The sequence below is a fragment of the Bartonella pachyuromydis genome (genome assembly GCF_039543065.1).
In the GTDB taxonomy this organism is placed as follows: domain Bacteria; phylum Pseudomonadota; class Alphaproteobacteria; order Rhizobiales; family Rhizobiaceae; genus Bartonella; species Bartonella pachyuromydis.
In genome coordinates this window covers 199,143-256,813 of record NZ_BAABJA010000001.1, presented here as the reverse complement: position 1 = coordinate 256,813, position 57,671 = coordinate 199,143, and the positions used below count along the sequence as shown (strand labels likewise).

Below are 57,671 nucleotides of genomic sequence, written 5' to 3'. Positions count from 1 at the left end.
AAAATATTTCCACGTTCATTTGAACAATTTCTTAATTTTTAATTATGACCTCTTAGTTGTTACAAAAATATGAATTTTTTATTCAACAACAAGATTAAAAAAACATCATTTTGATCTTATGCGACCAATGTTTTTTCTTGTAAAAAATTATTCCTTAAGCAATTGGAATCTAAAAAATGTACCATCACCCAACCAAGAAATAAACTGCACTCTTTTGCCGCAAACAATTTACTACAAAACCCTGAAAATACATCTCATAAAGAAACATGTCAAATTCCACAGTTTTTAGTTCTTTAAATACGAATTATATTATCTTCTAGCCTGCACTGTGGTGCACTATTGGCAACAATACACCACACCATCCTTTAAGCTGCATTCGATTCTGAATTTTGAATCAGTAAAGCATAAAGCCCATTAGAATCATGGGTGTTGCGCAATTTTTGAATAACATCAGCATGACGTAAAACACGCGCAATTTGCGACAAAGCTTTCAAGTGATCTGCACCTGCATTCTCAGGCGCTAAAAGGAGAAAAACAAGATCTATAGGTTCATCGTCAAGAGCCTCAAAATCAACTGGACTTTCAAGACGTGCAAAGATACCAATAATTTGGTCAATATCCGGTAGTTTTCCATGAGGAATCGCAATACCACCTCCTAAACCCGTTGAGCCTAATTTTTCACGTTGTAAAACAACATCAAAAATCATACGTTCATTAAGACCTGTCAGCTCAGCAGCTTTTTCAGCTAAAATCTGCAGAACTTGTTTCTTCGAATTCGCCTTAAGAGCCGGAATAATTGCTTCCGGTGCAATTAACTCACTCAAATTCATACTTTAATTTTCCCTTTACATGCTCAAATGCTCACCTACAAACTCGTAAACCGTGCTCTCTAAAGTCCTTGCATTTTCTTGCATCATCACATGTGATACTACTTTTCAATTTATAATGGGTGATGGCTCAATTCATTTCCTATCACTCTTAGCGCAACAATAATTAATCATTCAGCTTCTAATTAACAGCATGAGAAAATGAGGAAATGACATTGTCCATAAAATTAATTTCCCTATAATCCTAACAAAAGCCATCATCCATAAATTTATCTATCCTTTCATTACAACAGTTAGTGTACCATTCCTTACGACATCTTCCTTTGTCTTTTAGAGCTAACTTTTATGAAATAACAAAAATATAGAGGAAAACGGCACTCTGCTTTGATAAATACTGTACAGCTTGAACTATGCCAGATTACGACAATCTCAAAGGCTTTAAATCAGCCAATAGTTATTTTAAAGAGATTCGTAGATTGGTCTGATACCCATAGCTGTATACCCACTTTAAATACGCAATGCGAGCAAACGAAATATCACAAACCCTACTTGATAACCATAATATATATAACCCATGGTGTTACCGTCAAAATATCCGAAACAGTATTATCGATCTGTTGTTTGATTCAAAAGAGAAAAATATTATTAATATCTATATACCTTCTAACAACATACGTATCCATTTACAGCCCCATTTACCATTCATTATAAGGTTAATCTAGTGATATCTTTTCCATGATATAATCAAAAGCAAACTAAAAATATAAAATAATGAAACCATTCCATCTTTATGAGAACTTTTTCTACTCTTTAGAAAAATCTATTTAAGGCTATGATTATAAAAAAAGTTTGAGAACAAATTAAGATGCTTTCAGAAAGAGTCATATGAACCATATCTTTTAAAAAACTTTATTGTCTAACACAATGGTAAAATCCTATTTTGCTATATTCCTCAAACAATTGTATCTGCTATTTTTATTTCAAACTCTTCACAACATCGTCATAATTTCTGTAACGAAGCAATAAATTTTTGATTGTATGGTAAAAATATGTATTGAGCATATTTTATAAAGAATCACATAAAATTCCCTATTCCCCTCATGAATATGTTTGATTTCATGAATGGATAGAAACAGCACTCATGTTTATTATGTTGTTTTGTGTAAGGATAAATGAAAACGCATAAAAAATGTAAAATCAGAGAGAAAATTGATCGCCTAAATAAATTCTGCGCACATCAACATTGTTGATAATATCGTTAGGACCACCATGAACTAATACTTGACCAGCGTGGATGATATACGCACGATCGACAAGCCCTAATGTTTCTCGTACATTATGATCAGTTATCAAAACACCAATTCCACGTCTTGTTAAATGACGAATAAGCTGTTGGATATCAAAAATAGCGATAGGATCAATTCCTGCAAATGGTTCATCTAGTAACATAAAATTGGGACGAGAAGCTAGAGCGCGTGCAATTTCAAGTCGCCGACGTTCCCCCCCAGATAAGGAAAGTGCTGGCATTTTTCGTAAATGATCAATTTTAAATTCATGTAAAAGACTATCTAACTCTTCACGTCGTTTATAGCGATCTTTTTCAACGATCTCCAAAACAGCTTTAATATTATTTTCTACCGAAAGACCACGAAAAATAGAGGCTTCTTGGGGAAGATAGCCGATACCCAAACGAGCACGGCGATACATCGGAAGATGGGTGATATCAAATCCGTCAATTTTAATAGATCCTCCATCAGACTTAATAAGCCCCGTAACCATATAAAAACATGTCGTTTTTCCCGCGCCATTAGGACCTAAAATGCCGACAGCTTCTCCGGTACGAATGCCAAAAGAAACTCCCTTAACAGCCTGTCTTCCACGATAAACTTTAATCAAATGACTGGCAATTAAAGTTCCCTTTAAGCGCTTTCTAAAAGCTTCACTTGCTAGGCCAGATCTATCTGTCTGTTTTTTCTTTTGATTCCAAACATGAAACATTAATGGCCATTCTTTTCACTTTGTTTAAAAATAATAGAAACACGGCCCTTTTTCTTAGACGTCTCACAACCTTCTAGAAAAGCCTTTCCGCTTTTCATATCTGCCGTTAATTTGCACCCTGTTGCTACATTATCACCATCGGTTAGTACAACATTATTTCCTGTTAAGCTCATTATTTTTGATTTGCCATCAAAAACGCCTTTATCACCCGTAGCAACTTGTGTAGCAATTTTTATATAAACCTTCCCTAAAGCTTCCATTTTCTTAACACCCGTTGAACCAAGCCAAGCAGGCGATGATGCCTTTGTATCTGCTTGGATTTTATCGGCAGCATTATAAATCTTATCATAGTAAACGACTAATTTTGCTGTTCGCAAAAGACGATCACCTTGTGTGACAGAAACATCACCACTAAAGAGCGCTATCCCTTCTTTATCACGTATTTCTAAAGAATCGGCATAAAGTTCTACCGGTTCTTTGTCATTTGATAAATTAATGCCAAAATGGGCGGCTTCAGCATATCCAAAAACTGTTCCAACCTCTAATATTCCTAGGCTTAAAGCCAAAGTCCTACACATCCATTGTTTGTATGATCCCCTCAGCTTCATTTCATTACTTCTCACTCTTATTCTGTTCACAGATACACATATTTCTTTTACATAAAAATCATTTATGGTTCGTACTGATGTGATCTTATTGCTTATCAAACACTAAATGCACACCACCATGAAAATAGATATTTTGTCCTTTTTCTCGAACTTGCAAAGCATTTGCGGAAAGATGAAAACCTGCACGCTGAATATTGACACGTTGATCTGTATTTAATTTCCCTTCAGATAAATTAATATTTGCGGCCATAAATTGTGCAATCATTCCGTCATTGGTTGTAATGGTGAATGGTTTATCCAACTGTAAACAACCATTGATATTATCGTAAAATCCCCCTTGTGCATCAAGAAAAACCCGTCTTTGTTTGCCAACAAGCGCTTCAGCTGTAATGTTTTGCAGCCCAATTGTTCCAGAACGTGTACGATCTTGAAATGCCTTTTCTGCTTTAAGCCAATAAGGTTCATGAGAGCGCGTATAACCTTCTAATTTGGGATTAAGCATTGTTAATTTTGTTATTCCTTCTTCTTCGTTATTCAAAGTTACAGGCTCAGAAGCAATCGGCGTAAAGAAAAATGTAAACCAGCAAAAAGAAAGTGCTGCTGCAAATGCCAACAGAGGTAAAAAAAACTTTAATATGATAATACGACGCGAATGACGGGATGCTTTTTTAAAAACGTCCACTAAAGACGATTGTGTTGAAAAAGCTTCATAATTATTGTGTACGGACATACTTTCCTAATCTCTTAAATGTTCCGTGTCTTTCAACCTGTATAACCTCTCTAAAAAGTATTTTCAAATTTTGTTTCTCGCAATTTGTTTTTTCTTGGTTTTATTTTCATTCGGTTATATGTTTATATATTGTAATGTGCGTGCATGGGATGCACAGTTATAGAAATTTTTTTTGTGTGAAAGTGAGGCTATTTTGGTTAAATCAGAGCTTGTACAGATTATTGCACGTCAAAATCCACATCTTTTTCAACGTGATGTGGAAAATATCGTAAACGCTATTTTTGAAGAAATTTCAACAGCGCTCGCAAATGGCAATCGTGTTGAACTGCGTGGATTTGGAGCCTTTTCTGTCAAAAGTCGTTCAGCCCGTAACGGTCGTAATCCACGAACCGGTGAAGCTGTTGTTGTTGAAGAAAAATGGATTCCTTTTTTCAAAACTGGCAAGGATTTGCGTGATCGACTTAATCAATGAGTAAATTTATGACAATTAAACGTGTCCTTTTTGTGATTATTTTGCTAATCCCTACGATGCTTCTGCTTGCTTTTATCGTAGCTAATCGTCAAATGGTTACATTAACGCTTGATCCTTTTCAAACAAACTCGGAAAATTTTACTTACCACGCTCCCTTTTTTATATGGCTCTTTATTTTTTTCTGTCTTGGTATTTTACTGGGAAGCTTGAGCAATTGGTTTGCATATCATAAATGCAAAAAAGCCCTCAAAAAAAGTAAAGCTGAGCTTGAAAAACTAAAAAAATCAATTACAGATATGGTATGATCTTCGTGAAATCTTTTCTTTATTGATTCAATACAGAATAAAAAGTGCCCTTTTTCTTTTTTCTATACATGATTTAATGGACTTTAATTCTTTGTGCTCTTGGAAAAAAGTGAAGAGCTTTGTAATATAAACTTGTAAAAAACTGTATAGTGATACCGAATATGCCTGCACAATTCTTTCAATCTTACCACAATGATAGATATCCGCAGGAGAACTTACCTGTTATTTTAGAAACAGGGTCAAGTGCAGATTATGCTCTCATTGACTCTGGTAACAGACAAAAATTAGAGCGTTATGGAGCTTACCGCATTATTCGACCAGAAGGCCAAGCATTATGGAAACCCGCTTTATCACAAAAGCAGTGGGCTAATGTTGACGCCATTTTCACAGGAAACCTCGATGAAGAAGGTGTTGGTCGTTGGCATTTTCCTAAAAAAACACTTGGTGAAACTTGGCCACTTTCTTGGAACGATTTACCTTTTTTAGGTCGTTTTACTTCCTTTCGTCACGTGGGAGTTTTTCCTGAGCAAGATGCTCATTGGCGCTTTATGGAAGAACAAATTGTTAAAGCTAAACGTCCTATCAAGTTGCTTAATCTTTTTGGCTATACAGGTATTGCTTCTCTGATTGGTGTACGTGCTGGTGCCAATGTTACACATGTTGATGCTTCTAAAAAGGCCATTGCTTGGGCAAAAGCAAATCAAGAAAGAGCACGATTATCAGATTATCCTATTCGCTGGATTTGTGATGATGCCATAAAATTTGTCGAACGTGAACTGCGTCGCAAAAAAACTTATGATATGATTCTTCTCGATCCTCCTGCTTATGGACGTGGTCCGCATGGTGAAATTTGGCAATTGTTTGATCATTTACCAGCTATGATCACAAACTGTCGTAAACTTCTCTCTGAAAAACCTCTTGCTATAGTACTTACTGCTTATTCCATTCGTGCTTCTTTCTATGCCCTTCACACTTTAATGCGCGATACATTCATAAATTTTGGTGGCACACTCGAATCAGGAGAATTGATTTTACGTGAAGAAACCGCTGGGCGCGCCCTTTCTACTTCTCTTTTTAGCCGTTGGATTGCTTGAACATGTGTATACCCAAAACTGGTAAGGTTAAAGAAATCACCTCTATTAGCAATCCCATTATCAAAGACCTGCGTGTACTCAACCAGAAAAAAAACCGTAATCGAGAAGGTCTTTTCATGGCAGAAGGATTGAAATTGGTCATTGATGCTCTCAATCTCGGTTGGACGATACAAACACTCGTTTTTTCGAAAAGCAAAATTGGTAATACCGCTATAGAAAACACCGCAGCACGCACTGTAGCCAATGGCGGTTTTGTCATTAAAGCTTCACAAAAAGTGATGGAATCACTGACTAGGCGTGATAATCCACAAACAGTTATTGGTATCTTCAAACAACAGTGGCAACCACTTGAAACAATCAAAGAACAGCTTGAGGATGTTTATGTTGCACTTGATCGGGTGCGTGACCCTGGAAATCTTGGCACCATCATTCGTACCGCTGATGCCGTAGGCGCTAAAGGCGTTATTTTGATTGGTGAAACAACAGATCCCTTTTCACCTGAAACAGTCCGTGCAACGATGGGATCAATTTTTTCTATACCACTTTATCATTGTGATGAAAGTGCTTTTTTAAACTGGTCTGATCACTTCAAAGGCATGATTGTTGGCACACATCTTAGAGGATCTACCGATTATCGTACAATTGATTTTAAAAACGGTCCCATTATACTGCTCATGGGAAATGAAAAACAGGGGTTAACAGAATCTCTTGCAAATCATTGCAGTAAGCTTGCACGAATTCCACAAAGCGGGCGTGCTGACTCACTTAATCTCGCGGTAGCAACCGCTATCATGCTTTATGAAATCCGCCGTCCTTATTTAATACTAGAACCATGAGAAATCAGAATATGATACGAAAATCACTGCTTTTTTTTCTTCTTGGCTTGATCGTTACAGTAGGACTTGACCAAGCAGTCAAATATTGGGTTATACACAATATGCCTCTTGGAACAATAAATCCGCTTCTTCCTTTTCTTTCCCTTTACCATGTGCGTAATTCTGGTATTGCGTTTTCGTTTTTTTCTTCCTTTTCTCACTGGGGGCTTATTGCTATTACACTTGCTATTATTGTGTTCCTTTTATGGTTATGGAAAAATACTGCATATAATAGATCTTTAATGCGTTTTGGTCTTACCCTCATCATTGGTGGAGCAATAGGCAATCTTATTGATCGTATGCGTTTTCACCATGTTACTGATTATATTCTCTTTCATATCGATGATATTCTTTATTTTGCCATTTTCAATCTTGCTGATAGTTTTATCACGCTCGGTGTCATTGCTATCCTTATAGATGAATTGCATATCTGGATTAAAAGCAAAAACGCTCCCCATAGCCCTTCTTCTGAATAAGAATGCTCTCCCCTTCTCAACATATTGCTCTTCAATAATGGTATCTAAAGAGAACGATATGTTGTCGGCTTTTATTTATAAATTTTGATTTAGAAAAACTCTTAGTTTGTTGCCTTTAAAAGATTATCTCTTTTAGATTTATGTTTCTCTCTTTCAATTTCTGTATAAAATTCCATAGCTCAAATATTAAAGCTTATTCTGATATAGAATTCTTTTATCATTTCAATAATTCATTACTTTATCGGTAAGTAATTAAAAACCGCTCTCTTGCCAAATGTAATATAAAATTATCCCGTTCCTGTTATTTTTATACTCTTATACTTATTCGAAAAACATCATGCATTTTAAAATTGAACGGTGGATGGTATGTACAAATCTACAATTCATACTAAAAGTTTTTTTGCTTTTTTTACCTGTTTATATTTATTCATTCAGACAGAAAATACAAATCTTTATTGACTTTAAAGCAAAAAACACAGTACATTTTTCCCTTTTTCTTGAGAAGAGAGCTATACTCTTTTACAGAGTATATGATTAAACGGTAAAGAGAAGAAAAATGAATAAAAAGAATTCGACTCCTCAAAAAAATTTTCTAAGCGCAGATGATCATTCTTTTTTATTGGGTTCGCGCGTTTTTGCTCCTCTGTTTTTGTGCCAATTTTTTTCTGCTTTTAACGACAATTTTATTAAAAATACTTTAATTTTCCTCATTATCACATGTGGTGCTTTAGAATACCAATCAAGCCTTATTAGTTTAACAAATGGTATTTTTTCATTTCCTTTTCTTTTATTTTCTGCAATAGGAGGTCAATTAGCTGACCGCTTTAATAAAGCAAAAGTTGCTCGTTTGCTTAAACTCTTTACTCTCTTTATCGCTTTAGCAACCGTGGTCTCTCTCTTATTATCTTCTATCACTTTACTTATGATATGTTTATTTATTCTTAGTTCTGCTTCAGCATTTTTTGGACCCATTAAGTATGCAGCATTACCAGACCATATAGCAAAGTCTCATTTACCACATGCCAATGCGTGGGTAGAAACAGCAACTCTTATTGCTATTTTACTAGGAACATTATGGGCTGGTATTAGTTTCGATTTTCAAAACGAAATGCAAATTATTTCGGCACTCATTATAATTATCTTTGCTATACTTTCGTGGGCGACAAGTTGTTTTATGCCAGAAAATATTCCTGCGCAATCGGATCTTATTATTGACTATAACATCATACGTTCTACCAAATCTGTTCTTAAAGACTGTATTCAAGAAAAACCCTTACTGGTTGCAAGCTTGATAATTTCGTGGTTTTTATTTGTAGCCGCCACATTCTTAACCATCATTCCAATGCTTTCTGCTTCTCTCGATTACCTTCCAAATGGAACTATTCTGTTTTTAACATTGTTTGCCATTTTTTCTTCTCTTGGATCTGCAATGTCAGCTTGGCTTTCCGCGAAACGAATTAACTTATTATTAACAGTTATAGGAATGTTTGTCTTTGCCTTTGTTTGCATAGACTTAAGTATTGTTATTAATAATCTTGATCCTAGATTAAAAGCTGAAACGCTTATTGATTTCTTTTCTCATCCGAAATTACTACATATTATCGTTGATTTTGCTCTAGCAGCAGTTTCAAGTACTTTTCTTGTTGTTCCTGGATTTTCCGCATTGCAAGCTTGGGCCAAACCTCATAGACGAGCGCGTGTTATTGCTGCTAATAACATTCTCAATGCTGCTGTTATAGTTATAGGATCATGTATTATTACTTTTATTCAATATCTTGGTGCTTCAATTGATAGAATAGTTCTTATTATTGGTATTAGCTCTTTAATAAATACAATTGCTATAGTAAAATATTTTCCTAGAAATCCTATTGTAGACTTTATTTTTATTTTGTTTCGAACCTTTTTTCGTTTAAACGTAAAAGGGTTGGAAAATTTTTCCAAAGCTGAAAAATATCCTATTCTTGCTTTTAATCATGTATCTTTTCTTAATGTTTCTCTGGCTCTAGCTATTTGTGAAATAACAAAGTTGCGCAATCCAGTTATTGTTGTTAATGCTCATACTGCGAAACTTTGGTGGATGCGTCTATTCACTAAATATATAAATGTTTTTCCTATCGATCTCACAAAACCGCTCACAAATCACTATTTTACAAATACAGAAATGCAAAAAAAGCCTGTTGTTATTTTTCTCGAAAAAAATATCTCTGTAACAAAAAACATCGTTGCGGATTCTGAAAAAAGCACTATGACCATTGATAAAATAAAGGTCGTTCCTATTAAAATTTATGGTTTTAAAAACTCTTTTTTTTCAGGTTTTTCTAAAACTCATAAACATCGTAGACTTTTCCCTACAATAACAGCTCTCATCCATGAACCTGTTGATTTTAATACGGTATAAAAAATTTCGTCTATCATCAATTTACTGGAAACGAACTGTTCTATATCATCTTTTGCATTTCAAGATTAAAGTATAGATCTATTCAAAAGTTCGTTAAAGTTTCCTGTTATCATAGAGTGTATACAAATATTATTAAAGATTGTCTTACTTAAGAAAGTACCTTTGCGTGGGAAGCATAATAAAATATTGAAGATCCTATAACCCCTCTAAGTTACAGATTTATATTCTTAACTTTTCGAAATTCCTTTTGGCTTAAAACCTGTTTACTTACCCTAAAATATTATGAGATTTTTACCTACCATCAATGAAACTATGCGGAAAATATAAATTTCTGGTATTTTCTCTTTAGGCAAACATCACTAAAATAGCTTCTCCAATTTTGTGAAAATTTACTAAAAAGATTTAAATCTTTCATTAATATCCTCCTTCATTACTAATTTGTAAGGTTTTTTGCCAAGATAAGTCTCTTGTAATTTTAAAATAAATCTCCATAATAAAGGGAGGTATGCTGGAATTTCGCCAGCGGCGCCTGGAGTTGTTTGTATATGCTAATAATAGTTTATACAAAATTGCTGTTATAATAACAGGGATTCTTTTAAACTCCAAAATCTGGCGGAACATATACTAAAGGACTTTATATTATGGCTGATTTCAAAAATTTACGTTCGGCGTCTGTTTCCCATGCCGATGCATCAATTGATCTAGGATTGCGCAGTTATATGCTGGGTGTCTATAATACAATGGCCATTGGTTTGCTTATTACAGCCGCTGCTGCTTATGCAGTTGCATCATTAGCAACGACAACAGATATGAGCCAGGCAGCCGCTCAAATCAATAGCAGTGTTTACTTAACTTCATTTGGAGTAACATTTTATACATCGCCACTTTCTTATATTGTTATGTTTGCACCACTCGTGGCGGTATTCTTCCTCAGTTTTAAAATAAACACATTGAGTACAAGTGCAGCCCGTAGCCTCTTTTTTGGTTATGCTGCTCTCGTCGGCTTCTCTCTCTCATCGATTGTTTTGCGTTATACACCGGAAAGTATTGTGCAAACCTTTATCATTACTGCAGCATCTTTTGGTGCTCTTTCACTTTATGGTTACACGACAAAGCGTGATCTCACAGCAATGGGTTCATTCTTTTTTATCGGTTTGGTCGGTTTAATGCTTTCCATGTTTGTGAATATCTTTCTTGCATCAAGTGCTTTGCAATTTGCTATTTCTGTGATTGGCGTATTCATCTTTGCTGGTTTAACAGCTTACGATACACAAAATATTAAGTTGATGTATTATGAAGGAGATCACGGTGATACAAAGGGACGTAAAATTATTATGGGAGCTTTGAGTCTTTACCTTGATTTTATCAATATGTTTGTCTTTTTGCTACAGTTTCTTGGCTCAAACCGTGACTGATTGCGAAAAACAGTGCCTCATTAAAAACCTTGTTTCTTTTAAGAAACAAGGTTTTTTTTGTTTAATACAAGCCTTTACTTTTTTCTTTTTAGTATATTAGCGTACCCTCTTTCATAAAATGACGAAGATGTCTTACAAGCAAAGATTTTCTCAGCTCACTGCACTTATCCAGCAAAATCTCTCTCGCTCCCTTTTAAACGCTATCCATAATCATTCTCGTCATCAGATAAATACAATCAATAAGAACAATCATTACGATCTTACCGTCGCCTCTTATAATGTTCATAAATGTATCGGTATTGATAAAATTTTTAATCCTACACGTATTGTGCGTGTTATTACTGAACTACAAGTTGATATCCTCGCTCTTCAAGAAGTAGATAAACGTTTTGGTGAACGTGTTGGTTTGATTGATCTTCAACTTTTAAAAACTGAAACAGGTCTTACTCGAATACCGCTGAATACCATGTCACCTAATGGTCATGGCTGGCATGGTAATGCTCTTTTTGTAAAAAAAGGGCATATACGAGATATCCTACAAATAACGCTTCCTAGCATTGAACCACGTGGTGCTGTGATTGTAGAATTGGAAATGAATACAAGTCTTATTCGTATTGTTGCCGCTCATTTTGGCTTATTACGTCACTCTCGTAATCAACAAATAAAAACACTTCTTGCACTTCTGCAGAAACGTCCTCTTATGCCTACACTCCTCATTGGTGATTTTAATGAATGGCGAACAGGAAAAAGTTCCTCTTTAAAGCATTTATCTCCCTATTTTGATAGCACACTTGGAATTGTACCAAGTTTTCCTTCTCGTTTTCCTTTTCTCGCTCTTGATAGAATTTTTGCTTTTCCTCATCAGCTTATAACAAATATTGAAAATCATCTTTCACCGCTTGCACGCATTGCCTCAGATCATTTGCCAATTAAAGCTTATCTTGATCTTGCCAATGCAACGACCCTTCTTAAAAACAAAATAAATGAAAAAGACTAATGTGCTTCATCCCAGTTTTCTGCAACCATGACTTTTACTTCAAGGGGTACAGATAAAGAAAGAACAGGCATTGTAGCGTTTTCCATAACCTTTTTAACAACAGTCATGGTCTTTTCACTCTCGTCTTCTGGTACCTCAAAAATAAGTTCATCATGCACTTGCAGTAACATCTTTGCTGACAGTTTCTCTTTTTGCAAAGCATCTTCCATATGAATCATGGCACGGCGAATAATATCTGCTGCCGATCCTTGAATTGGTGCATTGATAGCAGCACGCTCATTAAAAGAACGAACTTGTAGATTCGATGCTTTTATTTCTGGGTAATGGATACGACGTCCAAAAATTGTCTCTACATAACCATGTTGGCGTGCAAAAACTTTTGTCGTTTCCATATAGTCTTTAATTCCTGGAAACCTTTCAAAGTAGAGTTGAATATAACGTCCCGCTTCTTGCCGTGAAAGCCCCAACTGGTTGGCTAATCCAAAAGCTGAAATACCATAAATGATGCCAAAATTAATCGCTTTTGCACGCCGTCGTACATCTGGTGGCATTCCCTCTATCGCTACTCCAAACATTTGGGATGCTGTTATAGCGTGAATATCCTGCCCCTTAGCAAAAGCTTCCTTTAATGCCGTAATGTCAGCTATATGTGCAAGAATACGCAATTCAATTTGACTATAATCAGCCGAAAGCAAGACATGACCTTTTGGAGCAATAAAAGCTGTGCGAATTTTACGCCCCTCAGCGGTCCGTACAGGAATATTTTGCAAGTTTGGTTCTGATGATGACAACCGCCCCGTTGATGTTATTGCCAAAGAATAATTGGTGTGAACACGCCCTGTTTTTGGTAAAATATAAGAGGGTAAAGCATCTGTATAAGTCGATTTTAGTTTTGCAAGTTGACGCCAATCTATAATTTTACGCGGCAAAATATGCCCTTCTGCTGCCAATTCCTCTAAGGTCTGTGCAGAAGTTGACCACTGTCCACCCTTGGTTTTAGCTCCTCCAGGCAATCCTATTTTACCAAAAAGGATATCACCTAATTGCTTTGGTGAAGCAAGATTAAATTTCTCACCAGCCAGTTGATAAATTTCCTCTTCTAGAATAGCAGCAGCCTGTGCTAATTCTCCTGAAAGGCGCAACAGAATCTGTCTATCAATAAGAATTCCACGTTCTTCCATTCTTGCAAGAACTTCTATCAGTGGTTTATCAAGGCGTTCATAAATTTTTGTCATTCCCTGAGCGACAAGTTGTGGTTTTAAAACTTGCCATAATCGAAGTGTTACATCCGCATCCTCGGCAGCATAAAACGTTGCTCGTTGCAAATCTACCTCTGCAAAAGAAGTAATCTTTTTTCCGTTATATGTTAAATCCTTGTAGGCAATCGGTTTGTGTCCAAGCCAACGCTTAGATAAATCATCCATATTATGCATTAATGTTCCTGCATCTAAAGCATAGGACAACAGCATGGTGTCATCAAAACAGCGCATCACGATGCCATATTGTTTCATCACCAACAAATCATATTTTATATTCTGACCGATTTTTAAAATCGCTTGATTTTCTAAAAGTGGTTTCAAAAGCGCCAAAGCCTTTCCAGTTTCAATCTGTGCGGCAATACGTCCCTTTCCCAAAAGATCATCTCCCCCTTCAACATGTTCAAGAGGTATATAAGCTGCTTTTTCTGGTTGTAATGCCAATGAAAAGCCAACAAGTTTTGCTTGCAGAGGATCAAGTGACGTTGTTTCAGTATCAAATGCAAAAAAACCTTGCTCTTCTGCTTGCCATAACCACTCTTGCAAAATTTCTTCATCAAGAATTGTTATATAAGCATCTCTGGTAACTTTTTGAGTCAGTGCTTGATTTTTACGTTTTTCTGCTAACTCTTGTGGAGAATTCTCAGAAAAATTATGAGGTAGTGCACTATCTCCTTTCTTTACATCAGAATCACGCTCATATCTAGGTATTTCCCATTTAACATCTATATCAAGCGCATCAATAGCTGATGCATCACATGTCGTTGCTTCTGCCACACGATGCGTTAATGTTGAAAATTCCATAGCTTTAAGAAAACCAATTAAACGCGGACCATCTTGGGGCTCCAAAATGAAATCATCTAAATCATTGTCTACGAGGACATCTGTTTTAAGGCGAACGAGCTCACGAGAAATTTTTGCCTGTTCACTATATGCTTGAATATTCTCACGCCGTTTTGTTTGTTTTACTTCCTTCACACGCTGTAACAAAAGATCAAGAGAATCAAATTGATCTAGCAATTGGGCGGCAATTTTTGGACCAATGCCTGGAATACCTGGTACATTATCCGTTGTATCTCCAATCAAAGCTTGCAAATCAATCATTTTTTCAGGTGCAACACCCCATTTTTCTATAACTTCAGAAATACCTATATGTTTGTCTTTCATTCCATCATACAAAGAGACATATGTATTTACCAGTTGCATAAGATCTTTATCAGAAGAAATAATGGTTGTTTTTGCTCCAACCTTTGTTGCTAATGTTGCATAGGTTGCAATTAAATCATCCGCTTCAAATCCTTTCTTCTCTATACAAGGCAAATTAAAAGCCTTTGTTGCTTGACGTATTAACGCAAATTGAGGGATAAGATCTTCAGGTGGTGTTTCCCGATTGGCTTTATATTGTGGATAAATTTGTTTTCTAAAAGTATCGGATGAATAGTCAAAAATAACGGCAAAATGCGTTGGAACAACACCCGTAGCGGTATTGCGCGCATCACAGAGTAATTTCCATAGCATATTACAAAAACCAGCTACAGCTCCTACAGGAAGGCCATCCTTTTTGCGCTTTAAAGGTGGTAAAGCATAGTAAGCACGAAAAATATAGCCCGACCCATCAACCAAAAAAAGATGATCTGTTGCTTTCATGACAATTTTATCTCTCCATTTCAGCCTAAAAATAATGCACTCTTATACATTTTTTTTGCTCTTATTATAAAATTTATCAATCTGCCTCTAAAAAGCCATTTTTTGTTTTCATAAAGTATGAAGTCGCTACACTTTATATTCGGTACCTAGAGCTTTTCTTTGCTGTTACAGGATATAATAGCTTTCATTTTGCTCCTCCTATGATAGCTGAGGTACGATGTAGCGATACGGTCGTTGTGGTGTTCCCCTCCCCACAACGACCATTTTTTTAGAAAAATCTTTTTAAGAGATTTTACCCTTCTCAGATTTTTAAATAATCTTTTTAAGGAAAAGATAGAGCTATTCAGGGATTTTGAAGTGATTCCACAGAGCTTTTTCTCCCATTTTGCTGATAAAATCAGCGTGCATATTTTTTTCTTCTACACTTAATCTTGAAGGTAAAGGCTGTGGACGATGTTTAATCGCATAAAGGGCGCCTTTATCGTTTTTTATATCTTCATCATCCTTTTTTTTGTTATTGAAACCCAACACACCCTGTTTTCCACCAATGAGTTCAATATAAACATCGGCGAGAATCTCTGCATCAAGCAAAGCACCATGAAGAACGCGATGGCTATTATCAATTCCAAAACGTTTGCATAAAATATCAAGAGAATTAGGACCCATGGGAAATTTGCGCCGTGCCATAGCTAATGTATCAAGAATATTATCAATACTGATAAGTGGTTTATTTGCTCGTCCTAATTCTGCATTAATAAAACCAATATCAAAACTTGCATTATGGGCAATCATTGTTGCACCATCAATAAATTCCAAAAATTCATCAGCAATATCACTAAAGATTTTTTCATTCTTTAAGCGTTCATTGGTTAATCCATGAATTGCTACAACTTCATCGGGAATGATAACACCTTGAGGATTCAAATAAACATGGAATTGGCGTCCTGTAAGATAACGATCAACCATTTCCACACAACCTATTTCAATTATGCGGTCTTTTTCTTTATCTAAACCTGTTGTTTCTGTATCAAAAATAATTTCACGCATAACTTCAATTCTTTAGTAAATTTTTTATCACGTAAAAAACTTGCTCACGTGTATTCTCTAAGTCTTTTCCTGTATCAATAATAAAATCAGCACGTTTGCGTTTTTCCTTATCAGGCATTTGTCTAGCATCTATAAAGGCAAATTTTTCTTCACTCATATCTTGGCGAATCATTACACGTGCTTTTTGTATTGCCCGTGGAGCAGAGACAACAATAACACTGTCTACACGTTTTTCACTATTTGTTTCAAAAAGAAGTGGAATATCAAGAACAACTAATTCTTTTCCCTGTTGGTGCGCTACCTTAATGAATTCTTGTTCTTTTTTTTGCACCAAAGGATGTATTATTTTTTCTAAGATTTGTAATTTCTCATGATCATTTATCAAAATTTCAGAAAGTTTTAGGCGATTAACTTTACCATCTTCAATAACACTAGGAAACACACTTGCTATCAGCGATATAACTGGTTTACTCTTATAAAGTTGGTGTGTTACATTATCAGCGCTAAAAACAGGAACACCTGCTTGTTTTAAAAAATCAGCAACTGTTGATTTTCCCATACCAATTGATCCGGTCAGTCCTATGATTTTCATTCTGTCTTTTCACCCATATCCTGTAAAATTGCTGTTCGTAATGCTTTTGTAACCTCTGGTCTTATTCCAAACCATCTTTCAAACCCGAAAACAGCTTGATGCAAAAGCATACCAAGTCCATCAATAGTCTTTAAACTATGTTCTTTTGCTTGTTGTAGAAAAGGCGTTATTAATGGCGTATAAACAATATCTGTCACTAATGCTGTTGTTTTTGCCTTATGAAAATCGCAAAAAAAAGAATTTATTTTTTTTTCATGAGGATTTATCATACCTATAGAGGTCGTGTTGACAATTAAATCAGCTTGGTAAAGTATTTTATCTCTATTCTGCCAATCGTGAACTTCAATAGGTTTTCCAAAATGCTGTGCTAAATCTTCTGCGCGCCCCTTTGTACGATTAACTAAGAAAATACGTTCAAATCTACGTTTTTTTAAGGCATAGAGAACAGAACGCGCAGCACCACCTGCACCAAAAACAAGCGCTGTTTCCCCTCCCCAATCAGGAAAAAAATCATCAAGATTAGCGCTAAAACCATAGGCATCACTATTGGTAGCACAAAGTTTATCTCCTTCATACCAAAGCGTATTAACAGCACCAATCATTGTTGCTACATCATCTTTATATTCTACCAAATGAAAAGCTTCTTGTTTGTGAGGTATAGTGATATTCCCTCCACAAAAACCCATTTTTTTTATAGAGGTAAAAAAATCTCTAAATTTTTCAGAAGTTACTTCCTGTGCCAGATATTCGCCTTGTAAATTATATTGTTTAAGCCAAAAATTATGAATTTTTGGTGATTTTGAATGATTAATAGGACTGCCTACAACAAAAGCACGTGGATAACTTTTTTCTTTGTAATTAACCATCAATCACCCCCAAATGACGCAGTTTTACGAGTAAAGGTAATAAAGGTAAGCCAATAATGGTAAAAAAATCTCCTTCAATTTTATCAAAAAGATGAATTCCTTCTCCTTCAATTTGATATACCCCCACACTGTTTAAAACGTCTGTTCCAACACGTGCTAAATAACGTTCAATAAATTCTGATGAAAGAGAACGTACTGACATATGTGCGCTAAAAGATTCCAGCCAAATTTCTTGACCATTGTGAAATAAAGCCACTGCACTATGAAGAGAATGAGTTTTTCCTGATAAATCACACAAACGTTGATATGCTTCTCTTCTACTTGTGACTTTATGAAAAATTTGACCTTTCAAATCAAGCACTTGATCACAACCAATGACAAAAGCATTAGAAAAGCGATCAGAAACATTTTTTGCCTTTGCACTTGCAAGAAAACAGCTGAGTTCTTTAGGATTTTTTGCTTTTCCTATTTTTTCTATCTCTCTTTCATCAAAAGAGGCTCCTTCAATAAAAAAATTTAAACCTGCTTTTTTCAATAATTGTGCACGATAAGAACTAAGAGATGCTAATATTAACTTATCTGTTGTCATGAGATTCTTTCACTTTTTTTTCACGAAATCGCGACAAAAGTTCAAATATAGCTGCTGCTGTCTCTTCAATAGAACGCCTTGTAACATCAATAACAGGCCACCCAAAACGTTCGCAAATGCGTTTTGCATAAGTTAACTCTTCAGCAATACTGATACGATTCGTATAACTTTCAATAGCAAAATTATCTCCTAAATCTCGATTTTTACGAATATGTGAGATTCTTTCAGCAGAAGCAATTAAACCTATTATCAAAGTGTTTTTTGCTTCTAAAAGAGCATCTGGTAAATCAATACTTGGAATAAGAGGAACATTAGCTGTCTTGATTCCACGATTTGCTAAATAAATGCTAGTTGGTGTTTTAGAAGTTCTTGAAATTCCTATAAGAATTACATCGGCATTTGATAAATCATTAGAACATTGTCCATCATCATGTTCTATTGTAAAATCCAATGCCTCAATACGACGAAAATAATCTGCATTGAGATCATGCTGTGCACTAGCACGTAAATTTATTGGTGTTCCAAGATAAGACTGAAAAGCATCCAAAACAGGATGTAATATGTCAATACAGGGGATTTTCATTTTCTCACATCTTTTCTTAAGAAGGAGCTTAATTTTTTTATCAATGATTGTGTAAAGAACAATACCAGGTTCTTGTTGTATTTCATCAAGAGCTCTTTGTAACTGTGCTTCATTACGAATCATCGGATAGATATGCTCTGTTGCTTGACTCATTGTATATTGTGATGCAACAGCCCTTCCAACAGAGATTAATGTCTCCCCTGTTGCATCAGAAAGCATGTGCAAATGAAAGATTTTTTTTTCTTTTGTCACAAAAATATTAATCCCTTGTTAACAAATGTGTATATATGAGTAGTGTTTTTTATAAAATTAAAATTCAGCAGAAATTCTCCATTATTATGCACAAAATGAATGGTTGTGATAATTTATCTCCTCTTATGAGGAAAGTGCGGGGATAATATCTTTAAAGTAATGTTATGTCTGCTTTTTTTATTTTCTCATTTGTGGATAAAATTGAGGACAAATAAAGTATAATTAATAATTCACACTAAACACAGGTTTAAATAAGAAGAATCCCATCTTTTAGAATCTATTTAATATAAAAATATCTGTAAAAAACAAAAATGATTTTGAATATTTATTTATTAGTGCTATATAGCTATTTAGTTAAAGTTTTATTAAGTGAGTTTATTTGAATATTACTTAAATGTTTTTCTAGTTATTCATTTAATTTAAAAGAAATTTATATAATTGATTTTTTTATACCTTTACTTTGTTCTCTATAAAAGTAATTCATATAAATGGTGCTTGCAGATTTTTAAAATTGAGTGTACAATATTTCTTTCTTAATAAGAATATTCCATTCTAGAAATTTTCCATAAATTAATTCAAGAAGAATTTTCCATTACTTAAAGAGCATATTTCATGCAAGAAATGAAACTACAAGAACTTAAAAGTAAAAATCCCGTTGAACTTGTTTCTTTTGCTGAAACATTAGAAGTTGAAAATGCTTCCCTGATGCGCAAACAGGAATTAATGTTTGCTATTTTGAAAAAACTTGCATCGCAAGATGTGGAAATTATAGGAGAAGGAGTCGTCGAAGTTTTACAAGATGGATTTGGATTTTTGCGATCTGCCGATGCTAATTACCTTCCAGGACCTGATGATATTTATCTTTCACCTGCGCAAATTCAATCTTTTTCTTTAAAAACAGGTGATACTGTTGAAGGTCCTATACGGAGTCCAAAAGAAGGAGAACGTTATTTTGCTCTTCTTAAAATTAATACGATAAATTTTGAAGATCCTGAAAAGATTCGCTATAAAATACATTTTGATAATCTTACGCCTCTTTATTCAAATGAACGTTTCCAAATGGAAATACAAGATCCTACAGAAAAGGATATGTCATCACGGGTAATTGATTTGATATCTCCATTGGGAAAAGGTCAGAGAGGACTCATTGTAGCACCTCCTCGGACAGGAAAAACGGTTCTGCTTCAAAATATTGCGCATTCTATTACCACAAATCATCCTGAATGTTATCTTATCGTTCTTTTAATTGATGAACGGCCAGAAGAAGTTACTGATATGCAACGTTCTGTAAAAGGGGAGGTTGTTTCTTCTACTTTTGATGAACCGGCAATACGCCATGTACAGGTAGCTGAAATGGTTATTGAAAAAGCAAAGCGCCTTGTTGAATATGGGCGTGATGTTGTTATACTCCTTGACTCTATTACACGTTTAGGGCGTGCATATAACACGGTTGTTCCTTCATCAGGTAAAGTTTTGACAGGTGGTGTGGATGCAAATGCTCTACAGCGTCCTAAACGTTTTTTTGGTGCAGCACGTAATATTGAAGAAGGTGGATCTTTAACTATTATTGCAACAGCTTTGATTGACACCGGTAGTCGTATGGATGAGGTTATTTTCGAAGAATTTAAAGGAACAGGTAATTCGGAAATTGTTCTTGATCGTAAAGTTGCAGATAAGCGTATTTTCCCTGCCATGGATATTCTAAAATCAGGAACACGTAAGGAAGAGCTTTTAGTGGCACGACAAGATTTACATAAAATCTTTGTACTTCGTCGTATTTTGGCTCCTATGAATGTAACAGATGCAATTGAATTTTTAATTGATAAATTAAAGCAAACGAAAAACAATAGTGAATTCTTTGATTCAATGAATACATAGAAACATTAAGTTTTTTGATTAGGATATATCCTGTGGATACAATCTTTGCTGTTTCGAGTGGATTGTTGCCTTCAGGGGTTGCAGTTATTCGACTTTCTGGTCCTCATGTTGTGGAAATTGTTAAAGCGCTTTGTGGTTGTTTACCTAAAGCGCGATTTATGCATTATGGAAATCTTACAGCGCTTGATGGTAGCTTTTTAGATTCTGCTTTGACTGTTTTTTTTCCTGCACCTCATAGTTTTACTGGAGAAGATTGTGCAGAGTTTCATTTGCATGGAGGAAAAGCGGTTGTAAATCGTTTTCTCGATGAATTATCTACATTTTCTGGGTGTCGTCTTGCTGAAGCAGGTGAGTTTTCTCGTCGTGCCTTTATGGAAGGAAAATTAGACCTTGTTCAAGCAGAGGGGCTTGCTGATTTAATAGAAGCAGAAACGGAAAGTCAGCGACGTTTGGCGGTTATGGGTGCTAGTGGGCATTTAACAGCACTTTATCGCGATTGGCGTCATAAACTGATGAAAGCACGTGCTTTTATTGAAGCAGAGCTTGATTTTTCTGATGAAGCTGATGTTCCAAGTTCGTTATCTGATAAAGTTTGGAAAGATGTGAGTGATCTTTGTAGTTCTCTTCAAAAACATATTGATGATGGAGAACGTGCTAGCATTTTACGCGATGGATTAAAAATTGTTATTGTAGGTGCTCCAAATTCTGGAAAATCAAGTATTATGAATCGTTTGGCTGGAAAGCCTGTTGCTATTGTGACAGACGAAGCAGGAACAACGCGTGATGCTTTAGAAATGAGGCTTGTTGTTGGTGGTTTACCAATTTTTTTGACAGATACTGCTGGTTTTAGGGAAACAGAAAACAAAATTGAGCAATTGGGAATAGAAGTTGCAAAACAGCATGTTAGAGATGCTGATTTGGTTATTTTGGTTTATGATTTGATAAAACCAAAAGAAATTGAATTACCAGAAACTTCTGCTGAAATATGGCATGTTGGTAATAAACTTGATCTTTATGAAGATAAAAAATCCCATTTTTTTATACAGTTTTCTGCATCAACAGGTTTAAATTTTGACTGTTTTATTAAAAAACTTGAATTATTTTGTTCACGCCGTACCGCTGAAATTGGAAATCTTGTACCAGCACGTAAAAGGCAACTTCAATTATTAAAAGAGGCTGTTAAAGAAATTGAGTGTTCTATAAATTATGAATATCTTGACTTGAGTTTACGTGCAGAACATCTTCGTCGTGCTAGTGATTTTATTGGAAAAATTACGGGAGATATAGACGTTGAAGATTTGCTTGATATTATTTTTTCAGAATTTTGTATTGGTAAATAATGATTCACGTGAAACATTGATTATTTTATAGACAGATTTTAAAGATCATGTATTTTATATATTCTGTTTCACGTGAAACTTGAGAGTAGATTCTTTATGGAATAGATCCTAATGCAGTTATATGATGTTATTATTGTTGGTGGTGGTCATGCTGGCTGTGAGGCTGCTTGTGCTTCAGCGCGCGCAGGGGCAATAACTGCTCTTGTTACACATAAAATATCTGCATTAGGAACAATGTCTTGTAATCCTGCTATTGGTGGACTTGGAAAAGGACATCTTGTTCGTGAAATAGATGCTTTGGATGGTCTTATGGGACGCGCAGCAGATGCTGCTGGAATTCAATTTAGACTTCTTAATCGACGTAAGGGACCAGCAGTAAGAGGACCACGTACTCAAGCTGATAGACAGCTCTATAAAGAAGTAATTCAAAATCTTTTGCAAGAACAGGATAATCTTATTCTCATTGAAGATGAGGTTGTTGATTTGATTGTTAAAGAGAAGAGTGTTTCAGGTGTTGTTTTAAAAAAACAAGGAAGAGTTTTTTCTGGTGCTGTTGTTTTAACAACAGGCACATTTTTAAATGGTGTTATTCATATTGGTGATAAAACATGGATGGCAGGGCGTATGGGAGATCAGTCAAGTGTTCAGCTTGCTGAACGCTTGAAAAGTTATGATATAAAGTTTGGAAGATTAAAAACAGGGACACCGGCACGTCTTAGTAAAAAGACAATTCACTGGGAATCTCTTGCAAAACAACAAGCTGATGAATATCCTGTTCCCTTTTCTCTTTTGACAGAAAAAATTAAACAGCCACAAGTTGAATGTGCAATAACACGGACAAATGCACAAACACATCAAATTATTAGAGAGAATATTCATCGCTCTGCTTTATATTCAGGAAATATTGAAGGATTAGGTCCACGCTATTGTCCTTCTATTGAAGATAAAATTGTTAAATTTGGTGAACGTGATGGACATCAGATATTTCTGGAACCAGAAGGATTAAATGATGATACTATTTATCCAAATGGTCTTTCTACTTCTCTTCCTGAGGATGTACAAATCTCTTTATTGAGAAGTATTGAGGGATTGGAAGATGTTAGAATTTTGCAATCTGGTTATGCTATTGAATATGATTTTGTTAATCCACAACAATTGACTAAAACTTTAGAGTTACGCTGTTTATCAGGTCTCTTTTTGGCGGGGCAAATTAATGGTACAACAGGATATGAAGAAGCGGCAGCACAAGGCCTTTTGGCTGGATTAAATGCTGCACGTAAGGTAGGTGGCTTAGATAAAATAATGATAAGTCGTTCTGCTGCTTATATTGGTGTGATGGTAGATGATTTAGTTTCGCGTGGGGTTTGTGAACCTTATCGAATGTTTACATCACGGGCTGAATTTCGTTTGTCTTTGCGATCTGATAATGCTGATATTCGTTTGACACCCTTAGCACAGCAATGGGGTATTGTTAGTAAAATACGTTGGAATAGTTATCAGGAAAAACAACAACGTCTTGATCAAGCACGATCCCTGTGCAAAGAACTTTTTCTAACGCCTAATGAAGCATTTGCTCATGGATTACAAGTAAATCGTGATGGCGTTCGGCGTTCGGCTTATGATTTTCTTGCTTATCCTCATATGAGTTTAGAGCGTCTTTCACATTTTTGGCCACAATTAAAGTCAATTGATTCTAAAACTGTTGAAACTTTAGAAATTGAGGCACAATATGCAGTTTATTTAGAAAAACAAGCACAAGATATTGCGGTTCTTCAGCGTGATGAAGGTTTAGAAATTCCCTCTTCTCTTGATATTCAGTCAATTTCAGGTCTTTCAAACGAGCTAAAAACAAAAATTCAGGAAAATTCTCCACGTTCAATTGCTGATGCACAAAAAATTGATGGTATGACGCCTGCAGCATTGTCGCTTATTATTACATATATTCAACGTCAACGACGTGAAAAGGCTAAAATAGCTTAATGAGTCTTTCTACAGAACAAAAATATCAGGCGCTTTTAAATATAGTTCCTTCTGTTTCACGTGAAACGATGGAAAATTTAATACAATTTGAAGCTTTAATAATGCAGTGGAATAAGCATATTAATTTAGTATCTGCTGCAACAATACCCCTGCTGTGGACACGTCATATTTTAGATTCAGCGCAAATTTATCCTTTGTACAGTAATTTTCTGCATTGGTGTGATCTTGGATCAGGTGGTGGATTTCCTGCAATCGTGATTGCTATTTTTTTGAAAGAAAAAAAAGCAGGGCATATTAATCTTGTTGAAAGTAATGGAAAAAAAGTTGCTTTTTTACGAACAGTCATTGCTGGGCTTGATCTTCCAGCAACAGTTTATCATTGTAGAATTGAGGATGTATACAAAAAAATAACAACACCAGAGGTGATAACAGCACGAGGATTGACTTCACTTGATGAACTTTTAGGACTTATTTTTCCTTTATTAACACGAAAAACAATAGCTGTTTTGCAAAAAGGACGGGATTACTCTACAGAAATAAAAAAAGCCTCTGCCAATTGGCAGTTTGATCTGCTAAAACATAAAAGTAAAATCGATGAAAATTCTGTTATTTTAGAAATTTCTCATCTTCTATCATGTAGAGGGTAAAAGCAAAATGAGCGAAACACGGATTATCGCTATTGCAAACCAAAAGGGTGGGGTAGGAAAAACAACCACAGCAATTAATCTTGCTACAGCTTTAGCAGCTATTGGGGAAAATGTTCTTATTATGGATGTTGATCCACAAGGAAATGCTAGTACAGGATTGGGAATAGATCGAAATAACCGTCCTTTGTCCTCTTATGATGTTTTAGTCTCAGGGATTTCAGTAACAAAAGCTGCTTTAAAAACAGCAGTACCCAATCTCCATATTGTACCTTCTACACTTGATCTTTTAGGTGTTGAAATGGAAATTTCTTCATCAAAAGATCGTATTCAACGATTACGTAAGGCTCTCTATGATGATCCTAAGATGAAAAAAAAATTCAGTTATATCTTAATTGATTGTCCTCCATCCCTTAATCTCTTAACTCTTAATGCTATGGGGGCTGCAGATTCCGTTTTGGTTCCTATGCAATGTGAGTTTTTAGCTCTTGAAGGTTTAAGCCAATTGCTTGAAACTGTTAAACAAGTACGGTCTGTACTTAATCCATCCTTAGAAATTCAAGGTATTGTCCTAACAATGTATGATGGACGGAATAATCTTTCAAATCAAGTGGTTGAGGATGTACGTTCTTTTATGGGAGATAAAGTTTATCGTACTGTTATTCCAAGAAATGTGCGGGTATCAGAAGCACCTTCTTTTGGTAAACCAGTATTGCTTTATGATCTCAAATGTGCAGGTAGCCAAGCTTATTTGCGTTTAGCATCAGAAGTGATACAACGTGAAAAACAAGCACATGCTGCTGCTTAAAAATGTGAAAAAATAATTTTTGTAAAGAAAACTCAAAGAGTGAAATTATGAATGATGATCAATCAAAAAAAAGACTGGGACGTGGATTAGCAGCATTGATTGGTGATATGAGTTTAAACAACAGTCTTACACGTTCTCCTCATGCTGAAAAATTAACAGAGTTCAGTACAGTTTCTACACTTTCTGAGCGGTTTGTTCCACTTGAATCCATTTCGTGTAATCCACACAATCCACGGCGCCATTTTACTGAATCGGAACTCGATAATTTAGCACAATCAATCCGTCAGCATGGTGTTGTTCAACCTATTATTGTAAGACCTTTACGTGATCATCCTCAGCAATTTGAATTAATTGCTGGTGAACGGCGATGGCGTGCTGCACAGCGTGCTCATTTAAGTCAATTACCGGTGATTGTCCGTGATGTGGATGATAAAACAGCTTTAGAATTGGCAATTATTGAAAATGTTCAGCGTGCTGATCTCAACCCTATTGAAGAAGCAATGGGATATGAAGCTTTGCTGAATGAACATGGTTATACGCAAGCAGATTTAGCACAGGTGATTGGAAAAAGCCGAAGTCATGTGGCAAATACACTTCGTTTGTTAAAATTACCAGAAAAAGTACAACAATTCTTAACCGATGGACAGCTTTCTGCCGGTCATGCACGTTGTCTTATAACAGTTGATAATCCACAAGATTTGGCCGAAAAAATTATTCGTGAAGGTCTTTCAGTACGCCAAACAGAAATACTTGCCTATGAGCAAGCTAACCCGAAGGTTAAAAAACGAACCGCTGTGGAAAAAGATGCAGAAACAAAATCTTTAGAAAAATTACTTGCAGATGTCATTGGAATGAAAGTTATTATTCGACATGGTAAAAAAGGTGGCGATTTAAAAATACATTACTCTTCACTAGAACAATTAGATGATATTTGTCGTCGTTTGCAAAGTTAATCAATTATTTGAAATAAAAGAGTTTTCTAACAAACTGTTCTTAAGATTTTAATTACTCTATACATATGTTCTTTAGTAAATTCAATATTTTTTGAAGATATAATATTTTGTTTACGCAGAAAGTTTTCTTTATTTATAAGCGCATTTAATGTTGCTTGAAGTGCTAAGTGACCAATAACAAAATCTTTGGGTGTGAGATCATTTTCTTTTAAAAGACTCACGAATTTTGCTTTACTAGAAATGTAAGTGATGTACCCTTCAATATTGTTATCATTAGTGGTAAGATCATTTTCAGTTTTAGCTGTTTCTCGCTCTGGAGGTAAATTTTTACATTCTTTTGCAATTTTCTCCAGTTTTAAAAGAAAATCTTCTGTTAAGGAATAATTTACAACAAGAGGTGAGGTAAGGGGAGTATTATTTGTTGTTTCTTTTGTTTTTTGAGCATATGAGGCAAAGGAAAAAAGAAAAAAAAATACAAATTTGAACATGATTTAAATTTATCCTTTCTTTTTTCAGTTTTAGCGAAGTTTCCTTTGTCTGTGCTTTTTATTTTTAGAAAAATTATTTGCAAATATAATCAGAATATAAGTAATTGCTATTAATACTAAAAACACTGTATTTTTTTATGCACTCTTTAACATGAGAGCAATGAGATAATGTTTTTAGTTTCTCTTAATTGATTATTTGTTTTAAATGAGTTCTTCGCAAATATCTAAAAGAGTGTTTATTTTATAAAAATGTTTTTTAGCAAATTCAAAATTATTTGTAGATATAATATTTTTTTCAGGTGAATGTTCTTTTTCGGGAGCAAAGGCAAGAAACATTAATACTTCTATAAGTGTTAAAGTGCCAGCAGCAAAATCTTCAGCTGTGAGATTATTTCTTTCTAAAATATGCATAAGTCGTGTTTTTTTAGAAATATAGGTAGTATAGTTTTCAATACTAGAATAAATATTAGAATTATAAGTTATAGGATTAATTACGCTATTGGCTGTTTTTGACTCTGAAGGTAAGTTTTTACATTCTTTTGCGATTTTTTCTAGTTTTAAAAGAAGATCTTCCGTTAAGGGATAATTTCCAATGAGAGATGATGTAAGAGAAACAGTGTCCGTTTTTTCTTTTGTTTCTTGAGCGTATGAAGCAAAGGAAAAAAGAAAAAAAAGGCACAATGCAAATTTAAACATGATTAAAAATTGTCCTTTCTTTTTCTGATTTTAGCAAAGATTTCTTCATCGGTTTCTTTTTCCATCGCAAGATTTTTTCTGATTATATAATCATCCCAACGAAGAAAGGGGTTTGTCATTTTTTCTTGGGCTAAAGTAGTGGGGAGAGTCATGGCGTTTTTGGCGCGCAACAAAAAGACCTCCTCTGCTCTTTGATAAAGTTTTTGATTGTCTGGATCAATTGTCAGTGCAAAAAGAGCATTGTTTTTGGTGTATTCATGGCCACAATAAAGAAGTGTTTCATCTGGAAGTTGACGAAGTTTTTTTAAAGAGTCTAGCATTTGTGCTGGTGTTCCTTCGAAAAGACGCCCACAACCAAGTGAAAAAAGTGTATCTCCAGCAAAGAGTAATTTTTCTTTAGGGAGATAGTAAGATAAGGCTCCTAGCGTGTGACCAGGTGTTGAAAGTGCCAAAATTGTCTGGCTGCCAAAGAAAAAGCTTTCATCAGGTTGAAGAGTTTTATCAAGATAAGGAATTTTTTCTTTTTCTGCTTCTGGTCCAATAATAACAGCTTTGTAAGCTTGTTTTAACTCTTCTAGTGCTTCTACATGGTCGTAATGATGATGTGTTACAAAAACAGCTTGTAGTGTCCAGTTACGCCGTTTTAAGGCATTATGGATAGCGTTACTTTCAGGAGCATCAATAGCGGCTGTATAACCGCTATTTTCATCATGAATGAGTACACCAAAATTATCTTCTCGACAAATAAACTGTTCAATCAACATATCTTCCTCCATGAACAGTTTACAGCGATAAATCTAAAAAATGATCTATAATGATTAATATATCTTTTTAAGAATCAGATTTATCCTCTTCTGTAAAAAGTCCTTGTGAATGTTTTAGTATAAGAGGCATTTGGGTTATCATAAAAAGAACTGTTATGGGCATAACACCAAATACTTTAAAACTCGTCCAAAAATTATCACTAAAATTGCGCCAAATTATTTCATTCAAAAGAGCAAGAAAAACGAAAAAAAATGCCCAACGATAGGTAAGTTTTTGCCAACCTATATCATTAAGTTTTAAAGTAGAATCAAGAGCATAACGCAACAATGGCTTTTTAAAAAACATACCACCAAAAAGAATAACAGCGAATAGGCTATTAATAATTGTTGGTTTCATTTTAATGAAAGTATCATTGTGAAGCCAAAGAGTTAAAAATCCAAAGAAGAGAACAAATATTCCCGAGATAAGAGGCATTATGGGAATTTTTCGTGCAAGAACCCATGATAAACTTAATGCGATAATAATTGCTACCATAAAAATAGCTGTGGCGGGAAAAATAGGTTTATGAAAATTTTTAAAAAGCTCAATATTTTTTATCAACCATTCGCCTTTATAATTGGCAAGGAAAAAAACAATCAATGGTCCCATTTCTAAAAGAAATTTTAGCGTTGGTGAAAAGGGCGCTTTTTTATTAAGATCATTATGTGAATTGATTTTTAATGAAGTTTTTCTCATGCGTATCTTCCTGCAATTGTTTCGGCAAAATCAGAAGCAGAAAAGGGTTGAAGATCCTCGACATTCTCTCCTATACCGATAAAATGAACGGGTAATTTATATTTTTCTGCAATAGCAACAAGAATCCCTCCCCGTGCGCTACCATCGAGCTTTGTCATGACTAAACCATTAACACCGGCAATATCGCGGAAAATATCTACTTGATTGAGCGCATTTTGTCCGGTGGTAGCATCTAGCGTTTGAAGAACTGTATGAGGTGCTTGGGGAGTGTGTTTCTTCAAAACACGGATAATTTTTGCCAATTCATCCATCAATTCGGTTTTATTTTGTAAACGTCCAGCAGTATCAATAATCAAAACATCACTATTTGCTTTTTGGGCTTTTTCATAAGCGTCAAATGCTAAACTTGCAGCATCTGCTCCTAGTTTTGTTGAAATAACAGGAGAATCTGTGCGTTCACCCCAAATATGCAATTGTTCAATAGCAGCTGCGCGGAATGTATCGCCAGCAGCTAGCGTAACTTTTAGTCCTCCTGCGGTAAGTTTTGCTGCAATTTTCCCAATAGTTGTTGTTTTTCCAGTACCATTTACACCGACAAGTAAAATAACATGAGGCTTATGATTAAGATCAAGTTCTAGTGGAATTGCAACAGGTTCCAAAACCTTTTTGATTTCATCTGTCATAATGGTGTGAATGTCATCTGGAGATAAATTCCTTTCATAACGACTAGAAGAAAGATTATCAGTGATACGTGTTGCCGTTTCAACACCAAGATCTGCTTGAATCAGGATGTCTTCTAACTCTTGCAATGTATCTTCACTAAGCTTTCCCTTAACAAAGAGATCACTAATTGATCCGCTTAGTCTTTGTGAAGAAAGAGCTAAGCCCTTTTTTAGGCGTCCAAACCATGGTGTTTTTTTCTGTTCAACAGAGGATATAGAAGAAAACTCTTCAATTTTCTTCTGATAGACAGCATCTGTGACGATAACTCTTCCAGAAAGAGCAACTTTTTTAGAGACACCTTCAAAAGAGCGTGTTTTCTCATTACATTTTGCAGATATTGTCTTTTGACTTTCTCTTTGTTCTGCTTTTTCTTTATCTGTAGATGATTGCTTGTTTTTGGTATTTTCACTTTCTTTTATTACATCATCTTCATAGGAAGGTAAAATCTGTTCCTTTTCTCGTTCTTCAGACTTTTTAAAAGAAAATATTTTTTTTATAAAAGATTTTGTCATAAGGGTTTCCTGCTCAAGCTGCATTTAATTTTGGAAGGACAGCAATCAATTTATTGCCATCATGGTCAACAATAAGGGCTTGAACAATTGTTCCAGCTTTTGCTCCTTTTATTTGTACAAGAGTATAATCTTCTGTTCGTCCAATTTCATCTTTTTCAACGAGAATTGTTTGCTGGCTATTTTGTAAGCGAGCAAGATGTCTTTGGTAAGCCTTTTCACCTACTTCGCGTAGCCGTTGTGCGCGTATCTTAATTATTTTACGATCAATTTGTGGCATACGTGCGGCAGGTGTTCCTTCTCTTGGACTAAAAGGAAAGACATGAAGGTGTGTTAAATGACAATCATTGATCAAAGCGAGGCTATTTTGGAACATTTCCTCTGTTTCGGTAGGAAAACCAGCAATCAGATCTGCACCATAAACCATTGTAGGCCGTTTGGCTAGTAATTCTTGGCAAAATTGAATTGCATGTTCACGCAAATGTCGTCTTTTCATTCTTTTTAAAATCATATTATCGCCTGCTTGCAAGGATAAATGTAAATGCGGCATGATCCTTGTTTCATAGGCTAAAAGATTAATAAGTTCTTCGTCTGCTTCAATAGAGTCAATTGATGAAAGGCGTAATCGAGGTAAGTCAGGAACATGATGTAAAATGGCAGAAGTTAATTTTCCTAAAGTCGCTTTTCCAGGTAGATCGTGACCATAGCTTGTAAGATCAACACCTGTTAAAACCACTTCTTGAATACCATTATCTATAAGCTGTTTAATTTGTTCAATGACAGCTCCCATGGGGACTGAACGTGACGGCCCGCGACCATAAGGAATAATGCAAAAGGTACAGCGATGATCGCATCCATTTTGCACTTGTACAAAGGCACGTGTGCGTTCTTCCATCGCACTCACCATATGCGGAGCAATTTTTTGCACTTCCATGATATTATTGATACGCAATTTTTCGGAATGGTTGATACCAAAATCAGGAAGTTGACGATAAGAATGCGCATGGAGTTTTTCTTCATTGCCTAAAACAAGATCCACTTCTGTCATTGAAGCAAAATTTTGGCCTTCTGTTTGTGCAGCACATCCTGTGACAATAATACGGGCATGAGGATTTTCTCGTTTTGCTTTGCGGATCGCTTGTTTTGCTTGTCGCACAGCTTCTGCAGTGACTGCACAGGTATTAAAGATGATCGCACCATCTTTGAGTTGATCTAGCCCTGAAGAAGTACTTTCCTTGCGTATAATTTCTGATTCATAGCTGTTTAATCGACAACCAAATGTTACAATTTCTATTGTCATCAAAAGTGAACCTTTTTATAGCTTCCTGTTAAAGGGTTTAAAAAACCACTAAATTCATATTCAATTGGACCAGTCATGATAATATGATCATCTTCTCTGTAAAAAATATTAAGTTTTCCCCCTAGTAAATTCACATCGATATGGCGTTTTGTAAGCCCACGTCGATAAGCAGCTACCGCACTCGCACAAGCAGCACTCCCACATGCTTGCGTTAATCCAGCACCCCGCTCCCATGTGCGTAAATTTAGGCTTTTCTTTGACATGACTTGAGCAATGGAAATATTACATCGTTCTGGGAAAAGAGGGTCATTTTCAAGTTTTGGTCCATATTTTTCTAATGGAAGATGTTTAATATCACTTTCAATAAAGAAAATAGCATGGAGATTGCCGATAGATACAAGGCTCGCATCTTTTAAGGGCCCAGCAGTGATATCAACATGATTGGTATCAGCTATTTCACGTGAAACAGGCATGTCTTTTGCATTGAAATTTGGGTTCCCCATGTCAACAGAAATAAGATTGTTGGTTTCGCGTTTGCCTTCAATAATTCCAGCAGGGGTTTCTAATCGAAAGATCTCACCCAAATTATGGTCTGTAAGCCATGCGATGACACAACGGGTACCATTGCCACAGGCTTTAGCCATGGAGCCGTCAGAATTCCATATTTCAAGGCGAAAATCAGCTCCTTTGTGAGTTGGTGGGTGAAGTGCCATAATTTGATCAAACTGTGTTTGAGAATCTGCTGATAAGGCAAGAATTGCTTGTGATGTGAGGGCATCTTCGCTGTCACGCATATCAGCTACAACGATTTGATTTCCAAGACCGTTCATTTTGCTGAATGGTATTTTCATGAAATTTCTCTATTTTTATTGATTGCCTACAAAAATATATGACGGAAAATCTTATAAATTTCTAGTATTTAATAGATATAAAACGGATAGAAAGATTATTTATCTATTTAAAATCGGCAATTTTCATGCTGTTTTTTTTATTTGTTAACGTATCTTTGTAAAATGCTATATAACAAATGTTCACTCATTTCTTTGAGTGAGCTTATTTATTGTCGTGGGAAAGAGTATAGATATGGCATTTTCAAGGATTTCATTTTTCGTTGCACTATCAACAGTTACATTTTTAGGAGGGTGTTTAACATCGCGGTTTGACAGTAATGATAGTAACAACACATTAGAAGTTTTTTATCCACTTCAACAAATAGAAACAGAAGTGGTGCCTGATGTATCATCTTCTTCATCGGCTACTGAAGCAGCAGATGGTTCAATGTATGAGAAAGGAGATTCTCAAAGTGATGGACGAATGGCCAGCCTTGAATTACCAAGTAGTGCTATTGATTTATTTCCTGCAAGTATTGCTGGGGTATGGAACCTTTCTATGGGGGGCAAAGTTTGTCGAATTGCAACGCCACAGACAAAATTTGGACAAGGATATCGTGCAGGGCCCCTACAGTGTCCAGGAATCATTTCTCAAGTGAAGTCGTGGGCTGTTAAAGGAAAAAGATTATATTTCTATAATAATTCAGGACGCGTCATTATTTCCCTTTATTCTTCCAATGTTGATCGTTTTGAAGGACGTACACTTGATGATCACACCGTTATTTTAAGCCGCTAAAGCGCTTTTGACCATTTATAAAAATAAGAAATAGATGTATAGGTCCTTGAAAAAAACATCTATTTTTTATGAAAAATGGTGTGGAAAAGGTTGTTTTTATGACTTTGGTTTCAACGCGTTATAAAGAGCTGGTCTTAAAGGGAGAAATCAGTTTTGATCCTTCTCAATTGGCTTTGACAGAGTCTTTTGATCATTTATTACAAAAAATTACAGAACAAAATATTTCCCGCCCTCTAGCATTTTGGCATTTTTTCAAGAGAAAAAAACAACCATTGTTCCATGTTTTAAGACAAGGAGAAGGCGATACTTTCTTTCAAGGGCTCTATATTTATGGCGAAGTAGGACGGGGCAAAACCATGCTGATGGATTTGTTCTTTTCTTGTTTGCCGCTGGAGCGTAAAAAGCGTGCTCATTTTAATGATTTTATGGCTGATATACATGAGCGTATTAATTTTTACCGTAAAGCATCAACACACAAAAAAGCTGGACAAGATAATCCTATTTTAGCTGTTGCCCAAGATCTTGTACGAGAAGCCAAAGTGCTTTGTTTTGATGAGTTTAGTATCACAGATATTGCTGATGCCATGGTGCTTGGTCGTCTTGTTGCTGCTTTATTTGATAAAGGGACTTTCTTCGTTGCGACTTCAAATGTTGCTCCTGATAATCTTTATTATAACGGTTTAAACAGAGATCTTTTTTTGCCTTTTATTCAGGCTTTGAAAACACATGTTCATGTCGTTAACCTTGATGCAAAGACAGACTATCGGCTTGAAAAATCGAATCTACAACATGTGTATATAACGCCATTAGGCAGGAAAGCAGATGAATACATGAATCAAGCTTGGGCGTTAGCATTGCAAGGACACCAAGAAATATCTGATGAACTCTTTATAAAAGGGCGTCTTATCCCTCTTCCTCGTGTTGGTGCGGGTTGTGCACGCTTTGATTATCGAGATTTATGTGCAAAGTCTTTGGCAGCAGCTGAATATTTAGCATTAGGGGAACGTTATCATACGATTTTTATCGATAATGTACCGGTTATGGATGATACATATCGCAACGAAACAAAACGATTTATTTTACTTATTGATGTCCTTTATGAACACCACATAAGATTATTTATGTCAGCGGCGGCAAAACTTGAGGATTTATATAAGGGGTATGCGCAGACTTCCGAAACATTTGAATTTCAGAGAACACAATCACGTCTTTTTGAGATGCAAAGCAAAGATTATTTAAAAGTTTGGGCAGAACGTTTTCTCATTTAAAGGAAAAGCTGATTATCATTTTATCTTTACGTAAACTTTAAGAATAATAACTCGTTGAATTCAAAACAAGTGTAATAATTCTATTGTATTTTTTAGAAATTCACTTTATCGATACATCTATAGTAATTTTTCTAATAGCATGTTTCCGTGGAGGATTATGGCTTCTGTGAAGTAAAGAAAATATTTAATATATCGGCGCTGGTTAAGTATATGTTGAGTTTTTTAGTGAGGAAAAATAAAATGGCACGGAAAAAAATAGCTCTCATTGGTTCGGGTATGATCGGGGGCACGTTAGCACATATAATTGGGCTTAAAGAGCTTGGTGATGTTGTCTTGTTTGATGTTGCAGAAGGTATGCCTCAGGGGAAGGCGCTTGATATAGTCGAATCTTCACCCGTTGATGGTTTTGATGTCAGTTTAAAAGGCGCAAATGCTTATGAGGCAATTGAGGGGGCTGATGTTGTTATTGTAACAGCAGGAGTTGCACGTAAACCAGGTATGAGTCGTGATGATCTTTTAGGCATTAATTTAAAAGTCATGGAACAGGTTGGTGTTGGGATAAAAAGATATGCGTCTTCAGCGTTTGTTATTTGTGTCACTAACCCCCTTGATGCAATGGTATGGGCATTGCAAAAATTTTCAGGTCTTCCCGTTCATAAAGTGGTGGGTATGGCTGGTATTCTTGATTCGGCACGTTTTCGTTATTTCTTGTCTGAGGAATTTAAGGTCTCTGTTAAAGATGTGAGCGCGTTTGTTTTAGGAGGGCACGGTGATTCAATGGTGCCTTTGGTGCGTTATTCAACAGTTGGTGGTATTTCTTTGCCTGATCTTGTGAAGATGGGCTGGACCACACAAGAAAGAATTGATCAAATTATCCAACGTACCCGTGATGGTGGTGCAGAAATTATTGGCTTGTTAAAAACAGGATCTGCTTTTTATGCACCAGCAGCTTCTGCTGTTTCTATGGCTGAGGCCTATTTGAAGGATACTAAGCGTGTTGTTCCTGTTGCGGCTTATCTTTCAGGGCAATACGGGGTGAACGATACCTATGTTGGTGTTCCTGTGGTGCTTGGAGCGGGTGGTGTTGAAAGAATCATTGAAATTGATCTTGATAAAGAAGAAAAAAGTGCTTTTGAATATTCAGTGAATGCGGTTAAGAAGCTTTGTGAAGCTTGTACCGCTCTTGTACCTAGTCTTGCTTAAATTAAGCAAGGTTCTGTTCATTTAAATAGAGTATCTGAAAGATTAGGATTTGAAAATTAGTTAAAGTAATTCATAAAAGAAAAGGACAAATGCATGAATATCCATGAGTATCAGGCCAAACGTCTGCTTCATGAATATGGAGCACCAATTGCAAATGGTGTCGCTGTTTATTCTGTAGAGCAAGCTGAAAAATGGGCAAAGAAATTGCTTGGACCTCTTTATGTGGTTAAAAGTCAGATACATGCTGGTGGTCGTGGTAAGGGTAAGTTTAAAGAACTTGATCCTGATGCAAAAGGTGGTGTTCGGCTTGCAAAATCGGTTGAAGAAGTTGTTGAAAATGTCCAAGAAATGCTTGGTAAAACTTTGGTAACCAAACAAACTGGTCCAGAGGGTAAACAAGTCAATCGTCTTTATATTGAGGATGGTGCTGATATCGAACGGGAGATTTATCTTTCTCTTTTGGTTGATCGTAGCGTTGGTCGAGTTGCTTTCGTGGTTTCAACAGAAGGTGGAATGGATATTGAAACGGTCGCTGAAGAAACACCAGAAAAAATATTAACTCTATCCATTGATGCTACACAGGGTGTTACCTCTGATGATTGTGCGAGGCTTTGTGATGCATTGGAATTGCAAGGGTGTGCGAGAGAAGATGGAGAAAAGCTTTTTCCAATTCTCTATAAGGCGTTTTGTGAAAAAGATATGAGCCTTCTTGAAATCAATCCACTTATTGTCATGAAAGACGGTCATTTGCGCGTTCTTGATGCAAAGGTTTCTTTTGATAATAATGCTCTGTTCCGTCATCCAGATATTTTGGAATTACGCGATACTTCAGAAGAAGATCCCAAAGAGATAGAAGCATCAAAGCATGATCTTGCTTATGTCGCTCTTGAGGGTACAATCGGTTGTATGGTCAATGGTGCGGGTCTTGCTATGGCGACAATGGATATCATTAAGCTTTATGGAGCTGAACCAGCAAACTTCCTCGATGTTGGTGGTGGAGCTTCAAAAGAGAAGGTAACTGCTGCTTTTAAAATTATTACTGCTGATCCCAATGTTAAAGGTATTTTGGTCAATATTTTTGGTGGTATTATGCGTTGCGATGTCATTGCTGAGGGTGTGGTTGCTGCCGTTCGCGAAGTTGGTTTAAAGGTTCCTTTGGTTGTTCGTCTTGAAGGTACGAATGTTGAGCAAGGTAAAGCGATTATCAGTGACAGTGGTTTAAATGTTATTCCCGCTGATGATTTAGATGATGCTGCTCAAAAGATTGTTGCAGCCGTGAAGGGAGCTTAAGCGATGTCAATTCTTGTGAATAAAGATACAAAAGTTCTGGTTCAAGGGCTTACAGGAAAAACAGGAACATTTCATACAGAACAAGCACTTGCTTACTACGGCACGCAAATGGTTGGTGGTGTCAATCCTAAAAAGGGTGGTGAGATATGGGAAGGTTCAAAAGGTGAAACCCTTCCTATTTTTGCTAGTGTTGCAGAGGGAAAAGAAAAAACAGGCGCTGATGCTTCCGTTATTTATGTTCCACCTGCAGGGGCGGCAGCAGCTATTATAGAAGCGATTGATGCTGAGATCCGTTTGATTATCTGTATCACAGAAGGCATTCCTGTTATGGATATGGTGAAGGTAAAGGCAAGGTTGGAGAAATCAAAATCCCGTCTCATTGGTCCTAATTGCCCTGGTATTCTTACACCAAATGAATGTAAAATTGGTATTATGCCTGGTTCTATTTTTAGAAAAGGCTCTGTTGGAGTTGTTTCACGCTCAGGGACTCTAACCTATGAAGCAGTGTTTCAAACAAGTCATGAAGGACTTGGACAGACAACAGCTATTGGTATTGGTGGCGATCCTGTTAAGGGTACCGAATTTATTGATGTGTTGGAAATGTTTTTAGCAGATGATGAAACTCAGTCTATTGTTATGATTGGGGAAATTGGTGGTTGTGCCGAAGAAGAAGCAGCACAGTTCCTCCAAGATGAAGCAAGAAAAGGTCGCAAAAAACCGGTGGTTGGCTTTATTGCTGGTCGTACAGCTCCTCCAGGGCGTACCATGGGGCATGCTGGTGCTGTGATCTCGGGTGGAAAAGGTGGAGCAGAAGATAAAATTGCCGCAATGGAAGCAGCTGGAATTCGGGTTTCTCCTTCACCGTCTCAGATAGGCAAAACTTTGATGTCGGTTTTGAAGGGCTGAAAAACTTTATCTTAATAAGGGTATATTCTTATTAAGATAAAATGTTGGATGTAAAAAGGTGAAAGCTTTTTTGAACTTTCTGATTTTCGTTTGTTTTGCAAGCGTTTAAAGGTCAAAAAAAATATAAGGAGACGGAATAGATGTTCCGGAGAGATATATGGCAAGGCAAGACGAGATAAATAGTCTTTTTGCACAAACGTCATTTCTGTATGGTGGAAATGCGGATTACATAGATCAGCTTTATGCCGAATATGAAAAAGATCCTAGCAGTGTAGATTCACAGTGGCGTACTTTTTTTGAAAATCTTCATGATAAAAAGGAAGATGTTCTCAAAAATGCTGAAGGGGCAACATGGCAACGTGATCATTGGCCGTTAAAGGCAAATAGTGAGCTCGTTTCTGCTCTCGATGGCGATTGGTCTGTTCTTGAAAAGCATGTTGGTGATAAATTAAAGGAAAAAGCAGCAACAACAGGTACTGCGCAAAAAGGAATAGCTTTTAGCGAACAAGACATTGTGCGAGCAACACGTGATTCTATTCATGCTTTCATTATGATACGTGCTTTTCGCACACGGGGGCATCTTCGTGCACAGCTTGATCCCCTTCAGTTAGCGGAAAAGCTTGATGACTACAAAGAACTTTCTCCAGAAGCTTACGGTTTTACTCCCGCTGATTATGATAGGCCAATTTTTATTGATAATGTTTTAGGATTGGAATACGCGACTATTCCGCAAATGCTTGAGATTCTTAATCGTACCTATTGTTCAACAATTGGTGTGGAATACATGCATATTTCTGATCCCGCTCAAAAAGCATGGCTTCAAGAGCGTATTGAAGGACCAGATAAATGTATTACTTTTACGTCGGAAGGTAAAAAAGCTATCCTTAACAAACTTATTGAGGCAGAAGGATTCGAACAGTTTTTAGATACAAAATATAAAGGAACAAAACGTTTTGGACTTGATGGCGGTGAAGCACTTATTCCTGCTCTCGAACAAATTATTAAATGCGGTAGTGCTTTAGGAGTGCAGGAAATTGTTTTAGGAATGGCGCATCGTGGTCGTTTAAATGTTCTTTCACAAGTGCTTGCGAAACCGCATCGGGCGATTTTTCATGAATTCAAAGGGGGATCTTATAAGCCTGATGATGTAGAGGGATCGGGGGATGTTAAATATCATTTGGGAACTTCAGCTGATCTTGAATTTGATGGTAAAAAAGTTCATTTATCGCTTTTAGCAAATCCGTCTCATCTTGAGATTGTTGATCCGGTGGTTATTGGGAAAGCGCGTGCTAAACAAGATCAACTTGTAGGACGTATGCACACGGATGCGCTTCCATTGAATGAACGTTCAAAGGTCTTGCCTTTGCTTATTCACGGTGATGCTGCTTTTGCAGGCCAAGGGGTTATTCAGGAAACTTTTGGCCTTTCAGGTCTTAAAGGTTACAGCGTTGCTGGCTCTCTTCATGTGATTATTAATAATCAGATTGGATTTACAACAGATCCACGTTTTTCGCGTTCTTCACCTTATCCATCAGATGTAGCAAAAATGATCGATGCACCAATTTTCCATGTGAATGGTGATGATCCTGAGGCTGTCGTTTTTGTTGCAAAAGTGGCAACAGAATTTCGTCAAATTTTCCATAAGCCGGTGGTGATTGATATGTTCTGTTATCGTCGTTATGGGCATAACGAAGGTGATGAACCTTCCTTCACGCAGCCGCTGATGTATAAAGCTATCCGTAATCACAAAACCACTCTTCAACTTTATGGAGACCAATTGGTTGCAGAAGGGGTGGTTGCTGTAGAAGAGATTGAACAGAAAAAAAAACTATGGCGTGATAAACTTGAAGTTGAGTTTGAAGTAAGTACTTCTTATAAGCCGAATAAAGCAGATTGGCTTGATGGGAGCTGGACAGGTCTCAAAGCTTCTACAAGTGCCGATGAACAACAATGTGGAAAGACAGGTGTTGAATTAAAAACTTTAAAGGAAATTGGTAAAAAACTTGTTGAGATTCCAGCAGATTTTCATGTTCATAAAACTATTCAGCGTTTTTTGAGCAATCGTGCTAAAATTTTTGAAACAGGTGAGGGCGTTGATTGGGCAACAGCTGAAGCACTCGCTTTTGGCTCACTCTGTTTAGAAGGAGCACCAATTCGTCTTTCCGGTGAGGATGTTGAACGTGGAACATTTTCACAACGTCATTCAGTGCTTTATGACCAAGAAAATGAAGCGCGTTATATTCCTTTGAATAATTTGCAAAAAGGACAGGCGTTTTATGAAGTTGTTAATTCTATGCTTTCTGAAGAAGCTGTCCTTGGTTTCGAATATGGATATTCCCTTGCCGAGCCGCGGGGGTTAACGCTTTGGGAAGCACAATTTGGTGATTTTTCTAATGGCGCACAGGTCATTTTTGACCAATTTATCTCATCTGCTGAGCGTAAGTGGCTTCGTATGTCTGGTCTTGTATGTTTGTTGCCTCATGGTTTCGAAGGACAAGGACCAGAGCATTCTTCAGCACGTCTAGAACGTTTTCTTCAACTTTGTGCGGAAGATAATATGCAGGTTGCAAATTGTACGACGCCTGCAAATTATTTTCATATTTTGCGTCGGCAGATTAAACGTGATTTTCGTAAACCACTGATTTTAATGACGCCGAAATCGCTTTTACGCCATAAGAGAGCGGTTTCTTTCCTTAGTGCAATGGGACCAGAAACAAGCTTTCACCGTTTGTTGCTTGATGATGCTGAAGTTCTCAAAGATTCTGTCATTAAATTACAGAAGGACGATAAAATTCGCCGTGTCATTCTTTGTACAGGCAAGGTTTATTACGACCTTTATGAAGAACGTGAAAAAAGGGGTATTGATGATGTTTATTTACTTCGTGTTGAGCAGCTTTATCCTTTTCCTGCAAAAGCTTTGGTGGATGTGTTATCGCGCTTTTTGCAAGCAGAGATTGTTTGGTGCCAAGAGGAACCAAAAAATATGGGGGCTTGGTCATTTATTGAGCCTTATTTAGAATGGGTTTTGACGCATATTAATGCGCAATATTCACGTGCACGTTATGCGGGGCGTTCTGCAAGTGCATCACCAGCCTCTGGGTTGATGGTGAAACATCTTGAACAGCTTGCTGCGTTTCTTGAAGACGCATTGGGCTCTTAAATTTATGACTACTCTGACCTATGGAAGAATATTATGACTATTGAAATCCGTGTTCCTACTTTGGGCGAATCGGTTACCGAGGCGACTGTTGGTAAATGGTTTAAAAAGCTTGGCGAAGCTGTTGCTAGGGATGAACCTTTGGTTGAATTAGAAACTGATAAGGTAACAGTTGAGGTTCCTTCACCGGTTGCGGGGAAATTGGCTGAAATCATTGCAAAGGAAGGCGACACAGTTGAAGTGAATGCGCTATTAGGGGTAGTTGAAGCTGGAGAAGTTGGTGTCTCTGGGGCATTGCCATCTTCTGATACATCTGTGTCTGTTACTTCATCTGAATTGAAGCAGTCTTCTTCAAGCAGTACAATGCCTCCTGCGCCTTCAGCAGCAAAATTAATGGCAGAAAATAATATTGTAAAAAGCGATATTTCAGGCTCTGGAAAACGTGGACAAATTCTCAAAGAAGATGTTTTGGCTGTTATGACACAAGGAGAAAAAGCACCTACTCCCACGGTTTCTACAGTCACCTCTTCTTCTGTATCTAGTTCTTCGGTTGCTCCTATGCAGGAAGTGCATGAGGAGCGGGTTCGTATGACGAAATTACGTCAAACAATTGCGCGTCGTCTTAAAGATGCACAAAATACAGCGGCAATGTTAACCACATTTAATGAGGTTGATATGTTTGCGGTGATGGATTTGCGTAAGCGTTATAAGGATATTTTTGAAAAAAAACATGGTGTTAAGCTCGGCTTTATGGGCTTTTTTACCAAAGCTGTTTGTCATGCATTGAAAGAGCTTCCTGCTGTTAATGCAGAAATTGATGGAACAGATATTATTTATAAAAACTATGTCAATGCCGGAATTGCTGTTGGAACGGATAAAGGGCTGGTTGTTCCCGTGGTACGTAATGCAGATCAAATGTCATTGGCAGAGATTGAAAAAGAAATTGGCCGTTTGGGGCGTCTTGCTCGTGATGGAAAATTAGCGGTTTCTGATATGCAAGGTGGAACTTTTACCATTACCAATGGGGGGGTCTATGGATCATTAATGTCTACGCCGATTTTGAATGCACCACAGTCTGGTATTTTGGGAATGCATACAATTAAAGAGCGGGCTGTAGTTATGGAGGGACAAATTGTGATTCGCCCCATGATGTATCTAGCGCTTTCTTATGATCATCGTATTGTAGATGGCCAAGAAGCAGTGACTTTCCTTGTGCGCGTTAAGGAAAGTTTAGAAGATCCGGAACGCCTTGTTCTTGACTTGTAAAAGTACAATTTTCAGGATGAAAGGAAGAACGGATGTCTTATGATGTGGTTGTGATTGGAGCGGGACCAGGTGGTTATGTTGCAGCAATAAAAGCGGCACAATTGGGGCTTAAAACAGCAATTATTGAAAAACGAGTAACATTAGGAGGAACATGTCTTAATGTGGGCTGTATTCCTTCTAAAGCGTTGTTACATGCTTCAGAAGTATTTGCTGAAACACAGCATGGTTTTGAAACACTTGGTATTTCTATTGCAAAATCTAAGTTTAATCTTGAACAAATGATGGCGCATAAAAAGGCTGTTGTGACAGCTAATACGAGTGGTGTTTCTTTTTTGATGAAAAAGAATAAAGTTGATACTTTTTTTGGTACAGCCAAAATTTTAAGTGCGGGTCATGTGGAGGTCACAGTTCGGGATGGTAGTATACAGAAGATTGAAACGAAGAATATTATTATTGCTACGGGTTCAGAGAGTTCAAGCATTCTAGGTGTGAATGTTGAAGTTGATGAGAAAGTTGTTGTATCCTCTACGGGAGCACTTACCCTTGAAAAAGTACCAACACGTATGATTGTTGTGGGAGCTGGTGTTATTGGTTCAGAGCTTGGTTCCGTTTGGAGCCGTTTAGGTGCTAAGGTAACCATTATTGAATATCTTAATAAAGTTTTAGGGTCGATGGATGGTGAAATTTCACGGCAGTTCCAAAAAATAATGGAAAAACAGGGTATTGAGTATAAAACTGGTGCAAAAGTAACAGCTATTACCCGAACTGCTTCAACGGCTCAGGTAAGTTTTGAAGCCGTTAAAGGTGGTGCTGCTGAAACTTTAGAGGCTGATGTTGTACTGATTGCAACTGGACGTTCTCCATACACGGAAGGTCTTGGTTTGAGTGAGGCTGGTGTTCAGATGGATGAGCGCGGCTTTGTGGTTATCGATGCGCAGTGGCAGACGAATATTCCAGGAATTTATGCGATTGGTGATGTTGTTAAAGGACCAATGTTGGCGCATAAGGCTGAGGAAGAGGGGGTTGCTGTAGCAGAAATTTTAGCAGGTCAAAAGGGACATGTTAATTTTGATGTCATTCCTAGTGTTGTTTACACACAGCCGGAAATTGCTAGTGTAGGAAAGACAGAAGAAGAACTTAAAGCTGCCGGTATTGATTATAATGTTGGTAAGTTTCCTTTTATGGCTAATGGTCGTGCACGTGCTATGCAAAAGAGTGATGGGTTTGTTAAAATTCTTGCTGATAAAAAGACAGATCGGATTCTGGGGGGGCATATTCTTGGATTTGGTGCTGGTGAGATGATCCATGAAATTGCAGTTTTAATGGAATTTGGCGGTTCTTCAGAAGATTTAGGGCGTTGTTGCCATGCGCATCCTACCTTATCAGAAGCTGTGCGGGAGGCTGCTTTAGCAACATTTGCTACACCACTTCATATCTAAAGGTGCTTTGAGCATTTTGTGATGTTTATTGAAAAAGTCTAAAAGATACTTTATCGCTAATTTTATAGTTGTGTACTTTTGAAAAAAAACCGCCCTTATAAAGGCGGTTTTTCTGTATTTTTTATCAAAGGATAATTTCTCAAACGCACTCATCTATCACAAGATTGGCTTTTCTTAAGCAAATTTTCTCTGTTGAGTACTGATGTAATGCATTTTTGGAGAATTTAACTACAATATTCCATCAAATGATACATTTCTCCATTTGGTTTATACAAAAAAGCGCTAGAGTCATATAGAGACAACATTGTATTTTATATACATAAAAGTATCTTATATCACCGTTTAAAAAACAATCTTTTATCGTGCTAGAGATAAGCTTAAAATTGTAATTTTTTCTCTTCTTGTTGTTCTCTTATCCAGGTGGAAAGCCCCATGCGATCGAGATGTTTGAGAAAGGGATGAGGTGGCAGTTCTTCTACGTTGACCATGGTTTTAACATCCCATTCACCCGTAGCAATAAGAAGGGCTGTTGCTGCTGCTGGTACTCCAGCTGTATAAGAAATGCCTTGTGCACCCGTTTCGTTAAAAGCTTGTTTGTGATCGGTTATATTATAGATAAAAATTTCTCTTGGTTTTCCATCTTTTTTGCCTTTAATAAGATCTCCAATACAAGTTTTTCCTATATAGTTCGGTGCTAAAGAAGCAGGGTCTGGTAAGACAGCTTTTACAACTTTTAGAGGCACAACTTCTTGTCCTTCTGCTGTTGTAATGGGCTGTTCAGATAAGAGACCAAGATTTTTTAAAACGGTAAAAACAGTGATGTAATGTTCACTAAATCCCATCCAGAAGCGGATATTTTCAACATCAAGATTTTTGGATAATGAATGAATTTCATCATGTCCTGTCATATAGGCTTTTTGTTTTCCAACAACAGGAAGATCCCATTCATTACTGACTTCAAACATTTGATTAGAAACCCATTTTTTATTTTCCCAAGACCATATTTGTCCTGTAAATTCTCGAAAGTTAATTTCTGGATCAAAGTTCGTGGCAAACCAATGTCCATGGCTGCCGGCATTGATGTCAATGATATCAATATCGGTGATTTTATCAAAATAATCCTTATGCGCTAATGCTGCGTAAGCATTTACAACACCTGGATCAAAACCAGCTCCTAGAATGGCGGTGATACCAGCTTGTTCACATTCTTGACGACGAGGCCATTCATAATTGCTATACCAAGGAGGTGTTTCGCAAATTTTCAACGGATCTTCATGAATGGCGGTATCAATGTAAGCGCATTTGGTTTTAATACAAGCGGAAAGAACAGACATGTTAAGAAAAGCTGAACCAACATTGATGACAATTTCACATTTGGTTTTTTGGATGAGTTTTACAGTTTCTTCTACATTCATTGCATCGAGTTTATGACTCTGAAGAACGCCTCGTTCTTTCATTGTATTTTTTTCTTTAATGGAGGCAATGATGGCTTCACATTTTTTGAGAGTTCGTGAAGCAATATGAATTTCACCGAGAATATCGTTGTTTTGAGCACATTTGTGCGCAACAACTTGTGCAACACCTCCAGCACCAATAATGAGAATATTTTTCTTCATTGTAGGTTGATCTCCTTTTTAATACTGTTTGTTGTAGAATGTTTTTTATTGTTCTCTTTTATGAAAGACTTGCCTGATAATCATGATAACTAAATTGACGTTGAAGCGTTAGCGTACCATCAAATTCTTTGATAACAATAGCAGGCATTGCAACCCCATTAAACCAATTTTTCTTGACCATCGTATAACCTGCTGCATCCTGAAAAGACAGTCTATCGCCTATTTTAAGAGGTTTGGGAAATTGAAATGTTCCAAAAATATCACCAGCAAGGCATGATTTTCCACATATCATAATTTCGTATGGACCTTGATTTGGTTCTAGTTTTGCACTCTCACGATAAATGAGAAGATCAAGCATATGTGCTTCAATGGAGCTATCAACGATAGCGAGTTTTTTTTCATTATACAATGTATCAAGAACACTTACTTCTAGTGTGGTGCTTTTTGTTATAGCGGCTTCTCCTGGTTCTAGAAAAATAGTAACACCATAGGTATTGGAAAAATGTTTTAATCGTTCAGCAAGAGTTTCTAAAGGATAATTTTCATCAGTAAAGTGAATTCCTCCGCCAAGGCTAATCCAGTCAACCGCAACAAAAAGTTCTGCAAATTTTTCTTCCATGTACCCGAGCATTTGATTGAAAAGATTAAAATCAGCATTTTCGCAATTGTTGTGAATCATAAGGCCATTGATGAGTGGTAAAACTTCTTTTATAGCGTTTTTATTGGTTTCTCCTAAGCGACTAAAAGGGCGGGAAGGGTTGGCAAGATCAAAATTGGATGCACTGATTCTTGGATTTAATCTGAGACCTCGTTGAAGAGTTTTTGTTGAATCTGAAAAACGTTGAAGTTGTTGGATGGAATTAAAAATAATTTTATCTGCATAGCTGCAGACTTCATCAATTTCATGATCAGCCCAAGCAACTGAATAAGCATGGGTTTCTTTGCCAAATTTTTCTCTTCCCAAACGCAATTCATAAAGAGATGATGACGTGGTTCCATCCATAAATTCAGACATTAAATCAAAAATACTCCATGTAGCAAAACATTTCAAAGCAAGTAAAATTTTTGCTCCGGATATGCTGCGTAAGCGAGTGATCACTTCCATATTTTTGATGAGCTTAGACTTATCTATAAGATAATAGGGGGTTTTTATCATTGTTTATCCATTCTCTTTTGAAGGATCTTATTCTTGAGATCAACGTTTAGTACAAAGAGCAACAGAATGTCTCTAGAAAAAAGACTCTTAGAAAAAGAATCTTTTTCTGTCTAGCGTTAGAAATATTTTCTGTTGCTGCGTTTTGTTTTTGTATTTTGAGATTTACATTATGTGTATAAAAAAAAAATTGTATTATGCTTTAGCTCTTGTACTTTTGGGCGTTTTTTTCATTATAACAACTAATATTGTTAATTTGGTGCAAGATAAGAGGGGGGATGAGATCAAAGTGGCTCCTTCAGATTTTGTTGACGATAGTGCGGTAGCGTTAATCTTTACAGGGCGCAGAGAACTTAATGGTTTTAAGGGATATCATAATTATCGGCGTGGTTATGTTAAGTATAAAGATAATTGGTGGTATCCTGAAGCGGCTTTTGTTGTGTTACCATATTCAGAAAAAAAACATGCACCATTAAGAGTTGCCTCAGAGCCAAAAAGAGTGTTTTTAACCTCTTCTTTAGAGAAAAAAGAGCCATGGATGCTTAAACAACATATTGAATCTTGTCAGGCGCGTTATCGTTCTTATAATAAAAACGATAATAGTTATCAGCCTTTCCATGGGTCCCGTAAGCAGTGTCTTTCGCGCTTTTTTTTAAAGTAAAAATTATTAAATAGAGAAAAATTTCTATCAAACCTTGTCGTGCTCATTCTCGCTCTTAAAATAAAGAAGGAATCTGTATGCAGGGTCTGTTTTTCACGTAACAGTTGTTTTTTGAAAAATTTAACTGCTTTTAAGTTTTATTAAATCTTATTATCGTTAAGTGTACAATAAGGGGGGTGATAATGTAAATTTTTATTTTGTCATCGACAAAATAGTTAAGGACAGGATGGAGCTTAAATAATGACAACACGGGAAGCAATGTTGATGTTGCTCGTTTTGCTTCCTTTTGGTGGAAGTGCTGTTATCAGCTTATTTCGTTCGACAGTTAAAAATAATAATGAAGCGTGGTTTGCTGGGGTTATTGCACTTTTCAGTCTTCTTTTTACAATCATACTTTATCCATCGGTTCGCGGAAATCGCGTGGTACGATTAGATGTTTCGTGGCTTCCTGAATGGGGGGTTAATTTGATCTTCCGTATGGATGGTCTGGCGTGGCTTTTTTGTTTGCTCATTACAGGAATTGGACTTCTCGTTGTTGTCTATGCGCGTTATTATATGGATCAGGCGGATTCCGTACCGCGTTTTTTTGCTTTTTTCCTAGCCTTTATGGGATCAATGACAGGGATAGTCTTATCTGGCAATCTCGTTTTTTTGGTTATTTTTTGGGAACTCACCAGTATTTTTTCTTTTTTGTTGATCGGTTATTGGCACCAGAATGCAAGTGCGCGTGAGGGAGCACGCATGGCTTTAACAATCACAAGTTTTGGTGGTTTTATCCTTTTTAGTGGCGTTTTGTTGATTGGTCACATCGTTGGTAGTTTTGATTTGGATAAGGTTTTGCAGTCTGGCGACATGATCCGATCAAGTGCTCTTTATAATCCTGTCCTTATTTGTATTTTATTGGGAGGATTAACAAAAAGTGCACAGTTTCCTTTTCATTTTTGGTTGCCTGGTGCGATGGCTGCTCCAACACCAGTGTCGGCTTATTTGCATTCAGCAACAATGGTAAAAGCAGGGCTATTTCTGCTGGTTCGTTTATGGCCAGTACTCTCTGGAACGGAAAGTTGGTTTTGGTTGGTCGGTTTTTCAGGACTTTCAACACTTCTTCTTGGTGCTTATTTTTCCATGTTCCAGCAAGATTTGAAAGGGTTACTTGCTTACTCAACAATCAGTCATCTTGGGTTGATTACCACACTTTTAAGTCTTGGTAGTCCGCTGGCATGTGTTGCAGCAATCTTTCATATGGCTAATCATGCTACTTTTAAAGCTTCTTTGTTTATGGCTGCTGGCATTATTGATCATGAAACTGGAACTCGTGATATGCGTAAGTTGACAGGTCTTTATCGTACTATGCCTATTACAGCAACTCTTGCTTTGGTAGCGAGTGCCGCGATGGCTGGAGTTCCTTTGTTAAATGGCTTTTTATCGAAGGAGATGTTTTTTGCTGAAGCGGTGGAAATGCATATGGACTCATGGCTCGATTGGATGGCACCTTATGTGGCAACACTCGCTAGTCTATTTAGTGTGACTTATTCTATACGTTTTATTCATGGTGTCTTTTTAGGGGAAAAAGCTGTTAATTTACCCAAAACGCCGCATGAACCACCGCATTTTATGCGCTTACCCATAGAACTGTTGGTATTTATTTGTCTGGCAGTTGGTATTTTGCCTAATTTAACAATAGGACCTATTTTGGATAATGCTGTTGTCTCTGTTTTAGGACCTATGACAATCCCTTATAATTTAGCTGTTTGGCATGGGCTTAATACGCCATTAATGATGAGTTTGGTGGCTTTATTAGGAGGCGGATTGCTTTATTTTTTCGGGCATCGTTATTTTTTATCTTGTGATGATGGACCACCATTTTTTCGTCATTTAAAAGGAACGCGCATTTTTGAACGCGTTCTGGTGACTATTTCTTGGAAATGGGCACGGGCGCTGGAGGCGGTTTTGTCGACACGTCGTTTGCAAATACAATTACACTGGATTTTTTTGCTGTGTTTTGTATTTGTTGGTCTTATACTTTGGTATGATGGTTTTATTTCAGCTGGTTCATTACCACTTTTTCCGCTTGATATCCCTTTTCTAGCCGTTTGGTTAGTGGGTGGATCTTGTGCACTTTTGGTTGCTTGGCAAGCAAAATTTCATCGTCTTGCATCACTGATGCTGTTGTCTGGAGCAGGTCTGATGACTGGTGCAACCTTTTTGTGGCTATCTGCACCTGATCTAGCAATAACACAATTGGTTGTTGAGGTGGTGACAACCGTTTTATTGTTGCTTGGTTTACGGTGGTTGCCTAAGCGTTTGTATAATCCTGTTCCAACCCCTGTTTGTTTTTATGTGCGTTTGCGTCGTGTTCGTGATTTCTTTATAGCTCTTATGGGAGGCATTGGTATAGCATGGCTTTCTTTTGCAATGATGACACGTCCTCAAGGTCCGACAGTTGCCGATTTTTTTCTAACGAATGCTTACAGCGGTGCTGGTGGTCGCAATGTTGTGAATGTGTTGTTGGTTGATTTCCGTGGTTTTGATACCATGGGAGAAATTGTCGTTTTGGGTGTTGTTTCACTCACGGTTTTTGCTCTTTTACGACGATTTCGCCCCGCTCCTGAAAGTATTAATGCGCCTTTTCAACAACGTGTTCAAAAAGCTTTTGATGTGGCACAGCCTGATAGAGATGTGGGGGATCCCGTCTTGAACTATCTTGTTGTTCCTGCTGTTATTATGGGGTGGCTCTTTTCTGTTATCATTGCTTTTTCAGTTTATTTATTTATGCGTGGGCATGATCTTCCTGGAGGTGGATTTGTTGGTGGAGTGACTTTAGCGATAGGCTTTATTTTGCAATATCTTGCTCGTGATATTCGTTGGGTAGAAAGCCATTTGAGAGTTTTGCCACTGCGCTGGATGGGTTTTGGTTTGTTGTTATCCGTCTTAACGGGAGTAGGAGCTTGGTTTTTTGGTACTCCTTTTTTAACCTCTTTTTTCCAATATATGCATCTGCCATTGATTGGAAAGATTCCTATAACAACTGCTTTTTTGTTTGATTTTGGTGTGTTTTCTGTTGTGTTGGGAGCAACGGTTCTTATTTTAATTGCACTTGCACACCAGTCAATTCGTAGTTATCGAATCGGTAAGAAACCTCTTGTGAAAGAGAAGGAAAATTAATGGAAATTGTTCTTTCGTTGGCTATCGGTGTTCTTGTTGGATCAGGAATTTGGCTCATTTTACGTCCACGAACTTTCCAAGTTATTCTTGGTTTGTCTTTGATCTCTTATGGTGTCAATCTTTTTATGTTTTCAATGAGTAGACCGCGTAGTAATGCTGCGCCAATTGTTGATCCTACTAAAGTGATTAATCCAGAAAATTATGTTGATCCTCTTCCACAGGCTTTAGTTTTAACAGCAATAGTGATTGGTTTTGCTACGACAGCTCTCTTTTTGGTTATCTTACTCGTTTCACGCGGATTAACAGGTTCAGATCACGTTGATGGACGTGAGGTGCAATGATGGCAGTCTATGTGCAACATCTTCTTATTTTACCTATTGTTTTGCCGTTAATCACTGGAGCTCTCTTGCTTTTTTATGATGAACGTCGTGCAAAACTTAAATCATTCATAAGTTTTTTCTCTGCTGGATTGTTGATCATTGTTGCTGTTTTATTAATTCTGCGTGCTCTTGAATTTGCGCCTGCTGCGGAGGTCTATCGGCTTGGTAATTGGCCTTCTCTCTTCGGAATTGTTTTGGTTCTTGATCGTTTAAGCGCTATGATGCTTTTGCTTTCCAGCTTGGTGATGGCAAGTGCGTTGGTTTTTGCACAGGCGTATTGGTATAAAGCTGGTCCTCATTTTCAGTCATTGATGCAGTTTTTCATGGTTGGAATAAATGGTGCTTTTTTAACAGGGGATTTGTTCAATTTATTTGTGTTTTTTGAAGTAATGTTAACAGCTTCTTATGGACTTGCCTTGCATGGTTCTGGTCAATTACGTGTGCGTGCTGGATTGCATTATGTCGTGGTTAATCTTGTTGCTTCGTTGTTGTTTCTCATTGGTACGGCACTCATTTATGGAATTGTTGGTACCTTGAATATGGCTGATTTGGCTGTAAAAATAAAATATATAGCTTCTGTGGATATTGTTCTCTTTGAAATAGGTGTTGCATTTTTGGGCATCGCTTTTTTACTCAAAGCAGGTATGTGGCCACTTAATTTTTGGTTGATGCCAACCTACAGCGCAGTAGCAGCACCGATTGGGGCTTCTTTTGCACTTTTGAGTAAGGTGGGTATTTATATTATTTTACGTCTGACATTGTTATGGTTTGGTCCTGAAAGTGGATATTTTAGCTATTTGGGTCATATGATTTTGTTTTATGGTGGGCTTGCTACCATAGCTTTTGGTTTTATTGGAATTTTGGCTAGTCAAGTTTTGGTACGTTTGGCAGCTTATAGCGTTCTTGTCTCTTCTGGTACATTGTTGAGCTCAATTGGAATTGGCCACACAGCACTAACAGCAGGTGCACTCTTTTATATCGTTTCTTCAACTTTAGCACTTGGCGCTTTTTTTCTTTTGGTGGAACTTGTTGAACGCTGTCAAGATGTAGCGGCAAATGTTTTGACTGTTACGATGGAAGTTTATGGTGATGATGAAGAGGAGGAAGAGGAGGAAGTTGGTACCTATTTACCAGTAACTTTAGCAATTCTCGGCGGGTGTTTTTGTATCTGTGCTCTCTTAATTGTTGGGTTTCCGCCTTTTTCTGGTTTTGTGGCTAAACTTATAATGTTTATGGCAATTTTAAACCACACTAAGGGAGATTTATCTGTTTTTGTACCGGCTTACCAAGATTGGCTGTTTATAATTTTTGTTTCTCTATCTGGTTTTGCAACTTTAATTGCTCTCACACGAATGGGAATTCGAACTTTTTGGGTTTCTCTTGAAGGGAGAGTTCCGCGTGTGCAGGTGATTGAATTTGCACCTATTGCTGTTCTGCTTGCTTTATGCTTTCTTATAACTGTTGTAGCCGCTCCTGTTAGCCATTATATGTCTGAAACAGCTAAAGCTTTATATAATCCTCAAAACTATATTGGAAGCGTTTTAGATGATTTTTCTTTTGAGAATGGAAAGATCAGCCGATGAATTATGTTTGTCCCTTCCCTCTTTTCAGTGCTGCAATCGTTTTTATGTGGTTGACCTTAAATGGTTTTAGTTTAGGTCAATTACTTTTAGGGATTATCGTTGCTTTGTTTTGTGGTTGGGTGATACGTTTTCTTGAACCGGAAAAAATCACTGTTAAAAATTGGCGTGCAGTTTTTCGTTTGATTTTTCGTGTGTTTATCGATTCTATTATTTCAAATATTGCTGTGGCTTGCTTTGTTTTGACTAAAAGATCTCAAAAGCAGCGGTCTGGTTTTATTGTTGTGTCCCTTTTGCTTGAAAGTCGTACTGCTTTGGCAATTTTAGCATGCATACTCTCGGTTACTCCAGGAACCGTTTGGATTGCTTATAATAGAAAAAATGGTGAGCTTTTACTGCATGTTTTAGATTTTAAAAATGGATATGATTATCAACAGTTTATCAAACAACGCTATGAGCAATTGCTTCTGGAGATTTTCTTATGAGTATGATGATTCTTTATTGGGGGATTTTTATTTCCCAGTTTTTTTTGAGTTTGGCAATGATTTTCGCACTGTTTCGATTAATTCGTGGTCCACGGGCGCAGGACCGAATCGTGGGGTTAGATGCTCTTTATATAACGACTATTCTTTTGTTTCTTACATTTGATCTTCGTTCAGGAACAACCATTTATTTTATAGCACCTCTCATCATTGGGTTATTAGGTCCTGTATCAAGTATTGCCTTGGCAAAATTTCTCATGCGGGGGGAAATTATTGAATGAAAGATGATATATCACTCGTAGTTGCTATTGCTGTCACGTTTTTTTTAATATTAGGATCTGGTCTCACATTGATTGGAACGATAGGATTGGTACGTCTTTCCAGTTTTTATAAGCGTTTGCATATGCTTTCACTCAGTACAAGTTGGGGAGCTGGAAGTATTCTTATTGCATCATTCCTTTATTCTATCTTCGTAGATCATCATATTGTGCTTCATGAAATATTATTAATGATTTTCTTACTCGTAACGATACCTGTGGCTTCCATGTTGGTATCACAAGCAGCTGCTTATCGGCACCATTCAGAAAATACACCAGAAAAACCGCTGGCTCTTTTATCACATCAGATGAAAAAACAACCGCATACATCGGAAGAAATATCATGTGATGAGAACCAGCGCAGTTCTTGATATACAATTTATTGTGTGATTTTTTCTTCTACACAGCGAATAGGATCCTCTTCTTTTGGATCTTTTATGAGATCATAAAATAAAGCTTCATTTTTCGTTGTCAACCACACATATTGTCCGCTTACATATTTTGCTCCAGAACCAGTAATGACATTGGAACCGGTAATGCGCTTTCCTTTCCATTTGAAATCAACAAGAGCAATATTACCAGCATTGTAGTAGGTTGCTTCAATAGGTTCTTTATTTTTTTCCATATTACACTGATAGGCAACGACCTCTGTCATTGGTGCTGGATCATCTGGTACCTCAATGACTAAAGAAGCAGCCAAGGCATTTATTGAACTGAATAATAATAAACTTAAAGCGGTAAAAAACCGTAGTGTAAAAGAAATTTTTTTCATCATATTCCTCTTATTCTTTAGAATAATAATGTTGATTCATCTTTACAGAGGATAGGTTTTTTCTCTTCTGGGTCATTTGCGAGATCATAAAGTGTAACTTCTTTGTTATTTTCCCACCAGATATACTGAGCTCCTGCATATTTTGCTCCAGAAGCAGCAATAACATTAGCAGCAATAACGCGATCACCTTTCCATTTGAAATCAACCAACGAAATATTATCAGCGTTGTGGTAGGTTGCTTTAACGCGTTCTTTACTGACCCCTGTATTACATTGATAAGTAATAGTTCGTGTTGTTGGCTCTGGATTATCTGCTACCTCAAGAATTATAGAGCCTGCCAAGGCATTGCTTGAGTTAAAAATTAATAAACTTGAAGCGGCCAAAAATCCTAAAATATGTAGAGTTTTTTTCATAATGCTTCCCTATATTGCACCAAGAATAATTTGACTGATATGATGGTGTCCACGGCAGGATTCGAACCTGCGACCCCAGGATTCATACCACTTCGATTTTCACCGCCAGCGTTAAAAGCTGTTTGTGGTCTGGACTGTCTCTTCACCGTAAAGCTCACGCTCTTTAGGTGCTGCCCGTTCAGTCTCTACACCTTCCTTCCCTTATAACAGAGAGGCTTGGCTCGGGATTGGCATATGGTCTCCCATGAAGCTTTCCCCGAATTTGAGCAGATCCACTTTGAGGATTTCTCCTCAATGCGCCCAATTTCTTTAGGAATCCTGTGCTCTATCCTACTGAGCTACGCAGACATCATCATATCTCTTTCTTTAATAGAAGTATAAAAACGAATCAATTATATTCAATATGAATTAACGAATTTCCGTCAATTTTTGTTCCAAAAAGGTCAAAACTGCATTTGATGAAACATTTTTCGCAATAAATGATTGTCCAAGTCCGCGTGTTAAGATGAACGTTAAGTTGTTTTGCGAGACCTTTTTATCTTGAGCAATGAAAGTCATCAGTGTTTCAGCGTTTGGGAGTGTACCTACGATATCTTTTAGTTGTGTAGGCAATCCTACGGCTTTAAAATGAGATTCAATGCGCTGTGTGAGTAGGGGATCTATTAAATTTAGTTGTGCGGAAAACTGGTGCGCTAGAATCATCCCAATTGCTACGGCTTCACCATGGATTAAACGGTTTGAGTCATAAGCGGTTGCTGTTTCAAGCATGTGCCCAAATGTATGACCAAGGTTTAAGAGTGCACGTTCTCCCGTTTCGTATTCATCGCGCGCTACAATATCGGCTTTAAATTGACATGAGCGAACAATGGCTTCTGTTCGTATAGGGCCATTTGAGAAAACTTTTTGTCCATTTTTTTCAAGCCAGTCAAAGAAATCAGGCTGATTAATGAGACCATATTTGACCATTTCTGCATAACCAGCACGAAATTGGCGCCGTGGTAATGTATCAAGAATACAAGTGTCAGCAATAACACATCGCGGTTGATAAAAAGTGCCAATAAGATTTTTACCATATTGGCTATTAATACCCGTTTTTCCTCCAACAGAGGAGTCAATTTGTGCAAGCAGTGTTGTGGGCATTTGAATGAAGTTCATGCCGCGGCGGATAATACTTGCGGCAAATCCTGCCAAATCACCAATGACGCCACCACCAAAAGCAATAACGCAGTCTCCTCTCTCTAGACGTGCAGCAAGAATTTTATCAATGACGCTTTGCAGGGTTGAAAATGATTTCGATTGTTCTCCTGCTTCCACAACGATTGGAACAGTATGAATTTTATTTTTGGTTAATTCTGTTTGTAATGTCTCTAAATAGAGGGATGCAACATTTGTATCTGTAACAATCGCCAAACGTGTTTGATGAGAATCTGTTTGGTGGAGAGAATGCTTAATCTGTAAAGCAGCTTGCGCAATGAGATCTGGTCCAATGATGATATCGTAACTGTGTTTGTCCAGTTTAACAGTAACGGTTTTGGTTTGCATACTAGTTGTTCCTATGGTTATTTTCTGTATCGAGATAGTGTTTTATAGACCGTATGACATTTTTTGCGACGGTAAGACGGCTTTCTTTATGACTGTTAATTGTTAAGTTTGCCTTTGCATAAATAGGATAGCGCTGTTCCATGAGTTTTTTCATGGTTTCCTTAGGGTTTTCTGTTTGGAGAAGTGGTCGCGTTTTGCGCTTTGAGACACGTTGCATGAGAATATCAAGGTCGGCTTTAAGCCAGATAGATATACCATTTTGATGAATCACTTTTCGGATATTTTGATTTATGTAGGCTCCCCCACCTGTTGCTAAAACCAGAGGACTTTTTTTTAAGAGGTTGAGAATAACACGTTGTTCAAGAGCGCGGAATTCTGATTCACCATAAATTTTAAAGAGTTCGGTGATAGTCATTTTTGAAGCTTTTTCGATTTCATGATCAGAATCATAAAAAGGTAAACGAAGCATGGTAGCAACCCGTTTGCCGATTACTGATTTGCCTGCACCCATCAGACCAACAAAGACAAGGGCGCGTTTATCAAGAGATGATAAGAGCTGACTTTTTATTTGTGTCATCGGGATATGTTTAGGTCGATTATTGTCCATAACTTATTTCGGCATTTATCTGCTTTAAAGTCAATTCCTGTTAATCTTTGTAAGGCATAATTCAAGTGTGAAATAGTTCTGGAGAGAGTTTATTGCCTTATGCCAACATTGACCAGATTTTTAATGATTCTTTTTATTTCCTTTGTTATCCTTTTTAGTATCATGATTGCTCTTGTCATTTTTGTTAAGCCAGTAACTGTAGATATGTATGTTGATGTCCCTTTGGATTCATTGAATCTTTCTTCAAAAGTGGATCAAGGAAATGAAAAGTGATACTATGATAGATCGTTTTCTTGAAATGATGAGTGCTGAACGAGGTGCTTGTGACCATACACTTGCTGCTTATAAACATGATTTACAGTGGGCTGAAGGTGTATTGTTGTCACAATCTGTGTCACTTTTTTCTGCACAAAAAGAAGATTTAATTGGCCTTTTATCGCTTATGCACACTCTTGGTTGTGCAGCGTCTTCACAGGCGCGTCGTTTATCGACTTTGCGTCAATTTTATCAGTTTCTTTATGCTGAAGGATTGAGAGAAGATGATCCTTCCCATAATATTGATGCACCTCGTCAGGGACGTCCTTTGCCAAAAATCATCAGTGAAGATATGGTAACGAAATTGCTTGATTGGGCGCAAGTAGAAGTTGTCCAAGCAGATGAGGGGTCAAAAGATTATTTGCGTGCATTGCGTCTTCAGTTATTGATTGAAATGCTTTATGCAACAGGGCTACGTATTAGTGAACTGGTCAGTCTTCCAGTACAGGCTGTTCGAGGGCAGGGATATAGTATTTTAGTTCGTGGTAAGGGCAAAAAAGAACGAATGGTGCTGTTATCAAAAAAAGCATATCAAGTTCTTTTGCAGTGGTTGAAGTTGCGTGATCAGGGAAAGGATGCAAAAAGCCCTTATCTTTTTCCGGCTCATTCTCAGACAGGCTATATTGCTCGACAAGTTGTGGCACGAGAGTTGAAAAGTCTCGCTACA

The 57,671-nt window shown here is 36.9% G+C and carries 54 protein-coding genes (1 of these 54 only partly in view); 31 read left to right on the top strand and 23 right to left on the bottom strand.

Translation table 11 applies throughout. From position 1 onward, the window contains the following. Window positions 1-365 precede the first annotated feature (365 nt). The 4 genes from ptsN to lptC form a co-directional block, all read right to left on the bottom strand. Window positions 366-830 carry a PTS IIA-like nitrogen regulatory protein PtsN gene (gene ptsN, locus ABD917_RS01165; RefSeq protein ID WP_345118256.1) on the bottom strand — a complete coding sequence of 155 codons (465 nt, stop codon included), beginning with the start codon at window positions 828-830 and terminating at the stop codon, window positions 366-368. Between the two features lie 1,194 nt (window positions 831-2,024). Next, on the bottom strand, window positions 2,025-2,825 hold the full coding sequence (gene lptB, locus ABD917_RS01160; protein ID WP_345118255.1) for an LPS export ABC transporter ATP-binding protein: 801 nt from the start codon (window positions 2,823-2,825) through the stop codon (window positions 2,025-2,027). Further along, entirely contained in the window at window positions 2,825-3,433 is a 609-nt protein-coding gene (locus ABD917_RS01155) for an LptA/OstA family protein (RefSeq protein ID WP_345118254.1), read from the bottom strand. Before ABD917_RS01155 ends, lptB begins: the two co-directional genes overlap by 1 nt. 85 nt (window positions 3,434-3,518) lie before the next feature. After that, entirely contained in the window at window positions 3,519-4,163 is a 645-nt protein-coding gene (lptC, locus tag ABD917_RS01150) for an LPS export ABC transporter periplasmic protein LptC (RefSeq protein WP_345118253.1), read from the bottom strand. Window positions 4,164-4,356: 193 nt separating this feature from the next. On the opposite strand from lptC, the gene ihfB reads away from it, so the two are divergent. The 8 genes from ihfB to ABD917_RS01110 all read left to right on the top strand — a co-directional run bounded on the left by ihfB (window position 4,357) and on the right by ABD917_RS01110 (window position 12,195). After that, entirely contained in the window at window positions 4,357-4,635 is a 279-nt protein-coding gene (ihfB, locus tag ABD917_RS01145) for an integration host factor subunit beta (protein WP_035009128.1), read from the top strand. Between the two features lie 8 nt (window positions 4,636-4,643). After that, window positions 4,644-4,940 carry a lipopolysaccharide assembly protein LapA domain-containing protein gene (locus ABD917_RS01140; RefSeq protein ID WP_345118252.1) on the top strand — a complete coding sequence of 99 codons (297 nt, stop codon included), beginning with the start codon at window positions 4,644-4,646 and terminating at the stop codon, window positions 4,938-4,940. Between the two features lie 161 nt (window positions 4,941-5,101). Then, a complete protein-coding gene (locus tag ABD917_RS01135) occupies window positions 5,102-6,034 on the top strand; it encodes a class I SAM-dependent rRNA methyltransferase (RefSeq protein WP_345118251.1) in 933 nt (310 codons plus the stop codon). A 2-nt stretch (window positions 6,035-6,036) separates the two neighbouring features. Then, window positions 6,037-6,870 carry a TrmH family RNA methyltransferase gene (locus ABD917_RS01130; protein ID WP_345118250.1) on the top strand — a complete coding sequence of 278 codons (834 nt, stop codon included), beginning with the start codon at window positions 6,037-6,039 and terminating at the stop codon, window positions 6,868-6,870. Between the two features lie 11 nt (window positions 6,871-6,881). Further along, entirely contained in the window at window positions 6,882-7,385 is a 504-nt protein-coding gene (gene lspA / locus ABD917_RS01125) for a signal peptidase II (RefSeq protein WP_345118249.1), read from the top strand. 556 nt (window positions 7,386-7,941) lie between these two features. Then, window positions 7,942-9,783 carry an MFS transporter gene (locus ABD917_RS01120; protein ID WP_345118248.1) on the top strand — a complete coding sequence of 614 codons (1,842 nt, stop codon included), beginning with the start codon at window positions 7,942-7,944 and terminating at the stop codon, window positions 9,781-9,783. Between the two features lie 641 nt (window positions 9,784-10,424). Further along, window positions 10,425-11,198, top strand: coding sequence for a Bax inhibitor-1/YccA family protein (locus ABD917_RS01115; RefSeq protein ID WP_345118247.1), 774 nt, complete (start codon window positions 10,425-10,427; stop codon window positions 11,196-11,198). A gap of 118 nt (window positions 11,199-11,316) precedes the next feature. Further along, a complete protein-coding gene (locus ABD917_RS01110; protein ID WP_345118246.1) occupies window positions 11,317-12,195 on the top strand; it encodes an endonuclease/exonuclease/phosphatase family protein in 879 nt (292 codons plus the stop codon). Here ABD917_RS01110 and polA read toward each other — a convergent pair. The 6 genes from polA to ABD917_RS01080 all read right to left on the bottom strand — a co-directional run bounded on the left by polA (window position 12,192) and on the right by ABD917_RS01080 (window position 19,027). Continuing rightward, complete coding sequence (polA, locus tag ABD917_RS01105) at window positions 12,192-15,098, bottom strand: DNA polymerase I (protein WP_345118245.1); 2,907 nt, start codon at window positions 15,096-15,098, stop codon at window positions 12,192-12,194. The genes ABD917_RS01110 and polA overlap by 4 nt on opposite strands. Before the next feature lie 339 nt (window positions 15,099-15,437). Further along, on the bottom strand, window positions 15,438-16,145 hold the full coding sequence (gene dnaQ, locus ABD917_RS01100; protein ID WP_345118244.1) for a DNA polymerase III subunit epsilon: 708 nt from the start codon (window positions 16,143-16,145) through the stop codon (window positions 15,438-15,440). A 4-nt stretch (window positions 16,146-16,149) separates the two neighbouring features. Then, entirely contained in the window at window positions 16,150-16,737 is a 588-nt protein-coding gene (gene coaE / locus ABD917_RS01095) for a dephospho-CoA kinase (protein ID WP_345118243.1), read from the bottom strand. Continuing rightward, window positions 16,734-17,603 carry a shikimate dehydrogenase gene (locus ABD917_RS01090; RefSeq protein WP_345118242.1) on the bottom strand — a complete coding sequence of 290 codons (870 nt, stop codon included), beginning with the start codon at window positions 17,601-17,603 and terminating at the stop codon, window positions 16,734-16,736. Before ABD917_RS01090 ends, coaE begins: the two co-directional genes overlap by 4 nt. Further along, window positions 17,596-18,192 carry a Maf family nucleotide pyrophosphatase gene (locus ABD917_RS01085; RefSeq protein WP_345118241.1) on the bottom strand — a complete coding sequence of 199 codons (597 nt, stop codon included), beginning with the start codon at window positions 18,190-18,192 and terminating at the stop codon, window positions 17,596-17,598. Before ABD917_RS01085 ends, ABD917_RS01090 begins: the two co-directional genes overlap by 8 nt. Further along, complete coding sequence (locus ABD917_RS01080) at window positions 18,179-19,027, bottom strand: pyruvate, water dikinase regulatory protein (protein ID WP_345118240.1); 849 nt, start codon at window positions 19,025-19,027, stop codon at window positions 18,179-18,181. The genes ABD917_RS01085 and ABD917_RS01080 overlap by 14 nt, the downstream gene beginning before the upstream one ends. Before the next feature lie 612 nt (window positions 19,028-19,639). Between ABD917_RS01080 and rho the strand changes: the two genes are divergently transcribed. From rho to ABD917_RS01050, 6 genes are all read left to right on the top strand, one after another. Beyond that, complete coding sequence (gene rho / locus ABD917_RS01075) at window positions 19,640-20,905, top strand: transcription termination factor Rho (RefSeq protein WP_006923656.1); 1,266 nt, start codon at window positions 19,640-19,642, stop codon at window positions 20,903-20,905. Between the two features lie 32 nt (window positions 20,906-20,937). Then, the gene (gene mnmE, locus ABD917_RS01070) at window positions 20,938-22,245 is read left to right on the top strand and encodes a tRNA uridine-5-carboxymethylaminomethyl(34) synthesis GTPase MnmE (RefSeq protein ID WP_345118239.1); all 1,308 of its coding nucleotides are present in this window, start codon (window positions 20,938-20,940) and stop codon (window positions 22,243-22,245) included. Window positions 22,246-22,356: 111 nt separating this feature from the next. Continuing rightward, the gene (gene mnmG / locus ABD917_RS01065; RefSeq protein WP_345118238.1) at window positions 22,357-24,225 is read left to right on the top strand and encodes a tRNA uridine-5-carboxymethylaminomethyl(34) synthesis enzyme MnmG; all 1,869 of its coding nucleotides are present in this window, start codon (window positions 22,357-22,359) and stop codon (window positions 24,223-24,225) included. After that, complete coding sequence (gene rsmG, locus ABD917_RS01060; RefSeq protein ID WP_345118237.1) at window positions 24,225-24,872, top strand: 16S rRNA (guanine(527)-N(7))-methyltransferase RsmG; 648 nt, start codon at window positions 24,225-24,227, stop codon at window positions 24,870-24,872. Before mnmG ends, rsmG begins: the two co-directional genes overlap by 1 nt. 7 nt (window positions 24,873-24,879) lie before the next feature. Beyond that, window positions 24,880-25,677: a ParA family protein gene (locus ABD917_RS01055; protein WP_345118236.1), complete on the top strand. Its 798-nt coding sequence runs from the start codon at window positions 24,880-24,882 to the stop codon at window positions 25,675-25,677. A 47-nt stretch (window positions 25,678-25,724) separates the two neighbouring features. After that, a complete protein-coding gene (locus ABD917_RS01050; protein WP_345118235.1) occupies window positions 25,725-26,630 on the top strand; it encodes a ParB/RepB/Spo0J family partition protein in 906 nt (301 codons plus the stop codon). A 26-nt stretch (window positions 26,631-26,656) separates the two neighbouring features. On the opposite strand, the gene ABD917_RS01045 is transcribed toward ABD917_RS01050, so the two are convergent. The 7 genes from ABD917_RS01045 to dapF form a co-directional block, all read right to left on the bottom strand. Further along, complete coding sequence (locus tag ABD917_RS01045; protein WP_345118233.1) at window positions 26,657-27,118, bottom strand: hypothetical protein; 462 nt, start codon at window positions 27,116-27,118, stop codon at window positions 26,657-26,659. 201 nt (window positions 27,119-27,319) lie between these two features. Further along, window positions 27,320-27,814 carry a hypothetical protein gene (locus ABD917_RS01040; RefSeq protein WP_345118232.1) on the bottom strand — a complete coding sequence of 165 codons (495 nt, stop codon included), beginning with the start codon at window positions 27,812-27,814 and terminating at the stop codon, window positions 27,320-27,322. A gap of 2 nt (window positions 27,815-27,816) precedes the next feature. Then, a complete protein-coding gene (gene gloB / locus ABD917_RS01035; RefSeq protein ID WP_345118231.1) occupies window positions 27,817-28,578 on the bottom strand; it encodes a hydroxyacylglutathione hydrolase in 762 nt (253 codons plus the stop codon). A 67-nt stretch (window positions 28,579-28,645) separates the two neighbouring features. Then, entirely contained in the window at window positions 28,646-29,314 is a 669-nt protein-coding gene (locus ABD917_RS01030; RefSeq protein ID WP_345118230.1) for a septation protein A, read from the bottom strand. Continuing rightward, complete coding sequence (gene ftsY / locus ABD917_RS01025) at window positions 29,311-30,549, bottom strand: signal recognition particle-docking protein FtsY (protein ID WP_345118229.1); 1,239 nt, start codon at window positions 30,547-30,549, stop codon at window positions 29,311-29,313. Before ftsY ends, ABD917_RS01030 begins: the two co-directional genes overlap by 4 nt. Before the next feature lie 13 nt (window positions 30,550-30,562). Continuing rightward, complete coding sequence (gene mtaB, locus ABD917_RS01020) at window positions 30,563-31,846, bottom strand: tRNA (N(6)-L-threonylcarbamoyladenosine(37)-C(2))-methylthiotransferase MtaB (RefSeq protein ID WP_345118228.1); 1,284 nt, start codon at window positions 31,844-31,846, stop codon at window positions 30,563-30,565. After that, complete coding sequence (gene dapF / locus ABD917_RS01015) at window positions 31,846-32,697, bottom strand: diaminopimelate epimerase (RefSeq protein ID WP_345118227.1); 852 nt, start codon at window positions 32,695-32,697, stop codon at window positions 31,846-31,848. Before dapF ends, mtaB begins: the two co-directional genes overlap by 1 nt. 232 nt (window positions 32,698-32,929) lie before the next feature. On the opposite strand from dapF, the gene ABD917_RS01010 reads away from it, so the two are divergent. The 8 genes from ABD917_RS01010 (at window position 32,930) to lpdA (ending at window position 44,001) form a co-directional block, all read left to right on the top strand. Continuing rightward, window positions 32,930-33,472: an AprI/Inh family metalloprotease inhibitor gene (locus tag ABD917_RS01010; RefSeq protein ID WP_345118226.1), complete on the top strand. Its 543-nt coding sequence runs from the start codon at window positions 32,930-32,932 to the stop codon at window positions 33,470-33,472. A gap of 98 nt (window positions 33,473-33,570) precedes the next feature. Further along, window positions 33,571-34,740 carry a cell division protein ZapE gene (gene zapE / locus ABD917_RS01005; RefSeq protein ID WP_345118384.1) on the top strand — a complete coding sequence of 390 codons (1,170 nt, stop codon included), beginning with the start codon at window positions 33,571-33,573 and terminating at the stop codon, window positions 34,738-34,740. A gap of 240 nt (window positions 34,741-34,980) precedes the next feature. Then, window positions 34,981-35,943, top strand: coding sequence for a malate dehydrogenase (mdh, locus tag ABD917_RS01000; RefSeq protein WP_345118225.1), 963 nt, complete (start codon window positions 34,981-34,983; stop codon window positions 35,941-35,943). 93 nt (window positions 35,944-36,036) lie between these two features. Further along, on the top strand, window positions 36,037-37,233 hold the full coding sequence (gene sucC / locus ABD917_RS00995; protein WP_345118224.1) for an ADP-forming succinate--CoA ligase subunit beta: 1,197 nt from the start codon (window positions 36,037-36,039) through the stop codon (window positions 37,231-37,233). A gap of 3 nt (window positions 37,234-37,236) precedes the next feature. Then, complete coding sequence (gene sucD, locus ABD917_RS00990) at window positions 37,237-38,139, top strand: succinate--CoA ligase subunit alpha (protein WP_345118223.1); 903 nt, start codon at window positions 37,237-37,239, stop codon at window positions 38,137-38,139. A 157-nt stretch (window positions 38,140-38,296) separates the two neighbouring features. Further along, window positions 38,297-41,299, top strand: a complete 3,003-nt coding sequence (locus ABD917_RS00985) for a 2-oxoglutarate dehydrogenase E1 component (RefSeq protein ID WP_345118222.1) — start codon at window positions 38,297-38,299, stop codon at window positions 41,297-41,299. A gap of 33 nt (window positions 41,300-41,332) precedes the next feature. Next, complete coding sequence (odhB, locus tag ABD917_RS00980) at window positions 41,333-42,562, top strand: 2-oxoglutarate dehydrogenase complex dihydrolipoyllysine-residue succinyltransferase (RefSeq protein ID WP_345118221.1); 1,230 nt, start codon at window positions 41,333-41,335, stop codon at window positions 42,560-42,562. A gap of 32 nt (window positions 42,563-42,594) precedes the next feature. Beyond that, window positions 42,595-44,001, top strand: coding sequence for a dihydrolipoyl dehydrogenase (lpdA, locus tag ABD917_RS00975; protein WP_345118220.1), 1,407 nt, complete (start codon window positions 42,595-42,597; stop codon window positions 43,999-44,001). A gap of 377 nt (window positions 44,002-44,378) precedes the next feature. Here the strand turns inward: lpdA and ABD917_RS00970 are convergent, their stop codons facing one another. Beyond that, window positions 44,379-45,617, bottom strand: coding sequence for a saccharopine dehydrogenase family protein (locus ABD917_RS00970; protein WP_345118219.1), 1,239 nt, complete (start codon window positions 45,615-45,617; stop codon window positions 44,379-44,381). A 58-nt stretch (window positions 45,618-45,675) separates the two neighbouring features. Beyond that, window positions 45,676-46,773: a carboxynorspermidine decarboxylase gene (locus ABD917_RS00965; RefSeq protein ID WP_345118217.1), complete on the bottom strand. Its 1,098-nt coding sequence runs from the start codon at window positions 46,771-46,773 to the stop codon at window positions 45,676-45,678. Window positions 46,774-46,942: 169 nt separating this feature from the next. On the opposite strand from ABD917_RS00965, the gene ABD917_RS00960 reads away from it, so the two are divergent. The 7 genes from ABD917_RS00960 to mnhG all read left to right on the top strand — a co-directional run bounded on the left by ABD917_RS00960 (window position 46,943) and on the right by mnhG (window position 53,726). After that, complete coding sequence (locus ABD917_RS00960; protein WP_345118216.1) at window positions 46,943-47,431, top strand: BA14K family protein; 489 nt, start codon at window positions 46,943-46,945, stop codon at window positions 47,429-47,431. Window positions 47,432-47,671: 240 nt separating this feature from the next. Continuing rightward, entirely contained in the window at window positions 47,672-50,596 is a 2,925-nt protein-coding gene (locus ABD917_RS00955; protein WP_345118215.1) for a monovalent cation/H+ antiporter subunit A, read from the top strand. After that, window positions 50,596-50,937: a Na+/H+ antiporter subunit C gene (locus ABD917_RS00950; protein ID WP_144751771.1), complete on the top strand. Its 342-nt coding sequence runs from the start codon at window positions 50,596-50,598 to the stop codon at window positions 50,935-50,937. The genes ABD917_RS00955 and ABD917_RS00950 overlap by 1 nt, the downstream gene beginning before the upstream one ends. Then, window positions 50,937-52,559 carry a monovalent cation/H+ antiporter subunit D gene (locus tag ABD917_RS00945; protein WP_345118383.1) on the top strand — a complete coding sequence of 541 codons (1,623 nt, stop codon included), beginning with the start codon at window positions 50,937-50,939 and terminating at the stop codon, window positions 52,557-52,559. The genes ABD917_RS00950 and ABD917_RS00945 overlap by 1 nt, the downstream gene beginning before the upstream one ends. Continuing rightward, window positions 52,556-53,041, top strand: coding sequence for a Na+/H+ antiporter subunit E (locus tag ABD917_RS00940; RefSeq protein ID WP_345118214.1), 486 nt, complete (start codon window positions 52,556-52,558; stop codon window positions 53,039-53,041). The genes ABD917_RS00945 and ABD917_RS00940 overlap by 4 nt, the downstream gene beginning before the upstream one ends. Then, window positions 53,038-53,319, top strand: coding sequence for a K+/H+ antiporter subunit F (locus ABD917_RS00935; protein ID WP_345118212.1), 282 nt, complete (start codon window positions 53,038-53,040; stop codon window positions 53,317-53,319). Before ABD917_RS00940 ends, ABD917_RS00935 begins: the two co-directional genes overlap by 4 nt. After that, on the top strand, window positions 53,316-53,726 hold the full coding sequence (mnhG, locus tag ABD917_RS00930; protein WP_345118211.1) for a monovalent cation/H(+) antiporter subunit G: 411 nt from the start codon (window positions 53,316-53,318) through the stop codon (window positions 53,724-53,726). The genes ABD917_RS00935 and mnhG overlap by 4 nt, the downstream gene beginning before the upstream one ends. 8 nt (window positions 53,727-53,734) lie before the next feature. On the opposite strand, the gene ABD917_RS00925 is transcribed toward mnhG, so the two are convergent. The 4 genes from ABD917_RS00925 to ABD917_RS00910 form a co-directional block, all read right to left on the bottom strand. After that, a complete protein-coding gene (locus tag ABD917_RS00925; RefSeq protein ID WP_345118382.1) occupies window positions 53,735-54,127 on the bottom strand; it encodes an MliC family protein in 393 nt (130 codons plus the stop codon). Between the two features lie 17 nt (window positions 54,128-54,144). Beyond that, window positions 54,145-54,540, bottom strand: coding sequence for an MliC family protein (locus tag ABD917_RS00920; protein ID WP_345118210.1), 396 nt, complete (start codon window positions 54,538-54,540; stop codon window positions 54,145-54,147). A 408-nt stretch (window positions 54,541-54,948) separates the two neighbouring features. Beyond that, the gene (gene aroB / locus ABD917_RS00915) at window positions 54,949-56,082 is read right to left on the bottom strand and encodes a 3-dehydroquinate synthase (RefSeq protein ID WP_345118209.1); all 1,134 of its coding nucleotides are present in this window, start codon (window positions 56,080-56,082) and stop codon (window positions 54,949-54,951) included. 1 nt (window position 56,083) lies between these two features. Continuing rightward, the gene (locus ABD917_RS00910) at window positions 56,084-56,689 is read right to left on the bottom strand and encodes a shikimate kinase (protein WP_345118208.1); all 606 of its coding nucleotides are present in this window, start codon (window positions 56,687-56,689) and stop codon (window positions 56,084-56,086) included. 99 nt (window positions 56,690-56,788) lie between these two features. Here ABD917_RS00910 and ABD917_RS00905 point away from each other — a divergent pair, with 99 nt between their 5' ends. Then, a complete protein-coding gene (locus tag ABD917_RS00905) occupies window positions 56,789-56,962 on the top strand; it encodes a hypothetical protein (protein ID WP_345118207.1) in 174 nt (57 codons plus the stop codon). Beyond that, window positions 56,952-57,671, top strand: the 5' portion of a protein-coding gene (locus ABD917_RS00900; RefSeq protein WP_345118206.1) for a site-specific tyrosine recombinase XerD. It continues 216 nt past the right edge of the window; only the first 720 of its 936 coding nucleotides appear in the window; it begins with the start codon at window positions 56,952-56,954; its stop codon lies off the right edge, out of view. The genes ABD917_RS00905 and ABD917_RS00900 overlap by 11 nt, the downstream gene beginning before the upstream one ends.

Bases quoted from the DNA above. Each gene is read 5' to 3' on its own strand.
- sucC (WP_345118224.1), top strand. From the start codon at position 36,037: ATGAATATCCATGAGTATCAGGCCAAACGTCTGCTTCATGAATATGGA.
- ABD917_RS00940 (WP_345118214.1), top strand. From the start codon at position 52,556: ATGAATTATGTTTGTCCCTTCCCTCTTTTCAGTGCTGCAATCGTTTTT.
- ABD917_RS00965 (WP_345118217.1), bottom strand. From the start codon at position 46,773: ATGATAAAAACCCCCTATTATCTTATAGATAAGTCTAAGCTCATCAAA.
- mtaB (WP_345118228.1), bottom strand. From the start codon at position 31,846: ATGACAATAGAAATTGTAACATTTGGTTGTCGATTAAACAGCTATGAA.
- ABD917_RS00985 (WP_345118222.1), top strand. From the start codon at position 38,297: ATGGCAAGGCAAGACGAGATAAATAGTCTTTTTGCACAAACGTCATTT.
- ABD917_RS01115 (WP_345118247.1), top strand. From the start codon at position 10,425: ATGGCTGATTTCAAAAATTTACGTTCGGCGTCTGTTTCCCATGCCGAT.
- ABD917_RS01045 (WP_345118233.1), bottom strand. From the start codon at position 27,118: ATGTTCAAATTTGTATTTTTTTTTCTTTTTTCCTTTGCCTCATATGCT.
- mnmG (WP_345118238.1), top strand. From the start codon at position 22,357: ATGCAGTTATATGATGTTATTATTGTTGGTGGTGGTCATGCTGGCTGT.
- ABD917_RS00950 (WP_144751771.1), top strand. From the start codon at position 50,596: ATGGAAATTGTTCTTTCGTTGGCTATCGGTGTTCTTGTTGGATCAGGA.
- lptC (WP_345118253.1), bottom strand. From the start codon at position 4,163: ATGTCCGTACACAATAATTATGAAGCTTTTTCAACACAATCGTCTTTA.
- lpdA (WP_345118220.1), top strand. From the start codon at position 42,595: ATGTCTTATGATGTGGTTGTGATTGGAGCGGGACCAGGTGGTTATGTT.
- rsmG (WP_345118237.1), top strand. From the start codon at position 24,225: ATGAGTCTTTCTACAGAACAAAAATATCAGGCGCTTTTAAATATAGTT.
- zapE (WP_345118384.1), top strand. From the start codon at position 33,571: ATGACTTTGGTTTCAACGCGTTATAAAGAGCTGGTCTTAAAGGGAGAA.
- ABD917_RS00955 (WP_345118215.1), top strand. From the start codon at position 47,672: ATGACAACACGGGAAGCAATGTTGATGTTGCTCGTTTTGCTTCCTTTT.
- ABD917_RS01090 (WP_345118242.1), bottom strand. From the start codon at position 17,603: ATGGTTAATTACAAAGAAAAAAGTTATCCACGTGCTTTTGTTGTAGGC.
- lspA (WP_345118249.1), top strand. From the start codon at position 6,882: ATGATACGAAAATCACTGCTTTTTTTTCTTCTTGGCTTGATCGTTACA.
- dnaQ (WP_345118244.1), bottom strand. From the start codon at position 16,145: ATGCGTGAAATTATTTTTGATACAGAAACAACAGGTTTAGATAAAGAA.
- aroB (WP_345118209.1), bottom strand. From the start codon at position 56,082: ATGCAAACCAAAACCGTTACTGTTAAACTGGACAAACACAGTTACGAT.
- odhB (WP_345118221.1), top strand. From the start codon at position 41,333: ATGACTATTGAAATCCGTGTTCCTACTTTGGGCGAATCGGTTACCGAG.
- ABD917_RS01085 (WP_345118241.1), bottom strand. From the start codon at position 18,192: ATGACAACAGATAAGTTAATATTAGCATCTCTTAGTTCTTATCGTGCA.
- lptB (WP_345118255.1), bottom strand. From the start codon at position 2,825: ATGTTTCATGTTTGGAATCAAAAGAAAAAACAGACAGATAGATCTGGC.
- ABD917_RS00925 (WP_345118382.1), bottom strand. From the start codon at position 54,127: ATGAAAAAAATTTCTTTTACACTACGGTTTTTTACCGCTTTAAGTTTA.
- mdh (WP_345118225.1), top strand. From the start codon at position 34,981: ATGGCACGGAAAAAAATAGCTCTCATTGGTTCGGGTATGATCGGGGGC.
- coaE (WP_345118243.1), bottom strand. From the start codon at position 16,737: ATGAAAATCATAGGACTGACCGGATCAATTGGTATGGGAAAATCAACA.
- ABD917_RS01055 (WP_345118236.1), top strand. From the start codon at position 24,880: ATGAGCGAAACACGGATTATCGCTATTGCAAACCAAAAGGGTGGGGTA.
- ABD917_RS01040 (WP_345118232.1), bottom strand. From the start codon at position 27,814: ATGTTTAAATTTGCATTGTGCCTTTTTTTTCTTTTTTCCTTTGCTTCA.
- ABD917_RS01050 (WP_345118235.1), top strand. From the start codon at position 25,725: ATGAATGATGATCAATCAAAAAAAAGACTGGGACGTGGATTAGCAGCA.
- dapF (WP_345118227.1), bottom strand. From the start codon at position 32,697: ATGAAAATACCATTCAGCAAAATGAACGGTCTTGGAAATCAAATCGTT.
- ABD917_RS00905 (WP_345118207.1), top strand. From the start codon at position 56,789: ATGCCAACATTGACCAGATTTTTAATGATTCTTTTTATTTCCTTTGTT.
- ABD917_RS01120 (WP_345118248.1), top strand. From the start codon at position 7,942: ATGAATAAAAAGAATTCGACTCCTCAAAAAAATTTTCTAAGCGCAGAT.
- ABD917_RS00945 (WP_345118383.1), top strand. From the start codon at position 50,937: ATGGCAGTCTATGTGCAACATCTTCTTATTTTACCTATTGTTTTGCCG.
- ABD917_RS01135 (WP_345118251.1), top strand. From the start codon at position 5,102: ATGCCTGCACAATTCTTTCAATCTTACCACAATGATAGATATCCGCAG.
- ABD917_RS00960 (WP_345118216.1), top strand. From the start codon at position 46,943: ATGTGTATAAAAAAAAAATTGTATTATGCTTTAGCTCTTGTACTTTTG.
- ABD917_RS01030 (WP_345118230.1), bottom strand. From the start codon at position 29,314: ATGAGAAAAACTTCATTAAAAATCAATTCACATAATGATCTTAATAAA.
- ABD917_RS01140 (WP_345118252.1), top strand. From the start codon at position 4,644: ATGACAATTAAACGTGTCCTTTTTGTGATTATTTTGCTAATCCCTACG.
- ftsY (WP_345118229.1), bottom strand. From the start codon at position 30,549: ATGACAAAATCTTTTATAAAAAAAATATTTTCTTTTAAAAAGTCTGAA.
- sucD (WP_345118223.1), top strand. From the start codon at position 37,237: ATGTCAATTCTTGTGAATAAAGATACAAAAGTTCTGGTTCAAGGGCTT.
- ptsN (WP_345118256.1), bottom strand. From the start codon at position 830: ATGAATTTGAGTGAGTTAATTGCACCGGAAGCAATTATTCCGGCTCTT.
- mnhG (WP_345118211.1), top strand. From the start codon at position 53,316: ATGAAAGATGATATATCACTCGTAGTTGCTATTGCTGTCACGTTTTTT.
- ABD917_RS00970 (WP_345118219.1), bottom strand. From the start codon at position 45,617: ATGAAGAAAAATATTCTCATTATTGGTGCTGGAGGTGTTGCACAAGTT.
- ABD917_RS01010 (WP_345118226.1), top strand. From the start codon at position 32,930: ATGGCATTTTCAAGGATTTCATTTTTCGTTGCACTATCAACAGTTACA.
- ABD917_RS01155 (WP_345118254.1), bottom strand. From the start codon at position 3,433: ATGAAGCTGAGGGGATCATACAAACAATGGATGTGTAGGACTTTGGCT.
- ABD917_RS00935 (WP_345118212.1), top strand. From the start codon at position 53,038: ATGAGTATGATGATTCTTTATTGGGGGATTTTTATTTCCCAGTTTTTT.
- polA (WP_345118245.1), bottom strand. From the start codon at position 15,098: ATGAAAGCAACAGATCATCTTTTTTTGGTTGATGGGTCGGGCTATATT.
- ABD917_RS00910 (WP_345118208.1), bottom strand. From the start codon at position 56,689: ATGGACAATAATCGACCTAAACATATCCCGATGACACAAATAAAAAGT.
- rho (WP_006923656.1), top strand. From the start codon at position 19,640: ATGCAAGAAATGAAACTACAAGAACTTAAAAGTAAAAATCCCGTTGAA.
- ABD917_RS01130 (WP_345118250.1), top strand. From the start codon at position 6,037: ATGTGTATACCCAAAACTGGTAAGGTTAAAGAAATCACCTCTATTAGC.
- ABD917_RS00920 (WP_345118210.1), bottom strand. From the start codon at position 54,540: ATGAAAAAAACTCTACATATTTTAGGATTTTTGGCCGCTTCAAGTTTA.
- gloB (WP_345118231.1), bottom strand. From the start codon at position 28,578: ATGTTGATTGAACAGTTTATTTGTCGAGAAGATAATTTTGGTGTACTC.
- ABD917_RS01110 (WP_345118246.1), top strand. From the start codon at position 11,317: ATGACGAAGATGTCTTACAAGCAAAGATTTTCTCAGCTCACTGCACTT.